The organism is Mesorhizobium sp. WSM1497, assembly GCF_001672455.2.
Taxonomy (GTDB): domain Bacteria; phylum Pseudomonadota; class Alphaproteobacteria; order Rhizobiales; family Rhizobiaceae; genus Mesorhizobium; species Mesorhizobium ciceri.
This window is the reverse complement of record NZ_CP021070.1, coordinates 4875231-4928858: the sequence shown is the minus strand read 5'-3', so window position 1 is coordinate 4928858 and position 53628 is coordinate 4875231. Positions and strand designations below refer to the sequence as shown.

Below are 53628 nucleotides of genomic sequence, written 5' to 3'. Positions count from 1 at the left end.
AAGGTGGTCAAGAACAAGCTGGCGCCGCCCTTCAAGGTGGTCGAGTTCGACATCATGTATGGTGAAGGCGTGTCCAAGACCGGCGAACTGGTCGATCTCGGCGTTAAGGCCGGCGTGGTCGAGAAGTCGGGCGCCTGGTTCTCCTACAATTCGCAGCGTCTCGGCCAAGGCCGCGAGAATGCCAAACTGTTCCTGCGCGACAATCCCGACACCGCACGCGAGATCGAGCTGGCGCTCCGACAGAATGCCGGGCTGATCGCCGAAAAGTTCCTTGAGAATGGCGGCTCCGAAGGTGGCGACGACGGGTTCGAGGAGGAATCCGGCGCGATGTGACAACTCGCGAGGTCGGCCGGAGTTCGGCCATAATCGCATTCTATTATCTCGGGCTTAAGTAATCGAGTTCCGCGTTAATGCGTTTTGAAACCGCCGGCCCAGTGCCGGCGGTTTTGCGTTTCGGCGGCGAAAACAGGCCGGTTCGAACGGCCGGCAAAGGCCGTGGATTGGACCAATTCCGTGTTTCTGGACAGGGTGAAGCGCGGCGGCTAAAAGGCCAAGTCCTAATCTTCTAAAACGCAGAGCCCATTTCCGCCGGTTTGCCGGCGGCCCTTCCGAAAAGGCAGCATTCATGAGTGGCGTGAACGAAATCCGGTCGACATTTCTCGACTACTTCCGCAAGGAGGGTCACGAGATCGTCGCGTCGAGTCCGCTGGTGCCGCGCAACGACCCGACGCTGATGTTCACCAACGCCGGCATGGTACAGTTCAAGAACGTCTTCACCGGCCTGGAGAAGCGGCCCTATTCGCGCGCCTCGACCGCCCAGAAGAGCGTTCGCGCCGGCGGCAAGCACAACGATCTCGACAATGTCGGCTACACCGCGCGTCATCTGACCTTCTTCGAGATGCTCGGCAACTTCTCCTTCGGCGACTATTTCAAGGAGCGCGCCATCGAGCTTGCCTGGAACCTGATCACCAGGGAATTCGGGCTGAGCAAGGACAAGCTGCTGGTCACCGTCTATCACACGGATGACGAGGCGGCCGGCTTCTGGAAGAAGATCGCCGGTTTTTCCGACGACCGCATCATTCGCATCGCGACCTCGGACAATTTCTGGGCGATGGGCGACACCGGACCCTGCGGGCCGTGCTCGGAGATCTTCATCGACCGCGGCGAGCACATCTGGGGCGGCCCTCCCGGCAGCCCGGAGGAGGATGGCGACCGTTTCCTGGAATTCTGGAACCTGGTGTTCATGCAGTATGAACAGGTGACGAAGGAGGAGCGCATCGACCTGCCGCGCCCCTCGATCGACACCGGCATGGGCCTGGAGCGCATGGCGTCCATCCTGCAAGGGGTGGAAAGCGTCTTCGAGACCGATCTGTTCCGTCACCTGATCGACGCGGCCTCGTCCGCGATCGGGCATGGTCCCGACAAGGAGACGGTCGCCTCCTACCGGGTCATTGCCGATCATCTGCGCTCGTCCTCCTTCCTGGTCGCCGATGGCGTGCTGCCCTCGAACGAAGGCAGGGGCTACGTCCTGCGCCGCATCATGCGCCGCGCCATGCGCCATGCACAGCTGCTCGGTGCCAACGAACCGCTGATGTGGAAGCTGGTGCCGGCGCTGGTGCGCGAAATGGGCCAGGCCTATCCGGAACTGCTGCGCGGCGAACAATTGATCACCGAGACGCTGAAGCTCGAGGAGACCAGGTTTCGCAAGACGCTGGTGCGCGGCCTCGGCCTGCTTTCCGAGGCGACCGAAACGCTGCATGCCGGCGACATGCTGGATGGCGAGACGGCCTTCAAGCTCTACGACACCTATGGCTTCCCGCTCGACCTGACGCAGGACGCACTGCGCCAGCGCAGCATCTCGGTCGATATTGCCGGCTTCACCAACGCGATGGAGCAGCAGAAGGCCGAGGCGCGCAAGCATTGGGCCGGGTCCGGCGACGCCGCCACCGAGACCATCTGGTTCTCGGTGCGCGAGAAGGCCGGCGCCACCGAGTTCCTCGGCTATGAGACTGAAGCTGCGGAAGGCATCATCCAGGCGCTTGTCCGGGACGGCAAGGCTGTCGACGGCGCCGGCAAGGGCGACGCGGTGGCGATCGTCGTCAACCAGACGCCGTTCTATGCCGAGTCCGGCGGCCAGATGGGCGACACCGGCGTCATCTCCGGCGAGGGGTTCTCGATCGAGGTTTCGGATACGCAGAAGAAGGCCGACGGGCTGTTCGTGCATATCGGCAAGGTGGCCAGCGGCACCGTCAAGACGGGCGCGGCTGTCGAGCTGAAGGTCGATCATGCAAGGCGCTCGAGGCTGCGCGCCAACCATTCCGCGACGCATCTGATCCATGAGGCGCTGCGCGAAGTGCTGGGCAGCCATGTCGCACAGAAGGGCTCGCTGGTCGCGCCCGAGCGCCTGCGCTTTGACATCTCGCACAACAAGCCGATTTCGGCCGAAGACCTCGAAGAGGTCGAGCGCATGGCCAACGAGATCGTCGTCCAGAACGGCCCGGTGACCACGCGCCTGATGTCGGTCGACGATGCCATCGCCGAGGGCGCCATGGCGCTGTTTGGCGAAAAGTACGGCGACGAAGTGCGCGTCGTGTCGATGGGCACCGGCCTGCACGGCGCCAAGGCGAACCGGCCCTATTCGGTCGAGCTCTGCGGTGGCACCCATGTCCGGGCGACCGGCGATATCGGCCTCGTGCGTGTCGTATCGGACAGCGCGGTCGCCGCCGGCGTGCGCCGCATCGAGGCATTGACGGGCGAAGCCGCGCGCAAACATCTCGACGAGCAGGACAGGCGTTTGAAGGCGACGGCAGCCGTGTTGAAGATTTCGCCGGCCGATGTACCGGCGCGCGTCGAGACGCTGCTCGAAGAGCGCAAGAAGCTCGAAAAGGAACTGACCGAAGCGCGCAAGAAGCTGGCATTGGGCGGCGGATCGTCTGCCGATGCTCCAGCCGCCAATGAGACGGTCGCCGGTGTCGGCTTCCTCGGCAAGACGGTCTCAGGTGTCTCACCGAAGGACCTGAAGCCGCTGGCCGATGCCGGCAAGACGTCGCTCGGCTCCGGCGTCGTCGTCTTCGTCGGCGCCGGCGAAGACAACAAGGCAAGCGTCGTGGTGGCCGTCACCGACGATCTCGTCGGCCGCTTCAGCGCCGTCGACCTTGTCCGAGTGGCCTCGGCGGCACTCGGCGGGCAGGGCGGCGGCGGACGGCCCGACATGGCCCAGGCCGGCGGCCCCGACGCTTCCAAGGCCGATGATGCGATTGCTGCGGTAAGGGCGGCACTCGAAGCGGCGTAGGCGAGTGGACTGAATTTAAAGCAACGGTTGGAGGGACAGCGGACGTCACTTATCAGCCGATTTTTTCAGTCCGCACGAAGCTAGGCCGAGCCGCAATGCGCGCATACCAGTCCCGGATATCAGGCAACTCGGCCAGCAGATTTCGCCCCTCGGCGACCTTGACGAAATAACCGATGATCGGTGCGGCATGCAGGTCGGCCAGCGTCAGCTGGCCGCCCAGCAGCCACGGTCCCGGCGCTTTCAGCGCGGACAGCGTCCGAAGCGCTTTGCTCGCCTGAGCAAGGCCGCCGGCGATCAACGCCTCATCCGGCTGAGCCTTCTCCAGCCGCTCGACGGCGACATCCCAGACCATCGACCTGTAGGCATAGGCATCGAGCAAGCCGATGATCAGGTTCATGGTTGCGCGGCCACGAGGCTCCGTCGCTTGCAGCGCTGGCCCGTCGAACGCCTCGTCAACATATCTGGCAATCGCGCTCGTCTCGAACAGCCGGAATCCGTCATGCTCGAAGGCCGGGATGCGGCCGAACGGATGATGTTCGAAATACCAGGCGGGAACGCCCTCGGCGGCAAAGACATCGACCGGCACAAGCTCGTAGTCGATGCCTTTTTCCGCGAATACGAGGCGGACGATGCGTACATAGACGCTGTAATCCGCCCCGTAGACGATGGGCTTGCCCATCTTGCTTACTTATCAGGCCATCGCCTTCTGCAGGTTCTCGTCGATCTTGTCGAGGAAACCGGTGGTCGACAGCCAAGGCTGGTCGGGGCCGATCAGCAGCGACAGGTCCTTGGTCATGAAGCCGGACTCGACCGTCTGGATGCAGACTTTTTCCAGCGTCTCGGCAAAGCGCTTCAACTCGGCATTGTCGTCGAGCTTGGCGCGATGGGTGAGGCCACGCGTCCAGGCGAAGATCGAGGCGATCGAATTGGTCGAGGTTTCCTCGCCCTTCTGATGCTGGCGGTAGTGGCGGGTGACGGTGCCGTGCGCGGCTTCCGCTTCCACGGTCTTGCCGTCCGGCGTCATCAGCACCGAGGTCATCAGGCCGAGTGAGCCGAAACCTTGCGCGACCGTGTCGGACTGCACGTCACCATCATAGTTCTTGCAGGCCCAGACATAGCCGCCCGACCATTTCAGGGCGGAGGCCACCATGTCGTCGATCAGGCGGTGCTCGTACCACAGCTTCTTCGACTTGAACTCGGCCTCGAATTCAGCCTCGTAGACCTCCTGGAAGATGTCCTTGAAGCGGCCGTCATAGGCCTTGAGGATGGTGTTCTTGGTCGACAGATAGACCGGGTAGTTGCGCAGCAGGCCGTAGTTCAGCGAGGCGCGGGCGAACTCGCGGATGGACTCGTCGAGATTGTACATGGCCATGGCGACACCGGCGCCGGGCGCGTCGTATACATCGTGCTCGATCACCTGGCCGTCCTCGCCGACGAACTTGATGGTCAGCTTGCCCTTGCCGGGGAAGCGGAAATCGGTGGCGCGGTACTGGTCGCCGAAAGCATGACGGCCGACGATGATTGGCTTGGTCCAGCCGGGCACCAGGCGCGGCACGTTCTTCATGATGATCGGCTCGCGGAAGATGGTGCCGCCGAGGATGTTGCGGATGGTGCCGTTCGGCGACTTCCACATCTTCTTCAGCTTGAATTCCTCGACGCGCTGCTCGTCAGGCGTGATCGTCGCGCATTTCACGCCGACTCCCCATTTCTTGATGGCGTTGGCCGAATCGATCGTCACCTGGTCGTTGGTGGCGTCGCGATGCTCGATGCCGAGGTCGTAATATTCCAGCTTGAGGTCGAGATAAGGGTGGATCAGCTTGTCCTTGATGAACTGCCAGATGATGCGGGTCATCTCGTCGCCGTCGAGTTCGACGACCGGGTTCGCCACCTTGATCTTCGCCATGGAAAGAATGCCTCGTTGCTGGGATGTGGGACGGCCTTGCCCGCGTGGCGTTGGGCCGGGAGATGTCGCCCGTATATCAAAGCGCTTTTGGCCACGCAAACGGCGATCGGTCACGAATTGGAGGCCAGAGCCGTCGTCATTTGCGAATGCTTCATTTTCCCGGCCGAATATGGCAGGGGACGCTGAAATGCCGCAAACAGCAGTTCATTGACAATCATGCCCGTCACCAAAGATCCTGATAGCATTGCAGTCGCCGGCCCGGCGATCATCCTCGTCGAGCCTCAGCTTGGCGAGAACATCGGCATGGTCGCGCGCGCCATGGCCAATTTCGGTCTGTCGGAGCTGCGCCTCGTCAATCCGCGTGACGGTTGGCCGAGCGAGAAGGCACGCGCGGCGGCCAGCCGCGCCGATCATGTCATCGACGCCGTCACCGTCTTTGACGATCTGGCCTCGGCGCTCGCCGACCTGAACTTCGTCTTCGCCACCACGGCCAGGCAGCGCGACGGCTTCAAATCCGTGCGCGGGCCGGTGGAGGCGGGCAGATTGCTGCGGGCGCGCCACGTGATGGGCCAGCGCACCGGCATCCTGTTCGGACGCGAACGCTTCGGCCTCTACAATGACGAGGTCGGCCTTGCCGACGAAATCGTCACGTTCCCGGTCGATCCCGATTTCTCGTCGCTCAACATCGCCCAGGCCGCGCTTCTGATGTCCTACGAATGGATGAAGTCCGGCCTGGAAGACGAGACCAAGACCAATTTTTCCGGCCCGGACATGAAGCCGGCAAGCAAGGAGGAATTGCACGGCCTGTTCGCCTATCTCGAAGGCGCACTGGAAGCACGCGGCTATTTCCGGCCGGCACCGAAGAAGCCGAAAATGATCGACAATCTGCGTGCGGTGCTGACGCGCGCCGGTTTTGCCGAACCGGAGCTGAAGGTGCTGCGCGGCATCATCTCGTCGCTCGACAGGTTTTCGCCGGCGATGCCGCGCGGCGACGGGTCCCCTGGCGATGATCCACGGCGCTTGCCCGCGGCCGCCGCGCGGGCCCGCAAGGCGGAAGCGGCGCGCCTTGCCGGCGCCGGCAAGGACGATGACATACCGCCGCTTGGCGGAAAAGGAACCGACAATGACTGAGCGGCCGATCCTGATGTTCGATTCGGGCATCGGCGGGCTCACCGTACTGCGCGAGGCGCGCGTGCTGATGCCCGACCGCCGCTTTATCTATGTCGCCGACGACGCTGCGTTTCCCTATGGCGCCTGGGAAGAGCCGGCGCTGAGGGTGCATATCCTCGAAGTCTTCGGCAAACTGCTTGAGCGGTTTGCGCCGGCCATTTCGGTCATCGCCTGCAACACCGCCTCGACGTTGGTGATCGACGCGCTGCGCGACAGATTTCCCGAGCATCCTTTTGTCGGCATGGTGCCTGCGATCAAGCCGGCGGCGGAACGCACGCGCTCAGGGCTGGTTTCGGTGCTGGCGACGCCTGGCACCGTCAAGCGCCAGTACACGCGCGACCTGATCAGCAAATGGGCGCAGAAATGCCATGTCCGCCTGGTCGGCAGCGACAGGCTGGCGGGACTGGCTGAGATCTACATGCGTGAGGGCTTCGTCGATGAGGAGGCGGTGCGCGCCGAGATCACGCCATGCTTCGTCGAACGTGATGCGCTACGTACGGATATCGTCGTGCTCGCCTGCACACACTACCCCTTTCTGGCCAATCGTATGCGCAAGACGGCGCCTTGGCCGGTCGACTGGCTCGACCCTGCCGAAGCGATCGCGCGCCGGGCGCTGTCGCTTCTCGCCGACATCGATCCGAGCGGTCGTGGCGAGATGTTGCCTGAAGGGCCCGACCTTGCCGTCTTCACATCGAAAAGAGCCGATTTCCCCACCCGCCGCCTGATGCAGGGGTTCGGGTTGGCGATGTCGTGATTGCGAAGCGGAACATCACGGCAGTCGTTGCGTTTTTCTCCTGATGCCAACGGGAGAAAGAGCCATGCCAGCCACCTCGAAAGCCCAGCAGAAAGCCGCCGGCGCGGCTCTGTCGGCCAAGCGCGGCGAGACCAAGAAGAGCGAACTCCAGGGCGCTTCCAAGGGAATGTACGAATCGATGAGCGAAAAGCAGCTCGAGGAATTCGCCGAGACGAAGCGCAAGGGCCTGCCGGAGAAGAAGTCGAAAGGCTAGAGTGCGGTCCGCCGTTCAAGGGAAACGCCGAAGAACACGAGCCGGAATCAAAAGCCCGCGGCCAAACCGCAGGCTTCGAAATGATGTCGGCCGCCTGATTGCAGCCTACCAGCGCCCTCTGCACTGCTTGATCTTGTAGCGGATGACCTTCTTGTGGCCGTGCCGCCAGATAATTTTCTTCTTGATCACGATGCGGCAAGCCTGGTGATGCCGGTGCCCTTGCCAATGCCTGGCCTCAGCCGGCTCCGGTGTCATGACCGCCATGGATCCCGCCAACACAGCGGCTCCTGTCAGGGTAAGGAAGAATTTCTTCATGCGAATGTAGCTCCTCTGCTCCGGTCCCTTCCTGATGCCGCTGGCGCAACCTCCCGCCACATCCGGCACTGTACTCAACCCAGAGACGCTATATCGTCGCCATGGCCTACGCCAGCCACAAGCTTGACACCGGTTAAATCTCCGTTTAATCAGCGCGCCAACACCGGGCCGCAATGCCCGGTGGTTTTCTTTATGTGCGCAAGATGCGTGGAAATCCAATTCTACTATCTTGTTTGAACTGACGTGTCCCGTGGGTTTTCCGCCGCGTTGCGTGGGAAAACCCTGTCAGGTCTCGAAAACGGAGGCCAGAGGAGGGCGCGTTTCCTTCACCCGGACCATGAGGTTCCGGGTGTGTTTGTTTTGAAAAGGGAATGCGATGAGCAAGCGCGAATCCGCAAAGTACAAGATCGACCGCCGTCTCGGCGAAAACATCTGGGGCCGCCCGAAGTCCCCGGTCAACAAGCGTGAATACGGCCCCGGCCAGCATGGCCAGCGCCGCAAGGGCAAGCTTTCCGATTTCGGCCTGCAGCTGCGCGCCAAGCAGAAGCTGAAGGGGCACTATGGCGACGTTTCGGAAAAGCAGTTCCGCAAGGTTTATGAAGAGGCTGACCGCCGCAAGGGCGACACCTCGGAGAACCTGATCGGCCTGCTCGAGTCGCGTCTCGACGCGGTCGTCTACCGCGCCAAGTTCGTGCCGACCATTTTCGCCGCCCGTCAGTTCGTCAACCACGGTCACGTCAACGTCAACGGCAAGCGCGTCAACATCGGCTCGTACCGCTGCAAGCCGGGCGATGTCGTCGAAATCCGCGAAAAGTCCAAGCAGCTGGTCATCGTTCTGGAAGCGGTCGGTCTCGCCGAGCGCGACGTGCCGGACTACATCGAAGCCGATCACAACAAGATGGTCGCGACCTTCTCGCGCATCCCCGGCCTGGCGGACGTTCCGTTCGCCGTGCAGATGGAACCGAACCTGGTCGTCGAATTCTATTCGCGCTAAACGAGCGCGTTCTGCGACATCCTGCGAAGGCCGCCCGTCGAGGCGGCCTTTTCTTTGTCGGTCATGTCCGCTAATCCGGCGCTCTGGGCCATTGAAAGCGACATGCCATGAACATGCTTCCAGACATTGAAACGCTCGAACCGGTCGCCGACAGCGAAGGCGGTTTCCATCCGCTGTTCGCCGACGTGCCGTCCTCGGTCGAGTTCAACAAACTGCGCAAGCGGCTGCTGCGGCTGACCCGGCAGGCGATCGAGGATTTCTCGATGGTCAAGCCCGGCCAGCGCTGGCTCGTAGCCCTGTCGGGCGGCAAGGATTCCTACGGCCTGCTCGCGGTGCTGCTCGACCTCAAATGGCGCGGGCTCTTGCCGGTCGATCTTCTGGCCTGCAATCTCGACCAGGGCCAACCGAATTTCCCCAAACATATCCTGCCGGACTATCTCGACAGCCACGGCATTGCGCACCGGATCGAATATCAGGACACCTATTCCGTCGTCACCGACAAGCTGCCGGCGGGCAGCACCTATTGCTCGCTCTGCTCGCGTCTCAGGCGCGGCCATCTCTACCGCATTGCACGCGAGGAGGGGTGCTCGGCGCTGGTGCTCGGCCACCATCGCGAGGACATTCTCGAGACCTTCTTCATGAACCTCTTCCATGGCGGGCGTCTCGCCGCCATGCCGCCAAAACTGCTCAATGACGAAGGCGACGTCATGGTGCTGCGGCCATTGAGCTATTGCGCCGAGGTTGATCTGGAAAAATTCGCTGCCGCCATGCGATTCCCGATCATTCCCTGCGATCTCTGCGGCAGCCAGGAAGGTCTTCAGCGCAACGCCATGAAGGCGATGCTCGAGGACCTGGAAAAGCGCATGCCGGGCCGCAAGGATACGATGCTGCGCGCGCTGTCGAACAGCAGGCCATCGCATCTGCTCGACAGAAAGCTGTTCGATTTCGCTGCCCTCAAGACCCTCACCACAAGGCAAGCCGATGACATTTGACGACACCGCGATCGACTGGCTGGCCGGCATTCTGGCCGAGGCGGCACTGGCCGAGATCATGCCGCGCTTTCGCCGGTTGGGCGATGGCGATGTCAGGCAGAAGACGTCGGCCGCCGACCTGGTGACCGAAGCCGACGTCAATGCCGAGCGGCTGATCACCGCGCGGCTGCGCGAGCGGTATCCCTCAGCGATGGTCGTCGGCGAGGAGGCCTGTTCCGACAATCCAGCGCTTTTAAACGGGTTGGGCGATGCCGATCTGGCCTTCGTCATCGACCCGGTCGACGGTACTTTCAATTTCGCCTCCGGCGTGCCGCTGTTCGGCGTCATGCTGGCGGTCGTGGTCAAGGGCGAGACCGTCGCCGGCATCATCCACGATCCCGTCGGCAAGGACTGGCTGATTGGCGCCAGGGGTGCCGGCAGCCATATCCGGCATGCGCATGGCAGCATCGAGAAGGTGCATGTAGCGGTACCCGCGCCGATCTCGGAGATGACCGGCTCTGTCTCCTGGCAATATATGGCCGAGCCGGAACGGACACGGCTGGCGCGCAACCAGACCAAGATCCTGTCGCAGTTCGCCTATCGCTGCGCCGCGCACGAATATCGCCTGCTGGCGAGCGGCCATGCCCACTTCGTCGTCTACAACAAGCTGATGCCGTGGGACCACCTGGCCGGCGTGCTGATCCATGCCGAGGCCGGCGGCCATGCGGCGCGCTTCGACGGCAGCGCCTATCTGCCCTCGCATCTCGGCGGCGGCCTGCTTGTCGCGCCAGACAAGGAAAGCTGGCACGAATTGCGCCGCGAGCTCTGGGCGCAGTAGGATCGATTGCTGCGTTAGCCGAAAGCAGTACAATCTCGCGCAAATCCGGAGGCTCTCGAATGAAACCTCGGTTTGCATTTGTCGCGGTGGCTCTTGCCGCCGGTCTGTTCGCCAGTTCCCTGGAAGCAAGGTCGCAAGAGCGCAGCTGTCGCAGTACCGATCTCGTCGACACGATAAAGGAGATGTCGGACGCGATCTATGCCTGCTGGAAGCCGCCACCCGGAACCGCGGGCATGTCCCTCACGCTGCGGTTCTCGCTTCGCCGCAACGGCACGCTGATCGGCAAACCTCGCGCCACATATTCCGATCTGGGAACCGATGCCCAGCGCAGCCGGGCCTTCGTGGCATCCATCCTCAGGGCACTCGATGACGCTCTGCCATTGCACTTTTCGGACAGCATGGGCGAAGCAATTGCGGGGCGCATGCTTGCCCCTCGGTTCACGGCAGCCCTTGAAGGTGCGTCCTAATGCAAGTCGGTGATGTGCCCTGAAACGGGCGGGTTCTGTGGCTGGAACATCTTGCCGCGTTCGGCGATGAAGATCATCAGCAGCGCGGCGACCGAGACGCTGCAGAAGCCGGCGGCCAGCGGCGTCACCGTGCCGTTGAAGGCCTGGCCGATCAGCGTGCCGAGAATGCCGCCGAGAAACGTCTGCATGAAACCGAGGATCGACGAAGCCGTGCCGGCCAGTTGGCCGAGCGGCTCCATGGCCAGCGCGTTGAAGTTCGCGCCGAGCGCACCGAATGGAAGCATGGCGCAGGCAAAGAAGGTGATGAACAGCCAGAGCGGCATCCTCATCTCCAGCGAAATCACCAGCCAGGCAAGGCTGATGACCAGGAACAGCAGCAACGCACTCTGCGACAGGCGGCGCATGCCGATGCGGCCGACAAGGCGCGAGTTCAGAAAGTTGGAGAAGGCGAGCACGCCCGCAACCCCAGCAAAGATGACCGGGAACATCTCGCCGACTTTGAAAATGTCGACATAGATCTGCTGCGCCGAAGCGATGAAGCCAAACATGGCGCCGAAAATGAAGGTGCTGGCGAAGGCATAGCAGATCGCAATGCGGTTGGTGAGAACGATACGAAACCCGCCGACAATGGAGTTGAGCGTCAGCGGCCGGCGATGTTCGGGATGCAGCGTTTCACGAAGGCGCAGCAGCGACCAGGCCGAGACGAGCAGCGCACCGACGGCCATGGTGACGAAGATCCAATGCCAGGTCGCAAACAGCATGATAAATTGGCCGATGCCGGGAGCAATGACCGGTATCGCCATGAACACCATAAAGATCAGCGACATCACCTCGGCCATGCGCCGGCCGTCGAACGTATCGCGCACGATCGAGACCGCGATGACACGAGTGGCGGCTGCACCGATGCCTTGCACGGCCCGGCACAGCAGAAGTGTTTCAAAGCTTGGTGCAACGGCGGCGGCCGCAGCCGCGGCGACATAAATCACCAGCCCTGCGACCAGTGGTGCGCGACGTCCGAAGCGATCCGAGATCGGCCCGAAGAACAGCTGCCCGCCACCGAAGCCCAGAATGTAGGCCGTTATGACGTACTGCCGGTGGTTTTCATTTTCGACGCCGAGCGAGGCGCCGATCTGCTGCAGAGCCGGCAGCATGATATCGATGGCCAACGAGTTCAGCGCCATCAGTGCCGCGCACAGAGCGATGAACTCCCAGCGCGGAATGGGCAGTTTGCTTGCCGATTGCGGCGCTGGTTTTGGCTGGTCCACGGCAAGTCCGATCTTTCAAACGAAAATGCGCCGGCGGGCCGGCGCATTGGCTCGTCCTGGTCCTGGGGTCAGGACATGAAAATTGCCGAGGTGAGGTTGCCCCGGTGCCTGGTGCTCGATGCCCGAAAATCAACGTCGATTTCGGGCATGCACAAAACAGAAATCAGGCGGCGCCTTTGACGCTGACGCCCTTCTCGACGAGGAACGTCTGCAGCTCGCCCGCCTGGAACATCTCGCGCACGATGTCGCAACCGCCGACGAATTCTCCCTTGACGTAGAGCTGAGGGATCGTCGGCCAGTTGGAGTATTCCTTGATGCCCTGGCGCAGTTCAGCCGAGTCCAGGACGTTCACGCCTTTGTAGTCGGCGCCGATATAGTCGAGGATCTGGACGACCTGGCCGGAAAATCCGCATTGCGGGAAACCAGGTGTGCCCTTCATGAAAAGGACGACGTCGTTGCCCTTCACTTCATTGTCAATGTAGTCGTTGATGCCGCTCATGGAATATCCTTTCCCGCCTGTGGGAGTCAGGCTCGAAACATACCCTTCAAATAAACCCAACGATTGCTCGAAACAAGACGTTAGCCGCGCCGTGGCTGAAATGGCGCAAAGGATGAGCCGTGTTGGGCCAAGCGCTAAGGGTCAGTCGGGAACGCTGGTCTGCAGCGCCAATGCGTGCAACACGCCGCCCATATTGCCCTTCAGCGCGTCATAGACCATCTGGTGCTGCTGGACGCGGCTCTTGCCGCGAAAGCTCTCGGCCACCACCTCGGCCGCATAGTGGTCGCCGTCGCCGGCGAGATCGCGAATCGTCACCTTGGCGTCCGGAATGCCGTCCTTGATCAGTTTTTCGATGTCGTGGGCATCCATTGCCATGGCAAAATCCTGTTTCGAGCGGCCGGTAGCCGGCCATAAGATGAGAGTCGGGTGAGCCTAAAGCCTTTCCGGTCCGGATTGAAGCCGTTCTGTCCCGCCAACGGCCACACGGCTTCAGAGAAAGACTAGGCCGGTGGGCTTGCTTCATCCTCGGCAACGTCCTCGCGTGTCGAGAAAGCGCGGCCAAGGCCGAAGGCAAGCACATAGAGCGGCGCGTTGAGCAGCAGGCTGACAATGGGGAGATAGCTCGTCATTTGCCAAGCCGGCGAGAAGAACCCCTGACCATAGCCGTCGCAGATGAGCGACGAGCCGTACTCCCAAAACGCGCCCACGACCACCGTGCCGGCGAAAAGCTTGACGCAGGTGACAATGTGCCTTGCCCGTGCCGGATCCGGGAAAAGGCGGCCCCAGAGCACCAGGCAGATGATCGGGACCGCGTAGAGGAGGTTCTGCAGCGCCAGCATCGGGATGGCGCCGTTCGCCGCGGCAAGGAACTCCGCACGTGTTTCCAGCCGCATACAAACCTCGCTCGAGGTTGTCGACAGCAGGAAAAAGACGAACGGTCCCAGGAACCAGAAGAAGAACAGCGACGGCCAGAAAACGACTGCAAGCAGCGCCCGGGCAGCCAGTGTGGTCAACTAGCCTGATCCATGAAGCGCGGGAACCAGCCTTCGTGAGCCGAGGAGAGTTCGCTGACCGGGATTGCCCTGGCGTCGCCAAGCTTCAGCGCGCTGCCGCCTGTGGAGCCGATCCACGGCGCGAAGATGCCAAGCTCGCCCTGCTGCTTGCGAATGGCGTCCCATTCGTCACCATGCGGGTCGATCGACAGCGTCAGCAGATAACGGCCCTGATCCTCGCCGAACCAGACCGGGATCGGGTCGGTGCCGACAAGGCCGGGAACGGTGGCGCCGATGCCGGACGCCATCACCATTTCGGCTAAAGCCACCGCGATACCGCCATCGGAAACGTCATGCGCCGCCGTGACGATGCCGGAGGCGATGAGCGCGCGCACATGGTCGCCGACGCGCTTTTCATGCTCGAGGTCGACCGTCGGCGGCGGTCCATCCGTGCGGCCGTGTATGTCCCTGAAATAAACCGATTGCCCGAGATGCGTTCCCCAGGACGCCGGCGCGCCGACCAGCAGGATCATTTGGCCCTCGGCCGCAAAGCCGGTCCGCACCATCTTCGACCAATCGGCGATCAGGCCGACGCCGCCGATGGTCGGGGTTGGCAGGATGCCCTGGCCGTTGGTCTCATTGTAGAGCGAGACATTGCCGGAGACGATCGGGAATTCGAGCGCACGACAGGCGTCGCCTATGCCTTTCACGGCACCGACCAGCTGGCCCATGATCTCGGGCCGTTCCGGGTTGCCGAAATTGAGGTTGTCGGTTGCGGCCAGCGGCAGAGCGCCGGTGGCGGTCAAGTTGCGCCAGCATTCGGCCACCGCCTGCTTGCCGCCCTCGTAAGGGTCGGCCTCGCAATAGCGCGGCGTCACGTCGGACGAGAAGGCGAGCGCCTTGGTCGCATGGCCTTCGATCCGCACCACGCCGGCATCGCCGCCTGGAAGCTGCAGCGAATTGCCCTGGATCAGCGTGTCATACTGCTCCCACACCCAGCGGCGCGAAGACAGGTCGGGACCGCCGAGCAGCTTCAGGAGCGCGTCTGCAACATCGGCTTGCGGAACGTCATTGGCGGCCAGCGGCGCCGGCTTCTTCGGTTCGATCCACGGCCGGTCATATTCCGGAGCCTTGTCGCCAAGATCCTTGATCGGCAGGTTGGCAACCTCGTCGCCCTGGTGCAGCACGCGGAAGCGCAGATCGTCGGTGGTCTTGCCGACGATGGCGAAGTCGAGCCCCCATTTGTGGAAGATCGCCTCGGCTTCCTTTTCCTTTTCCGGACGCAGCACCATCAGCATGCGCTCCTGGCTTTCCGAAAGCATCATTTCGTAGGCGCTCATGCGCTCTTCGCGCACCGGCACCTTGTCGAGATCGAGCTCGATGCCGAGGTCGCCCTTGGCGCCCATTTCGACCGCCGAGCAGGTGAGGCCGGCCGCACCCATGTCCTGGATGGCGATGACGGCGCCCGAGGCCATCAGTTCGAGGCTGGCTTCCAGCAGGCACTTTTCGGTGAAGGGATCGCCGACCTGCACTGTCGGACGCTTCTCATCGATCTTGTCGTCGAATTCGGCCGAAGCCATGGTGGCGCCGCCGACGCCGTCGCGGCCGGTCTTGGCGCCGAGATAGACGACCGGCAGGCCGACTCCCTTGGCTTCGGACAGGAAGATCGCATCGGTCTTGGCAAGGCCCGCTGCAAAGGCGTTGACCAGGATATTGCCATTGTAGCGGGCATCGAAATTGACCTCGCCGCCGACCGTCGGCACGCCGAACGCGTTGCCATAGCCGCCGACGCCGGAAACCACGCCTGAAACGAGGTGCCTGGTCTTGGGATGGTCGGGCGCACCAAAACGCAGCGCATTCATCGCCGCGATCGGCCGCGCGCCCATGGTGAAGACGTCGCGCAATATGCCGCCGACGCCGGTCGCCGCACCCTGGTAGGGCTCGATGTAGGATGGGTGGTTGTGACTCTCCATCTTGAAGACGACGCAGTCGCCATCGCCGATGTCGACCACGCCAGCATTCTCGCCCGGCCCTTGGATGACCTGAGGTCCGGTGGTCGGCAGCGTGCGCAGCCATTTCTTCGAGGATTTGTAGGAGCAGTGCTCATTCCACATCGCCGAGAAGATGCCGAGTTCGGTGAAGCTCGGCTCGCGCCCGACGAGGTCGAGAATGCGCTGGTACTCGTCGGGCTTGAGCCCGTGTGAGGCAATGAGCTCGGGGGTGATCGGCACGGAATTGGAAATGGTCATGGGCGGCGATTTTTATCCGGGACGTTGGGATTTTGAGTCCCGTCTTATCGCAAGCCTTGCGGCCGATACACCCATGGATTGACGAAAAACGACGGAAAACCGGACAAAGCCACGCAGTGTCAGGAGAAGCTGTCGTAGCCGGCGCGGCCTTCATCGAGAAGTCGCCGGATCACCGCAACGCCTTCAGCGATATCCCCGCGCTGTCTCGGCTGCGAAACGCCGAAGCGGACGCCATGGAAAACCTGCTCGGAACGGCCGGCCTTGAATTCGTCCTCGTCGTCGATCAGCACGCCGTGCTCCAGGCAAGCGTTCTTGAAGGTGCCGGAAAGCCAGGGGTCGGGCAGGGTCAGCCAGACAAAGGGCACCCTGTCATGCGACTTGAAGGCGAAGCCGGCCAAAGTCTCGCGTACGATGGCGATGCGGGCGCTGATTTCGGCGATGCTGCGCTTTCGTATCTCATCCGCCTGACCGGACAGCACCAGCCTTGTATTCACCTCCGCCAGCAGGAAGGGCATGCCGCCGGTCATCATCTTGTGGGCGACGCGGATGCGGTGGCGGTAGGCGGGCGGGCAGGAAAGCCAGCCGCCGCGCACACCGGCTGCGACCGACTTCGACAGGCCGCCCGCGACAATGGTCCTCTCAGGAGCATATTCGGCCAGCAACGGCGTCGGATCATCGGTCAGATTGCCATAGAGGTCGTCCTCGATGAGGACGACATTGTATTCGCGTGCGACATGGGCGATCGCTTCGCGGCGCGCCGCCGACAAGGTGGCCAGCGTCGGATTCTGCGCCGTCGGCATCAGGAAGATCATCTTGGGATGCTTTTGCGCGCAGACGCGCTCGAAATCCTGCGGATCGATGCCTTCATCGTCCGATGCCACCAACGCGGTGCGCCTGCCGATCAAGCCGGCACTGCGGGAAACCTGCGAGTAGGTGAGGTGCTCGAAGGCAACATAGTCGCCAGGCATGGTGAGCGCCGCGATCGCCGCCATCACCGCCGCATGGGTGCCGAGCGTGGGAACGATGGTGTCGGCATCCGGGCGAAAGGAATTGCGCGCCAACCAGCGGGCGCCGGCTTCGTACCATCGTTCGGGGAAATCCCTGGTGTAGCTCGAAATCTCATGCGGATGGTCCTGCGCCGTGCGCGACAGGACACCGGCGACAATGTCGCCCTGGCCGATATCAGGTGCTGCGGTGCTGTCGAAACGCAGCTTGCCTTTAGGCGCATCGATATAGCGCGTGCCTTCGCCGCCGACGTCCGGAGCCGGAAAATCCGGCTTCGCGCGCTGGCCGAGCACATAGGTTCCACGCCCGACCTCGCCGCTCACCAGGCCACGCTCGCGCAGCAATTGATAGGCCCGGCCGACCGTGCCGACGGTGGTGCCGATGTCGTAGGCGAGGTCGCGCTGCGGCGGCAACTTTGCGCCGGCATCGATCACGCCCCGATCGATGTCCGTCTCGATGGAATCCGCCAGCCGCTGATACAGCGGGCCGGAGCCGGCAGTGAGATCTGGAAGCCAATTTGTCATGGTGACAATTTTCTATATTGCACCGATAGATGAGTCAATACATATCAATCGCGTGCCAAAAGGGTACAATTTAGGACTTTGGCAGAAAGAAAATGAATACAATCGTGACAATACGTCATTCGAGCGCTGCATTATCGGCCCAATCGACACGCCCGTCGGCTCAGCGCGGCTTTGTCAGCCGCCTTGTGCGCGTGCTGAGGTCGCTGGCAAGATGGATCGACAACCTGCTGGATCGCCGCCGCAGCCGGTTGGCTCTGCTGGAGATGACCGACGACCAGCTCAAGGATATCGGCGTCACGCGCTGCGACGCCCACCGCGAGGGCATCAGGCCGTTCTGGGACTGACCGTGATCCCAAAAGGTGGGAACCGGTTTGGGAAAGATGATGGTCCGGGAAATCCGGACAGAAGGTCCGCACAGTTCTAACGGACCCTCGACGCCCTGGTGCGTGCAACGGCATGGTCCGCAAGGACGGCGACCACGCACAGCACGAGGAAAAGTCCGGTGATGGCTGCAGCTGAGATGACGACGCTGGTCGCGCCGTTCTTGGCGATGTTCAGGAAAGGGTAGGGCACCTCGCCGGCAAGCGGCGCCCGCACCAGCGCATAGACCAGATAAGCGATGGGATAGATCACCCACCACGAAATGTCGCTCCAGCGTGTCCGGCCGTCGGCGCCCGATATCAGCCACCACAGCACGAACAGCACCGGCGTGACGTAGTGCAGGAGAACATCGCAGAGCAGGAACAGTCCCTGCGGCTGCCAGAGTCGTGCCAGAACCGTTGCGTAGATGATGAAGACCAGTGCGATCGAAACCGCAACGCCGGTGCGCATCCGCGCCCCTGCAAAGGCCGGCAGCCAGGCATAGAAGGTGGGTGACAGCAGCGACGTGTACACCAGCACCGCGCCGATGTTGGTCAGGATGGTGAAGAAGCTGAAGACGAAAATGACGGAGCCAAGCAGGCTGCGGCCTGCTTCCATCGATGCAGGAATGCTGATGCAGAACTGCAGGATGAGCCCGGCCAGACCGATGACCAGCCCCACAATCTGCAGGAACCGGCCCATGGGCTAGGCCGTCGCGGCGCAGGCCGGATTGCCGGCCTGCCAGCGCGCAATGTCGGAGCCGATGCGGGCGCCGAGCGGATCGTTCATCAGCGGTCCGAAGACGTCGACACGGCTAGAATTGCCTTGCGCCTGCACGACCAGCAAAGGTTTGCCGCCATAGTGCTTGGCCGGAACCAGCAGGAAACGCGGCGTGCCGCTGAACGAATTCAGCTCATTGGCCATCTGATACGGTTTGAAGGCCGGGTCCTTGCTGGCGATCCAGCATTTGTGGGCGGCGATCGCCACTTGTTCCATGGCCAGCAGCGCTGCACTTTTGCCCGAGGGAACAGGCGTGCTCTTTGGCGTCGACTGGCAGGATGCCAGCACAAAGCCCGCCGCGGCGACCAGCGCGATCGTCCTCGACTTGATCAAGCGGCACCCATCTCAAGCTCGGACAGGAAGATTTTCAAGCCGTCGGTCATCTCGCCCCACACACGCGACAATGCCGGGTGTTGCGAGGCGATCTGCTGGTAGGCGTCGAATTTGGGATAGGCGTCGAGCAGGTCGTGGCGTCCTGTCATGGCGCGGAAATTGTTGAAGATGAACCGCGTCGGCGTCAGCCAGGCGTCGGCGAAGCTGATGTCGTCGCCGAGTGCGAAGGGCCCTTGCGCCATACGGGCCTCGATTGCCGCCAGTCCATGATGCAGGCGGGCGAACTGAGCGTCGATCTCGGCATTGTTGCGCTTCGGCATGGAATGAAGCTCGAAAAGCTTCATCAACGGGGTCAGCACATCGAGATCGGTGATGCGGGCGAACATGCGCACCAGCGCACGGTCCTTGGAATCGGGCGGCAGCAGCGCCGGTTCCGGAAACCGTTCCTCGAGATATTCGGCGATGACCACCGATTCGACGATCGTCTCGCCCGAGCCGGTGATCAGCACCGGAATCCGGTTCATCGGCGAGATGGCGCGAAACTCTTCCGGGATGGGAAAACCGGGCGGCGGCGCGATGATCTTGAGTGGTACGTCTTTGATGTAGGCCAATGCCCGCACGATCGACGAGTAGGGCGACAACGGCCGCGAATAGAGTTTCATGACCGTCTCTCTCCCAATGAACCAGACTTGCTCCAAAGAGACAGGAATGTCCGGCTGTTTTCAAGCTGTTCGCTTCGATATCGTCAGGCAGCGATGCCGAGGGCGCTCTCGAACAGTCCGCGGCCGTCGGTACCGCCATGAGCTGCTTCGATCAGGTTTTCCGGATGCGGCATCAGCCCGAGCACATTGCCTTGGCTGTTGACGATGCCGGCAATGTCGTTGATCGAGCCGTTGGGGTTGGTGCCCTCTGCATAGCGGAACACCACCTGGCCTTCGCCTTCGAGACGGGCAAGCGTGTCGGCGTCGGCGAAATAATTGCCGTCATGATGCGCGACCGGCGAGCGGATGATCTGGCCCGGCTGATAGCGGCGGGTGAACATGGTGTTGGCATTGGTGATCTCGAGCTTCACCTGCCGGCAGACGAATTTCAGCGAGGTGTTGCGCATCAAGGCACCCGGCAACAAGCCGGCCTCGACCAGGATCTGGAAACCGTTGCAGACGCCGATGACCGTCACGCCCGCGGCCGCTTTTTCGGCCACTGCCCGCATGACCGGCATGCGCGCGGCGATCGCGCCACAGCGCAGATAGTCGCCGAAGGAAAAACCGCCCGGAATGGCGATCAGATCGACATCGGGGATTTCGGTGTCGGTTTGCCAGACGGTGACCGGCGGTGTTCCCGAAATCTTGGTCAGCGCCGCGATCATGTCGCGGTCGCGATTGAGGCCAGGCAGGAGGACGACGGCTGATTTCATTTCGGTTCGTAAGGCCTTTGTGCTTCGGCGAGTTCGCGCAACTCGAGGCGCTGCTCAATCCGTTCAAGACGTTGATCGATACGGCCTGCTATCGCGTAGATATTGTTGACGTCCGTTTGCGTGCTCAACGCCTGCAAGCCTGATCGCTACAATCTCGAGAAGCTCGTACATCAGTTCACTCGTGACTTCAGGCATCCGTGCCTCCGGCACAGCCTTAGGTAAGCGTCACACTATAATTCTCGATCACCGTATTCGCCAGCAGCTTGTCGCACATGGCCTTGAGGTCGGCTTCGGCCTTGGCCTTGTCGCTTTCCGCCAGCTCGACGTCGAACACCTTGCCCTGCCGCACCGTGCCGACGCCGCCGAAGCCCAGGCCCGACAATGCGTGTTCGATCGCCTTGCCCTGCGGGTCGAGCACGCCGTTCTTGAGGGTGACGGTAATGCGGGCCTTGATCACGCTGGACATGCTCCTGTTCTGATTATCGGGTCGCAAACCGCGATCAGTGCGGCTTGCCTTTGAGGCCGTCGGTCGAGGCGACGAGCACCGGGCCGGTCGGGCGCGGCGGCTCGTTCTCGTTCATGATGCCGAGGCGGCGGGCAACTTCCTGGTAGGCCTCGACGAGGCCGCCCATGTCGCGGCGGAAACGGTCCTTGTCGAGCTTGTCCTGCGTCGCCACGTCCCACAGGCGGCAGGAGTCCGGCGAGATCTCGTCGGCGACGACGATGCGCATCATGTCGCCTTCGAACAGGCGGCCGCATTCGATCTTGAAGTCGACGAGTTGGATGCCGACGCCCATGAACAGGCCGGAGAGGAAGTCGTTGACGCGGATGGCCAGCGCCATCACGTCGTCGATTTCCTGCGGGCTCGCCCAGCCGAACGCGGTGATGTGCTCTTCCGACACCATCGGGTCGTCGAGCGCGTCGGCCTTGTAATAGAATTCGATGATCGAGCGCGGCAGAACGGTGCCTTCCTCGATGCCGAGCCGCTTGGACAGCGAGCCGGCGGCGACATTGCGCACCACCACTTCGAGCGGAATGATCTCGACTTCCTTGATCAGCTGCTCGCGCATGTTCAGACGGCGGATGAAATGGGTCGGAATGCCCATGCGGTTCAAGTGGTTGAAAATATACTCGGAAATGCGGTTGTTGAGGACGCCCTTGCCGTCGATGACCTCGTGCTTCTTCTTGTTGAACGCGGTTGCATCATCCTTGAAGAACTGGATAAGCGTGCCCGGTTCGGGTCCCTCATAGAGTATCTTGGCCTTGCCTTCATAAATGCGGCGGCGATTTTTCATCTGATTTTTCTCTGGGGTTCCGGACAGGCGGTATCAGACCATTTCCTGTCCGTCTGCCTGAAATAGTGCGGCTACGGTAGGGTTCAATGCCGGGTCTATCCCAATCACATCGTTTGCTCAATCGGCAAATCCTTCCAATCAACCGCTTTCGGGACTGAAATGCCGCAGCGCAGCATGCGATGAAGCATATTGACCGGCCCGCGACCTTTTGGTTTGTGCTTTGGCAACGCACATATTCACCGCCAACGAATCGAATTTGACCCGGAGGGACGCCATGAGCAGCATGAAAGACCGTGAAGAGGGCTTTGAGCGTAAATTCGCATTCGACGAGGAGCTTCGGTTCAAGGCCTCGGCGCGCCGCAACAAGGCGCTCGGCCTGTGGGCCGCCGAAAAGCTCGGAAAGTCCGGCGCCGATGCCGACGCCTATGCCAAGGAAGTGGTTATCTCCGACATCGAGGAGGCCGGCGACCACGACGTGTTCCGCAAGATCCGCGGGGATTTCGACGCGGCCGGCGTCGAGCAGTCGGACCACCAGATCCGCCGCACCATGGACGAACTGATGGCGCAGGCGATCGAGCAGATCAAGAACACCTGATCCGGGCCATGCGCTGATCCCGCGGCAATACGCTGGACCAATCGACCGCCCGGCCTATCCGGGCGGTTTTTCTTTGCCTTTGCCGCGGTTTCCGGCTGAAACTGCGGTCGCTAACAAGGAAAGAGTTCATGTCCCTGAAGTCCCGCCTCGCGGCCGATGAAACGTTGTTCACCGCATGGTCCGGTGTGCCGGATGCCTTGACGGTCGAGATCGTCGCCAAGCAGGGTTTCGATGCCGTCACGCTCGACATGCAGCATGGCGGCCATCACGAAGACAGCGTGCTGCGTGGCCTGGTGCCGGTGCTCGCTACCGGCAAGCCGGCGCTGGTGCGAATTCCCGTTGGCCGTTTCGACATGGCAAGCCGCGCGCTCGATTTCGGCGCCGAGGCGGTCATCGCGCCGATGGTGAACTCGGTTGCCGACGCAAAACTGTTCGCCGCCGCCATGAAATACCCGCCGGTCGGCGAGCGCTCCTGGGGCCCGACCTACGCTTTTCCCCGCCACGGCCAAGGCGACCAGGCCGACTGGCTGCGCGACACCAACCAGCGCACCATGGCCTTCGCCATGGTCGAGACGCGTGCAGCCCTCGATGCGCTCGATGGCATCCTCGACACGCCCGGCATCGACGGCATCTTCCTGGGCCCGTCGGATTTCTCGATCGCCTGGAGCAATGGCGCCACGGTCAATTCGACGCTGGAGAGCATGATGGAGACGGTGGCGTCGGTGGCCGAGCGCACCCGCAAGGCCGGCAAACATGCGGCGATCTACGTTGTCGAGCCGGCAATTGCCGGCCGGGTCGTGTCGATGGGCTATCGCCTGCTGGCCATGGGCTCGGAGCATGCGCTGATTTCACTGGGCGCAAAGACCCTGCTCAAGGGCATCAAGGATTCGATCGGATCCTGAACCCGAACCGGACGCACTGCCGTCACAGCGCCGGGCGGTTAGGCGCTCGACGCCGCAGGCGCCGCGGCGATAGGTCCGCCGCGCCTGAACCTGTTGAACAGGGCGCCGACCATCTGGACCCACCAGTTGTTGAAGGTCATGAGCGGCAACGCCGCGAGGATCGAACCCAGTATGGCGGCGGCGGCGCCAGTGCGGTGGAACCGCTTGTCAACAAAACCCATGACCCCAATGAGCAGATAACGGGTACATGCACGAGGTAGAGTGGGAAGGACAGGTCGCCCAGAAAAACGTGCGTTCGGCGAACAGAGTTCGCCGTTGCTGGAGAGATTATCGCGATCTGCATTAAATTATTGTTCACGCAAGCCGGATGGCCTGCCGAGCAGCTTCGTGTTCAGGCTTTGACCGTATATATTACAGGTCCGTCAGGAACTTGGCGAAGGTCATCGAGCCTTCGGGCCACGGTCCGAAGCCCGAATCCGCGTTGAGATGACCGGTTTCGCCGGCATCGATGAACAGCGAGCCCCAGGCACCGGCAATGTCTTCGGCGACATCGAAGGCGCAGAACGGATCGTTGCGGCTGGCAATCACGATCGAGGGAAAGGGCAGCGGCTCACGCGGGTAGGGGCCGAAGGTCATCAGGTGCCTGGGCCTGATCTCGGGGTTAGCGACATCGGGCGGCGCCACGAAGAAGGCCCCGGCGACCGGCTTGCGGAATTGCGGAATGGCTTGCACCGCCGCGGCGACGCCAAGTGAGTGCGCGACCAGGACGACCGGCCGCTCGGCCTCGTTGACCGCCTTGGCGACGCTCGCCGTCCAGTCCTCGCGCACCGGCTTCGACCACTCCGCCTGTTCGACGCGGCGCGCCGTCGACAGCTTCGACTGCCAGCGGCTCTGCCAATGGTCGGGGCCGGAATTGGTGTAGCCCGGCACGATGAGAATATCTGCGTCTCTGACCTTCATGGCGCTGAGATAGCGAGCGGCATCGCTTCGTGCAACCGGCAGAAACGCCACGTTTGATCACAATAGTGAACACCATGTTCGCTTCTTCGCGTCTTGTGTGAACGATGCGGATGGACGATCTGTTGTCAGGAAAAGAAACAGCCGTGCGCGGGAACCCTGACTTTGGAACTGACACGACGTACAATGATCGGCGGAGTGGGGTTTCTCGCTTTGGGAGCTTCATCGCAGGCCGGTCGAACGGAGCATTTGATGAGCGAGTTGCCTTTTGCCGCCACCACCCCGGTCAGCGTTGCCCGCGTCGGGCTGAAGGCGCGCGACGCGGAAAGCCTTGCCGCATATTATCGCAGCATCGTCGGTCTGCAGGAACTGAGCCGCGCCGATGGGGCGATCACGCTGGGCGCCGCCAACCGTCCGTTGCTGGTCATCGAGGCCGATCCTTCGGCCAAGCCGGATGATCCTCGCAGCGCAGGCCTGTTCCATACTGCCTTCCTGCTGCCCAGCCGTGCCGATCTCGGCCGCTGGATCAACCACGCCATATCAAACAAGATCGCAATCGAGGGCGCTTCCGACCATCTGGTCAGCGAAGCACTGTACCTGACCGATCCCGAAGGCAACGGCATCGAGATCTATGCCGACCGCCGTCCGCAGGACTGGAAGTGGAATGGCGACAAGGTGGCGATGGCGACCGAGCGGATGAACATTCCGTCCGTCGTTGCCGAAGTGCCTGCGGGTGACGCCGGCTGGCAGGGCGCGCCGGAAAACAGTGTCGTCGGCCATGTCCACCTGCGCGTCGGCAGGCCGGAAGACGCCGAAGCCTGGTGGAACCAGGAATTCGGCTTCGACACGGTGGCCAAATATGGCGGCCAGGCGGTGTTCCTGTCGTCAGGCGGCTATCACCACCACATCGGCGCCAACGCCTGGCAGAGTTCGGGCGCCGGCCGCCGCGATCCCAGCCGGTCGGGTCTGGCCTGGGTCGAGATGCGTTCGGACAATGTGACCTGCCCGGTGACCCGCGAAGATCCATGGGGCACGGTGATCAGGACTGTTCCCGGCAAGGCTTGATTTGAGGGCTGCGCCAAGCTGGAGCACCCCTCAACCGTCGCGGCGTTGCGCGCCGATCCACCTTCTCCCACAGGGGAGAAGGTGAAGCCTGCCGCTCGCGGCCAGCGACGGTATAGCGCTTTGCCTCAGGCTTTGCCAAACACCCGCTTGAAGATCGTGTCGACATGCTTGGTGTGATAGCCCAGGTCGAATTTCTCGCGGATTTCGGCCTCGGGCAGGGCAGCGGTCACTTCCTTGTCGGCCAGTAATTCTTCAAGAAAATCAGCGCCTTGCTCCCACACCCTCATGGCGTTGCGCTGGACCAGACGGTAGGAGTCTTCGCGAGACAACCCAGCCTGCGTCAGCGCCAGCATGACACGCTGCGAATGCACGAGGCCGCGGAACTTGTTCATGTTCTTCAGCATGTTGTCGGGATAGACGAGCAGCTTGTCGATGACGCCGGTCAGCCGCGACAGTGCGAAATCGAGCGTCACGGTGGCGTCCGGGCCGATCATGCGCTCGACCGAGGAGTGGGAAATGTCGCGCTCGTGCCAGAGCGCCACATTCTCCATCGCCGGCATCGCCATGGAGCGAACCATGCGGGCAAGGCCGGTGAGGTTTTCGGTCAGCACAGGGTTGCGCTTGTGCGGCATGGCCGACGAGCCCTTTTGGCCCGGCGAAAAATACTCTTCCGCTTCGAGCACTTCGGTGCGCTGCAAATGCCTTATCTCGATCGACAGCCGCTCGACCGACGAGGCGATGACGCCGAGCGTGGCGAAGAACATCGCGTGGCGATCACGCGGGATTACTTGTGTCGACACCGGCTCGGGCTTCAGGCCGAGCTTAGCCGCCACATGCTCCTCGACATAGGGGTCGATGTTGGCGAAGGTGCCGACCGCCCCGGAGATCGCACAGGTGGCGATATCCTCACGCGCGTACACCAACCGCTCGCGGCAGCGCGAGAACTCGGCATAGGCCTGCGCCAGCTTGATGCCGAAGGTCGTCGGCTCGGCATGGATGCCGTGGCTGCGGCCAATGGTGACGGTGTTCTTGTGCTCGAAGGCGCGGCGCTTGAGCGCTGCAAGCAGACCATCGATATCGGCGAGCAGGATGTCGCTGGCGCGGGTCAGCTGTACGGCGAAGCAGGTGTCGAGAACGTCCGATGAGGTCATGCCCTGGTGGATGAAGCGGGCGTCCGGTCCGACGAATTCGGCAAGATGGGTCAGGAAGGCGATGACGTCATGCTTGGTGACGCGTTCGATCTCGTCGATCGCCTCGACGTCGAATTTTGCGGCACTGCCCTTTTCCCAGATGGTTTTTGCCGCTTCCCTGGGGATGACGCCGAGTTCGGCCAGTGCGTCGCAGGCATAGGCTTCGATCTCGAACCAGATGCGGAACCGGGTTTCTGGCGACCAGATGGCGACCATTTCCGGCCGGGAATAGCGAGGGATCATCGGTCAGTCCTGACATATCGAGAAGTTTGCCCGCGTCCTAACAGAGGCGAGCAAAATGCTCAACGCCGCTGGCGCGCAAACCAGACGCCCGCGGTAAACAGAGCGATGAAACCAACTGGAAAATAGAGCCGGATGCCCAGCACCACGAATTGATAGAGCGCAATCAACGTCGTGAAGACGAACTGGAGGACCCAGGTGCGGGTGAAAGCAGGCGCATGCCACTCGGCGTAGTAGGAGCGGTACTGCAGGGCAAACAGCCCGCCGGTCAGGCCGATCGTCGCCGCTGCTAGGCACACGAAGGCGGCGGCGAAAGCGACTTCCCAGCGTCTTCCCTGCGAGACCAGCCGCGCCGCAAACAGGCCGATGGGGAAGGCCAGCGCAGCTCCCGCCGCAAACAGCATGGTGACTATGAGGATTTTCGCCGGCGTCTCCCAGTCGCCCAAAGACAAGGTGAGGAGCGCGCTGGCGCCCATTGTCACGGCCCACAACAAGGCGCCGATAAGCGCTGTGCGCGGCGTCGGTATCGCGCGGCGAAGGCGGTTCAGCGCACGATCGCGCGCGGCGGGTTGAGCAGGGGGTGTCACAGGCGGCCGGTCACCGCGATCCAGCGAAAGTCCGGGCCTTCAAAGCCGTATTGGCGCACCGCGATCAGCACGGCATAGGCGCTGAGGCTGTCCATGGAAAAGGTCTGCACGGCGCCGATGCGATAGCCGTTCGGGCAACCCCGGCTTTTCGGTATCGCCTTGTCCTCGTGCAGCAGCTTGGTCGTGCCGCCATCCTGCGCCTCGATGCGCAGCAGCCGGAAGCCGTTGATTTCGCCCTGGCTCTCGCAGCCATCGGCGTTGTTCATGCCCAACTCGTCGAGCCGGAACTCGAGCGGTGGGTCGACCGGAGTGAAGATCGGGCGCGGATTGACCGCCATCCGGTGCGGATCCGCCGAAAGCTCGGTCACCGGGTTGAAACCTGCGGTGATGCCGCGGTTGGCGTCCAACTCGGCCTGGCTGGCAATGGATTCTTGCCGGGCCTGAAGGCGCACCGCATCCAGTTTGGCATTCTCGTCCTCAAGCCGGACCCGGATCGGCGTGCCCTTCAGAAAGCTGTCGGTGCTGGTGTCGATGTAGTAGCGGTTGGCATAGGGAAAGCCCGATCCATCCTGCACGCCATATTCCTCGAAAGCGAAGACGCTGCCGTCCTTGGTGAAGCCGAGGATCTCAAGTTCAGCGACATCGCCGGCATGAGCCGCGATCGAGGTCGCAAGCTGTGCAAGCAGGCCAACGGCAAACAGAAAGAGCATTCGCATCGGTCTTCACCCCCGTGATCGTTTCAATCCCCTAGCACGACGGAATCAAAACGTCGTGCGGTGCGAAAGCCGATGCATCCAATCGGCCCGTCATTTGTTATTGTCGGCAGTCCCAATGGAGAACCACCATGACCGACACCAGCAAAATTCGTGAGCATATGGAAGTCGTCGGCGCCGATGGCGTGCATGTCGGCACTGTCGACAAGGTCGATGGCCAGCGCATCAAGCTGACCAAGGCCGATAGCGGCGAGGGCGCCCACAAGGGCCATCACCACTACATTCCCCTGAGCCTGATTGCCGAAGTCGACGGCAAGAAGGTCTGGCTGTCGGCGAATTCTGATGTCGCGGTGACCTTCGAGGAAGAAAAGTCCGATCCGGTCTGATTGATCGCTTCACTTCATGCGTGACGACCAGACCGGAAATAGATCGTTTTCGGCAGGCGTCGCGGCATAGACGCCGCGACTGATGGCGCGCGCCATGGTGGCGCCGGCGGCGGCGTAGAGATCGATTGCTGCATCGGCGGAGAGTTCGATACCGCTCGTGCCGGTCGCCAGCGCGAACACAAGGTCGCCATCGGCCGGCGTGTGCGTCGGCCAGATGGCGCGCACGAATCCATCATGCGCCGACATCGCCAGGCGCTTGGCGGCAGCCTTTGTGAGCACCGCATCGGTGGCAATGACGGCGATGGTGGTGTTGCCGCCGGTCTCCGTCAGCCGGCCAAAATGTTTGTCGCGGTATTTCAAAAGAATCCGTTTCGCCTCGTCAGGCATCGGCGACGGATAGCCAAGCCCACCGAATTCGTCGCCGATTTCGAACGGTGCCGCCCAGAAATGGCGGGTTCGGCCTGTGGTCACCGAACCGGTCGGATTGACGGCGGCCAGCGCGCCGATGGTGACGCCATTGTCGAGCAGCGTCGAGGCGGAGCCGAGGCCTCCTTTCAGCCCCGAAGTGAGCGCGCCGGTGCCGGCGCCGATAGTGCCGAGTTGGAAATCGGCGGTGGCGGTTTGCGCGGCTTCATAGCCAAGCTCGCGGTAGGGCGGATAACGGCCCCAATCCTTGTCGCCGCCATTGCGCAGGTCGAACAGGATCGCCGACGGCACGATCGGCACGCGAAAACCGCCGACCTCGAGGCCGATGCCGCGTTCACGCAACGCCGCCTGCACGCCGGAAGCTGCGTCGAGGCCGAAAGCCGAGCCGCCCGAAAGCACCACGGCGTGCACCACATCGACGGAATTGTGCGGTTCGAGCAGGTCGGTCTCGCGGGTGCCCGGCGCACCGCCCAGGATCTGAACGCCGGCCACTGTGGACGCATCGCAAAGCACGGTCGTTACCCCGGATTTCAGCCTGGCGTCGGACGCATTGCCGACGCGCAGGCCGGCAACGTCGGTGATCAGGTTGCGTGGGCCGGTGCGAAACATCAGTTGCTTTCCAAGGGCGCAAAGCGCGTGCCATCGAAGCGGAAGACGCGGTAGGGGCTCCGGCTGAGATCGCCTTTCGCATCAAACCGGATCGGCCCGATCGCCGTGGTGAAATCCTGTCCGGTCAGAGCTTCGGTCAGTGGTTTGCCCGAGCTTTCGGACAAGCCCGACGCTGCCTTGGCGATTTCGACCGCCGCAAAGGCCGGCAGCGTATAGCCGTCGGGCACGACTTTCTGCGCGGCAAAGGCCGCCAGCACTTTTGGATCGGCGACATCGGCCCATTCCGGCGGTGCGATCATCAGTGTGCCCAAGGAATAGGGCACGTCGCCGGGCGGCGTGCGCAGATTCTCGCCGCCGGCAAAGACGATGCCCGCCTGAAGCTGTGCGGCATCGCGGCCCATGATGGCGATGTCGTCGCCATCGCCGCCGGCAAAGACATGCGTCGCGCCGGCCTTCTTCAGCCGACCGATCATGCCGATCTGATTGTCGAGCTGGGGCCGGAACGTGTCGACGAACACAGGTTTCAGCGCTGCCTGTTCGGCCGCTGCCCGCAACGTCTCGGCGATTTCACGACCGTAGATGGTGCCGTCGTCGATAATGGCGAACAATTCGTTTTGCCACAGGCGGGTGAGGGCTGACGCGACCGCATTGCGCTCATCGTCGCCGCGTGGTCCGAGGCGATAGACCGGCCAGCCGGTCTTGGCGCGGCGGTCGGTCAGGCTTTCGGTTCGCACGCCAATGGTGATGACCGGAATGTTGGCGTCCTTCAGGATCGGCATCGCCGCCTCGATCGCCTCGGTGCAGAGAAAGCCGACCACGATATTGACCTTGACGGCTGCGAATTCCCTGGCCGCGGCAGCGCCGCCATCGGCGGTGCAGGCGTCATCCACGGTCTTGAGTTCGATGCCGTTCGCTTCGGCGGCCATACCGGTACCGGCCTCGATCTGCTTGCCGAGAATGGCCGATGGTCCCGACAGGGGCGCCGAGACGCCGACCAGCAGCGTCCGGGCATCCGCACCACTGGCCAGGAACAGCCAGAACAGCGCCGCTATTGTTCTTGTCCTGGGTCGCATTCGAGCGATGGGATCCTCCGGGCCGGTCCTATGCTCCCGGCACTGTTGCCGCCAAGACCTAAAGGCTGCCCGGCCTTGGTGCAACACGCGAATTTCGGGATATGGCTCAGGCACTTCGCTTGTGGCGGGCTATGTCTGGCCATATATGTCGATAGGATCCTGACAATGGAAAAAATACGGTGCTGAAGAAGAACGACATTGGGCCGCAGGCCTATCGCGACGCGATGAGCCACTTTGCCGGCCACGTCCATGTGGTCACCACCGACGGGCCGGCCGGCAAGCGCGGCGCGACGGTGATCGCGGCCTGCTCGGTTTCGGACACCCCGCCGACCATTCTGGTCTGTCTCAATCGCGAAAATCCCAAGAACGAACCGTTCGTGAAAAACGGCAGGTTTGCCTTGAACACCCTGGCTTCCCACCAGGAGCCGCTGTCAGTCGGCTTTTCCGGAATCACCGGCTTGCCGGTCGAGGAGCGCTTCGCGCTCGGCGAATGGGACGTGATCTCCACCGGCGCGCCGACGCTGAAGGGTGCGCTCGCCGTGTTCGACTGCGAATTGATCGATACCAAGGACCTGGCCACCCATCGTGTGCTTTTTGGCAAGGTGACAGGCCTGCGGATGGGCGATAATTTGCGGCCGCTGATCTATCACGCCCGCGGCTACCACGTACTGGAAAGCGGAGCGGCGGCGTTCACGGAGAAAGAATGACCGAGCTGAAACCGCGCGCCGCGCCACGGACGATCGACGAGACGCTCGATCTCCTGACCGGTGCGGACTATGTGGCGGACCGGTCGCTGGCGACCGTACTGTTCCTGTCGTTGCGTATGAAGCGGCCGCTTTTCCTTGAGGGCGAGGCCGGCGTCGGCAAGACCGAGATCGCCAAGGTGTTGGCACAGGCGCTCGGCCGCCGGCTGATCCGCCTGCAATGCTATGAAGGCCTTGACGTCTCGTCCGCCGTCTACGAGTGGAACTACGCCGCGCAGATGATCGAGATCCGCATGGAGGAGGCGGCCGGCAAGGTCGAGCGCTCCGCCATGGAGCGCAACGTCTTCTCCGAAAAATACCTGATCCGCCGCCCGGTGCTCGATGCGCTGACCGGCAAGGCGGGGGCTGCCCCGGTTTTCCTGATCGATGAGCTCGACCGCACCGACGAGGCGTTCGAGGCCTTCCTGCTCGAAATCCTGTCCGACTTCCAGGTGACGGTGCCCGAGCTCGGCACCATCAAGGCGGAAGAGCCGCCGATCGTCATCATCACCACCAACCGCACCCGTGAGATCCACGACGCGCTGAAGCGGCGCTGCCTCTATCACTGGGTCGACTATCCCAATGCCGAGCGCGAGTTGGAGATCGTGCGCCGCAAGGTGCCGCAGGCCAACCAGCGCCTTTCGGCCGAAGTGGTCTCCTTCATCCAGAAGCTGCGCCAGATCGAGCTGTTCAAGGTGCCGGGTGTCGCCGAAACCATCGACTGGGCCGGCGCGCTGACCGAGCTCGACAAGGTGGCGCTCGATCCGGAAACCGTCTCCGATACGATCGGCGTGCTGTTGAAATACCAGGACGACATTGCCCGCATCGAACAGGGCGAAGGCCGGCGCATCCTCAACGAGGTGAAGGCCGAGCTTTCGGCGGCGGAGTAGGCGATGCCGCGCCCCGAGCCAAAAGAGGCCATGCCGCACGGGCGGATCGCCGACAACATCGTCTATTTTGCCCGCACCTTGCGCAAGGCGGGCATGCGGGTCGGGCCGGCCTCGGTCAAGGACGCCATCGAGGCGGTGCTCGCCGCGGGCATCGGTTCGCGCGACGATTTCTACTGGACGCTGCACGCCGTGCTGGTGTCGCGGCATGAGGATCACGCCATTTTCGACGAGGCCTTCCGGCTGTTCTGGAAGTCGCGCGAACTGATCGAAAAGATGCTGGCTATGTTTTCGCCGGTGGCGCCCGACACCAGGGAAAAGCAGAAGCCACGCGCCGCTGAAAACCGGGTCAGCCAGGCGATGTTCGAGGGACACCAGAAGAACCAGCCGCCACAGGAAATTCCCGAGATCGAGGTCGACGCCCGCTTCACCTTTTCCGGCAACGAGGTGCTGCGGGCCAAGGATTTTGCCCAGATGAACGCCGCCGAGATGGCCGACGCCAAGAAGGCGATCGCGCAGTTGCGGTTGCCTTTCGACATGGTGCGGACGCGGCGCTTCAAGGCCGATGCGCATGGCCGCCGCATCGATCCGCGCGCCATGATGCGTTCGGCCGCGCGCACCGGCGGCGAACTGATCCTGCCGAAATTCCGCTCAGCCCGCGAGGTTCATCCGCCGCTGGTCGTGTTGGCCGACATTTCCGGCTCGATGAGCCAGTACACGCGGATTTTCCTGCATTTCCTGCATGCGCTGACGGAAAAAAGGCGTCGCGTGCACACCTTCGTCTTCGGTACCCGGCTGACCAATCTGACGCGGCAGATGCGCCATCGCGACCCGGATGCAGCCCTTGCCGACTGTTCGGCAGCGGTCATGGACTGGTCGGGTGGCACCCGCATCGGCGACACGCTGGCCGAGTTCAACCTGATATGGTCGCGCCGCGTGCTGGGGCAGGGGGCGGTCGTGCTTCTGATCACAGATGGGCTGGAGCGCGACGATGTCGCCGGCCTGTCGGAGGAGATGGAGCGCCTGCACAAATCCTGCCGGCGGCTGATCTGGCTGAACCCGTTGCTGCGCTTCGACGGCTTCCAGGCGCGCGCCCGTGGCGTCAAGGCGATGCTGCCGCATGTCGACGAGTTCCGCTCGGTGCACAATCTCGATGCGCTCGCCGATCTCTGCGCGTCATTGGACAAGAAGTCGGCACAATCCGTCGATCCGCGCCGGTGGCTGGAAGCTGGCGCGAGGCGCGCCGCATAACCATATCCTTCCCATCCGGAAAACAGATCCCGAGAAAAACAGACTTCTGGAGAAACGGTCATGGAAAACAGCATTTATCTGGATGAGGCCCGCGACCCGCTGATCATTGCGGAGGGCTGGATGAAGGACGGCAAGGACGTGGCCATCGCGACAGTGGTCGAGACCTGGGGTTCGGCGCCCCGACCTGTAGGCAGCCATCTGGTCATCGACGCAGACGGCAATTTCCACGGCTCCGTCTCGGGCGGCTGCGTCGAAGGCGCTGTGGTTAGCGAGGCCATCGACGTCATCGACAGCGGCAAGGCCAGGATGCTGGAGTTCGGTGTTGCCGATGAAACCGCATGGCAAGTGGGCTTGTCCTGTGGCGGCCGCATCAAGGTGTACGTGGAAAGACTGGGCTAGAGCATGATCCCAAAAAGTGGGACCCGGTTTTTGGACAAGATGATGCTCGGACAAGAGATTTCCTGATGGATCCCTACGCCTTAAAAACTTTGAACGCCGAACGACGCGCCCGCCGTGCGGCGATCCTTGTCACCGATCTCGGTGACGGCCGCGACCGGATCGTGCGCGAGGGCGATCACGTCGCCGGCGATCTCGGAACCGCGATCGCCAGGGCGTTTCGCACCGGTAATTCCGGTTCGGTCGAAGCCGAGGGGCGGACTTTCTTTCTCAACGCGCATCTGCCGCAGCCGCGTCTGGTCGTGATTGGCGCTGTCCATATCAGCCAGGCGCTGGCGCCGATGGCGAAGATCGCCGGCTATCCCGTGGAGATCATCGACCCCCGCACCGCTTTCGCCACGCCGGACCGCTTTCCCGATGTGGCGCTTCATGCCGAATGGCCGGAGGATGTGCTGAAGCGTCAGCCGCTCGACAGCTACACCGCACTTGCCGCCGTCACCCATGATCCGAAGGTCGATGATTTCGCCCTGAAGGCAGCACTAGACGCCAACTGCTTCTATGTCGGCGCGCTCGGCAGCAGGAAGACGCATGCCAAGCGTGTCGAACGTTTGCTGGCGCTGGGCGCGAGCGCCGACCAGATCGCCCGTATCCATGCGCCGATCGGGCTCGATATTGGTGCTGCCAGCCCGGGAGAGATTGCTGTTGCGGTGTTGGCCCAGGCGATACATGCCTTCCGCTCGCGCGGGCTGGACGCAAAAGGTGCGGTGGCGTGAAATTCGGACCCATCCCGATCGAGACGGCGGAAGGCGCGGTGCTGGCACACTCCACCACCGCTGGTGAACGCCGCTTCCGCAAGGCGCATAGGCTGAGCGCTGAAGATGTGGCGCTGCTACGGACTGCCGGTGTTTCCGAGGTCGTTGCGGCTGTTCTGGCTGAGGACGACCTCGGCGAGGATGCGGCCGCGCAAACGATTGCCGGGAGCATGGCCTTTCGCGGCATCGAAGCCAAGCCTGCCGCGACCGGGCGGGTCAACCTCCACGCCAAGGCGCCGGGCATCTTCACGGTCGATGCCGTTGCCATCGACGCCATCAATGCCATCGATCCCGCCATCACCATCGCCACGCTGGCGCAGCATGCGCCGGTCGAAAAAGGCCAGATGGTCGCGACGGTGAAGATCATTCCCTTCGCGGTCGGTTCAGCGCTGGTCGACGCTGCGACAGAAATCTGCGCCGCAGGCGAGATCTTTGCCGTCAATGCCTACCGGCCCGTGCGTGTCGGCGTCATCCAGACGGTTCTGCCGGGCATCAAGCCTTCCGTGCTCGATAAGACGCTGCGCGTCACCGAAGCACGGCTGGCGCGTACCGGCGGCAGGCTGACGGCCGAGCGCCGCACGGCGCATGAGATCGCGCCGGTGGCGGAGGCCACGGCTTCCCTGGTGCGCGACAATGACATGGTGGTGATCTTCGGCGCCTCGGCGATGAGCGATTTCGCCGATGTCATTCCCGCGGCGATCGAGAGGGCGGGCGGTACCGTCGTCCGCGCCGGTATGCCGGTCGATCCCGGCAATCTGCTGGTGCTCGGTACGCTCGGCGGCAAGCACGTCATCGGCGCGCCCGGCTGCGCCCGCAGTCCCAAGGAGAACGGGTTCGATTGGGTGCTGGACCGATTGATCGCCGGTCTCGACGTGACCGCCAGGGATATTGCCGGCATGGGGGTCGGCGGGCTGCTGATGGAAATCCCCACACGGCCGCAGCCGCGCGAACCGCTGCCGGCCAAATCTCAGCTGAAGGTCGGCATCGTGCTGCTGGCGGCCGGCCGGTCGAGCCGCATGGGCGGGCCGAACAAGCTGTTGGCGCTGTTCGACGGCAAGCCGCTGGTGCGCCGCACCGCCGAGCGGGCGCTTGGCTCGAAGGCGTCCAGAACTGTCGTCGTCACCGGCCACCAGCGCGAGCGGGTGCGCGCTGCGCTGGCGGGCCTCGACGTGACCTTCGCCGACAATCCTGATTTTACCGACGGCTTGTCCACGTCGCTGAAGGCCGGCATTGCCTATCTGCCGGAGGACTCCGCCGGTGTGATGATCGCGCTCGGCGACATGCCCGATATCACGTCCGACGATCTCGACAGCTTGATCGATGCGTTCCGCAAGGGCGGCGGCAATGCGGTGGTCCGCGCTTCGCATGACGGCAAGCGCGGCAATCCGGTGCTGTTGCCGCGTTCGCTGTTTCCGGCGATCGCCCATCTGGAGGGCGACACCGGTGCACGCCATCTGGTCGAGACCGAAGGGCTCGATGTCATCGATGTCGAGATCGGCGCGGCGGCGTCTGTCGATGTCGACACGCGCGAGGCGCTGGAAGGCGCCGGCGGTGTGCTGCAGGATTGACAAACCCAAGCCGAATTACGCATGCGTTGGGTATGTCTTTTCGCCGCCAAATTTTCTGTGCCTTTGCAGTCACGACCGCGTTGCTGTCGTCGGCCGCGCAAAGTCAGACGCTGTCCCTAAAACCCTTCAAGGACGATCTCTTCGCCTATCCGCCCACGCTGTCGTCCGACAGCAACGGTGCCTACACGGTCATCGACTACCGCGAGATGCGCGACATCAACCAGCGTGACCAGGTGCCCGAGCGGCGGGTGAACGCCCAATATACCGACGCCAGCGTGCGCAAGGTGCAGCAGGATCTGTTGCTGAAAACCGACGCCGGCGATATCAGGCATTTCGCCGTCGGCAAGACCGAGGGCGCCGGCATCATCGTGCTTTACCTGCACGGGCAGGGCGGCAGCCGCAAGCAAGGCGTCGACGACTTCACCTTCGGCGGCAATTTCAACCGGCTCAAGAACCTGATGGCCGGCAATGGCGGCCTCTACCTTAGCCCGGATTTTACCGATTTCGGCGACAAGGGAGCAGCGCAGGTGGCAGCGCTGATCGGTCACTATGCCGACCGGTCGCCAGGCGCGAAGATCTTCGTTGCCTGCGGATCGATGGGTGGTGCGCTGTGCTGGAAGCTTGCCGCGCGCAAGGACATGGGCGGCCGCATCAACGGCCTGCTGCTGCTCGGCTCGCTATGGGATGAGAGCTTTTTCACCAGCCCAGCATTCAAGCGCCGTGTGCCGGTCTTTTTCGGCCAGGGCAGTCACGACGTGGTCTTCCCAGTGGCAAATCAGGAGGCATTCTTTCGCTCGATCCTGGCCAAATCGAAGACTTACCCGACCCGTTTCGTTCGTTTCGAGACCGGCACCCATGGCACCCCGATCCGCATGACCGACTGGCGCGGCACGCTCAACTGGATGCTATCGAAGTCGCCCTGACAGGCGCTGCCTGCAAGCCCGTGTGACGCTCAAGGCGCAGTGTTGTAGTCGACGACAGTCTCGGGATTTTGCTCGCCGTCATAGGATGCATCGACGTCGTACTGGACCAGCGAGAAATTGCCGTTGCGGAACAGATACGTGCCGGCGTCGGAAGCATCGCCGACCCCGCGCCACTTGTTGAACGTGGTGATCGTCTGGGTGGCCTCGTCATAGTCGGAATTGACCGCCCAGCCGGACGTCTGGAAACCGACGATGCTCATGCCCAGCAATTTGCCGTTGCTGTCATTGTTCTCGTAGCGGATGTCCATCTTGGGTTCGGCGAATTGCAATTGCTGCACGGCCGATGTCTCGTCGGTCATATAATAGACCGAGCTTTCATTGTAGGCGGCGGCCGAGCAGGAAAAATGGAACAGCCGCGTCTCCTTGTCGGGGTCGCCGGGCTGCGCATCCTTGTCCTTGTATTTGATTGAAAAGACCGTCGGCTCGTCGGCCAGGAACTGTTTGTCGCACTGGCCGCCATAGGTTGCCAGAAACGCCTTCTTTGCCTGCTCCAGCGCAGTGTCCTTCTTCGGTGGCGGCGGTCCGTCGCCGCAGCTTGGCGGCAGCGCCTCCTCGAAATCGGCGGTGGAGGGTTTCAGTGCCCCCTTCTCGATGTGGATCGGATCGAAGGGTGGCTCCGCCTGGATCTGGGCATTCACCTGGCGCAGCGTGTAGCAGCCCGCAAAAACCTTTTCGCCGCCGCTCTTGTCGGTGGCGCGGATGGCGATGGGCACGTTGTAGAAAATGCTGCCGGCCGCCCCTTCGTCGGAAACCGCCCCGGTCAAGACCTCGACCTTGTCGGTGCCGTCATAGCCCTTGACGAAACTGTCGAAATCCTTTGCCGGTTTTGTATCGCCGAAATACCCCCAGGCGCGAGCGAATTCGTGCCGGCTGATGGCGCTGTAGAGCGAACGCACAACAGCATCGGCGCTCGACCGGTCGTCGACATAGGGCGTTTCGCGGGCATCTTCGGCTGCCAAGGTCGTTTGACCGATCGGGGCAAGGGAGAGAAAGGCAGTCGCTGCGAAAAGGGCGCATCTCATCGGGAACCTCCGCTCGATAAGAGGATTCTACGACGGCGATTGCGGCAACGTGGTGACGCGGCGTCGGCGGCCTTGAAAAATCCTGCACGAAGGCGCTACGTCGCGTCCGCCGGCGCTGGGCCGGGCAGGAGATTTGACGTGACGATATCGATGTATGAGGCATCCGTGCCGGTGTTTTCGGCTAGGCTGAAAGCGCTTTCCAATGTTCTTGCGACCGCCGAACAGAATGCGCTGGACCGCAAGATAGACCCGCAGGTTTTTTTGACGGCGCGGCTGGCGCCGGACATGTTCGCCTTGACCAGGCAGGTGCAGATCGCCACCGATCATGCCAAGGGCGCGCCGTCACGGCTCGCCGGCCGCGAAGTGCCGAAATACGAGGACAATGAGGCGAGTTTTGCCGATGTCCAGGCTCGCATCACGAAGACGCTCGACCTTCTCGCGACATTTTCGGCTGCCGAATTCGACGGCTCCGATGACAAGATCATCGAGCTGAAGCTTGGTGGACGCGAAAGCTCGATGCCCGGCCTGCAGTATCTGCTGCATGTGGCCATGCCCAACTTCTATTTCCATCTCACCACGGCTTACGACATCCTTCGCCACAATGGCGTACCGTTGGGCAAGGCGACATTCCTGGGATCGCGCTAAGGAATTGAGTTTTTTGGAGGTGTCCCGGACCGATCCGGGACATCCTGAACACCGGATGCAGCTAGCGAACGGACATTTCGCGGGCGATGCGGGGGAAGTCGGCCGGCTTGATCCCGATGTCGGCGCGGTCGGCATTGCTCATCGAATGAAGCAGCGCGAGCGCCGAGCGGTATCTCAGATGTTCCTGCGGCCGAGGCCGGGCGAACATTTCAGTGAAGAAACCCATGATTCAAGCCCCAAAATTGGTCCTCCACGGCTGCCAATATAGGTGAATCGTGACAATTGTGCAGTGCAGCATTTGCATACCTGCCATGTCTTGGCGAATTTTTTTCGCCATTTCCGCAACCGGGTGAAACTTTTGCTGACGCGCATCGTAGCCTCGAATGCTGGCTGCATGGCTGCCACGAGGCGACGGCTAAATTCGTTGAGATCGGTGCCATGCATTTTTAACGAGCCGGTTCTATGCTTCGATACCCGAATGGTCGGGCGAGGGGGAGGCTGACATCGCTACTGGCGCCAAGCGGGATTTCGCTTCGTTGCTCGACGACCTCTTCATCGCCCCCGACAAGAATGGCGAGGGCGAAGAGGCCGGCGCTCGTCCATCCATCCCGTTCGACTATCTCTCGGTGGCCGATGAACTCCATTCCGGCCGCATCAAGGTTTCCGCTGCCGAATATCGCGAGGCGGGTGCTGATCTGGCGACCGAATTCGCCGCTTTGCTCGATCATGCCAAGCTGGCTCTCGCCGGCGAAGAGCCAAAGCCCGAGGAGAAACTGCCGCCGATCGATCCCGAAGCCATCGCCGTCGAACTCGGCCTCAATCAGTCCAAGCAGGTCGCCGATTTCGGTCGCATGCGCCGCAGCTTTGCCTTTGCCAACCATCCCGACCGCGTCGCCCCGCATTTGCGCCAGCGCGCCATGATCCGCATGCAAGTGGCCAACATGCTGATCGACGAGGCCAAGCGTCGTGCACTGGCCGGTGCTCGCCGCTAACCCGGCTGGTTCACGCAAAAGTCGGCCTGGCGAGGCTTGGAGAGCGGCTCTGCTTTGCCTATAGATGCGGCTCCTCCGCGCAGTCGCGCCAGCCTTCCTCCGGAGCCGAATCCATGCACAAACGCCGTCTCGGTCGGACCGATCTTCTTGTTACCCAGATCTGCCTGGGCTCCATGACCTGGGGCCAGCAGAACACCGAGGCCGAAGGCCACGCCCAGATGGACCTGGCTTTCTCGCGCGGCGTCAATTTCATCGACACCGCCGAGCTCTATCCGATCCCGCCCAAGGCGGAGACGCAGGGGCGGACCGAAAAGATCATCGGCAGCTGGATGAAGGCCAAGGGCAACCGCGACAAGGTGATCTTGGCCTCGAAGGTCGTCGGCCGCACGGCCAACAGCTGGTTTCGCGGCGACAGGCCGTCGCAACTGGTGCGCGCCGATATCTATGACGCCATCGACAAGTCGCTGGCCAAGCTCGGCACCGACTACATCGACCTCTATCAGATCCACTGGCCGGAGCGGGATATCCCCTGGGGCGCCAACCCGACGCGCGTCGGCGCCGTGTCGCCGCGCGCCGATTCCGTCGGCGCACCGGCCGGCGAAACGCCGATCGCCGAGACGCTTGCCGTGTTTGACGAATTGGTGAAGGCAGGAAAGATCCGGCATTTCGGCCTGTCGAACGAGAGTTCCTGGGGCGTGATGCGGTTCCTTGCCGAAGCCGACAAGGGTATCGGCCCGCGCGTCGCGTCGATCCAGAACGCCTACAATCTCGTCAACCGCACCTTCGAGGTGAATCTCGCCGAGGTCTGCGAGCGCGAGCAGGTGTCGCTGCTGCCCTATTCGCCGCTGGCGCAGGGCTATCTCACCGGCAAGTACGACCACGGCGCGCGGCCTCAGGGCTCGCGCACTCAGCTGTTCAATCGCGGCCAGCGCTACGAGACGCCAGGTGCCGCCGAGGCACAACTCGAATACAATGAGCTGGCGCGCTCCTTTGGCCTGGAGCCGGCACTGTTTGCCAACGCCTTTGTCTCGAGCCGGCCGTTCGTGACCTCGAACATCGTCGGCGCGACGACCGTTGCGCAGCTCGATATGGCGCTGTCTTCCGTCGACGTCGTCTGGACCGACGAAATGCAGAAGGCGGTGGATGCGATCCACCAGCGGGTCGGCAATCCCTGTCCTTGAACGGGGATTGCTGGCCGAATATCCAACGATTACAATGGGAGAAGGGCGGCAATGAATTTTCCGATCGAGGCTATCCGGGGGAAATTTCCCGCTCTCTCTCTGACCGACAAGGGCCGCCGCCGCATCTATCTCGACAACCCTGCCGGCACGCAGGTGCCACAGGCAGTGGCTGATGCGGTATCGCGCTGTCTCTTGACCACCAATGCGAACCTTGGCGGCTACTTCGAAACGACGATTGCCGCGCAGGCCGTCGTCGATGAGGCACATGAGGCCATGGCCGATTTCCTCGGCGCCGCAAGCCCTGAGGAAATCGTCATCGGCGCCAACATGACGACGCTGACCTACCACATCTCGCGCACGCTCGGCCGCACGATGCAGCCCGGTGACGAGATCATCCTCACCCGCATGGACCATGAGGGCAACGTCTCGCCCTGGCTGCAACTGGCCGAGGATCACGGCCTCGTCGTGCGCTGGCTGCCGTTCGACGAAACCAGCTGGCAGGTCGAGGAGGCGACGCTGGCTGGCTTGCTTTCGGAGAAGACACGGCTGGTCGCGTTGAACTACGCCAGCAATTTGACCGGTTCGATCAACCGGGTGAAGGCGCTGACTGCGATAGCCAGGAATGCCGGTGCGCTGGTCTATGTCGATGCCGTCCAATTCGCGCCGCACGGGCTGATCGACGTGCAGGAGCTCGGCTGCGATTTCCTGATCTGCTCGGCCTACAAATTCTTCGGCCCGCATATGGGCATATTGTGGGGCCGCCGTGATGTCATCGAGACGCTGGAGCCCTACAAATGCCGCTGCTCTTCCAACGGTCTGCCGGAGCGGTTCGAACTCGGCACGCCGCAGATCGAGCTGATGGCCGGCCTCACCGCCGCGGTCGACTACTTTGCCGACCTTGGCGCGGCGGCGGGCGAGGGCGGTTCAAGAAGGCAGAAGATCGCCAAGGCGTTCGCGGCTTCGATCGCGTACGAAAACCCGCTGGCGCAACAACTGATCGACGGCCTGTCCGATATCGAGGGCTTGACCGTCCACGGCATCACTGACCCGAAGCGGCTCGGCGATCGCGTGCCGACGGTTTCCTTCACGGTCGAGCGCATCGTGCCGGAGACAATCGTGCGGCAGATGAACGCCGAAAATATCTTCCTGTGGTCCGGTCACAACTACGCCTGGGAGATCGTCCACCAGCTCGGCATTCCAGCCGAGCATGGCGTCGTGCGCATCGGCATTGCTCACTACAACACGGCAGCCGAAATCGACGAAACGCTGGAAAGTGTGCATCGGGTCATCGCCATGCTCAGGCAGCAGCGCTCCTAACGCTGGCTTGAGCACTCACCGCATCTTGCCGCCGAAGCCGGTGAGGAACGCGGTGAGATTGTCGCCGAGTTTGTCGCAGAGGTAGCCGCCCTCCTGGACGATGACCGTCGGTAGGCCGAGCTTTGCGATGGCCTCGCCGATGCGCGAGAAGCCAGGCGTCGTCACCGAAAGTCCGCCGAACGGATCGCCCTCGAACGCGTCGAGGCCGAGCGCCACAACGAGCGCGTCGGGCGAAAAGGCACGGATACGCTGGAAGGCCACCTCGAGCGCTTCGAGAAACGCCGCGTCGGCGGATTTGCGCGGCAGCGGCAGGTTGAAATTGTAGCCGAGGCCGGGCCCTTCGCCGCGCTCGTCGGCATGGCCCCAGAAGAACGGATAGAAGCGCACCGGATCGGCGTGCAGCGAGACGGTCAGCACATCCGGCCGTGCATAGAAGATGCCTTGCGTGCCGTTGCCGTGATGCAGGTCGACATCGAGGATCGCCACCCGTGCGGCCTGTTTGCGCAGAACCTGCGCGGCGACGGCCGAGTTGTTGATGAAACAGAAGCCGCCGGCGACATCGGCAAAGGCATGGTGGCCGGGCGGGCGGCACAGCGCGTAGGCGGCCGGCGCGCCTGATATCACCGCCTCGGCGGCTTCGACCGCGCTCCAGGCGCTCCACAGCGCGCTCTGCCATGTTTCGCCCGAGATCGGGCAAGCCGTGTCGGCCATGTGATAGCCGGCCTGGCCGACCGCCGAGGCCGGATAGGAGCCATTGCGCGCAATCGGATGGATGTTCGGGATCACTTCGGCCGAAGCGCCCTCGATGCGCTGCCAGCGCGCGTAGATATGCTCGAGGAAATCCAGATATTCCGGCGTGTGCACCGCCGCGGCCGGGCCGAGCCCATGATCCCGAGGTCGCTCGATCGTGCAACCCGCAGATAGTGCGCCGACTAACAATCTCTCGATGCGCTCCGGCTTTTCCGGATTGGGCTGTGCCGCGCCGCTCGAAAGAAAGGCCCTGGGGTCGTGGCGCTTCTGTTCCTCGGCATAGAAGGCTTTCATTCCTGATCCCCGTTTTCCGGCGCGTCGGCGAAAGCAAAGAAGGCCTCGCCGATGATTTTTTGGGTCTGTTCGTAGCTCGACCAGGCGATGCCCAGCCTCTCGTAGAAGGCCTTGGCCCCTTCATTGTCGGTGTCGACGGACAGCCGGAGATAGACGCCGCCTTCCTTCCGGCACTGCGCCGCAACATGCCGCAGCAGCCGCTCGCCGATCTTGCGGCCGCGAAAACGATCCTCGACATAGAGGTCCTGCACATAGACGCCAGGCCGCCCCATCCATGTCGAAAAGATCGGGAAATGCAGGCAAAGGCCGGCAAACTCGCCGCCCACTTCGGCGATCAGGGTGGAGAAAGCGGGCTTTTCACCAAAGCCGTAGGTGCGCAAATCATCTGCTGTCGAAATGATCTCCTCCGGCGCACCGATATGCGTGCCGAGTTTCAGGATCGCGGCGTGGATGGTTTCGACGTCTTCCACTCGGCCGGGGCGGAGGCGGATTTTGGGCGAGGCAATCATTTCAGGTTCATCTCAGATCAGCATCTCAAAACGCCACCCGGTCGCCGCCCTTGAGCGCCAGCATGTCGCGCGCTTCGGTGGGCGTTGCAACCTCCAGCGACAGCCCGTCGAGAATGCCACGGATACGGCGCACCTGATCGGCATTGGATTTCGCCAGCTGGCGGCCGTCATAGAGACTGTCCTCCAGCCCGACACGGACATTGCCGCCCATGGCTGCTGCAATTGAGATCAGCGGCATCTGCTGGCGGCCGGCGGCGAGCACCGAGAACTGGTAGCTGTCGCCGAACAATTTGTCGGCGATCCGCTTCATGTGGACGAGATTGTCCGGGTCGGCGCCAATGCCGCCGAGAATGCCCAGCACGAACTGGATGAACAGCGGGCCAGACACCAGCCCGTGATCGCGGAAATGCGCCAGCGAATAGAGATGGCCGACATCATAGCATTCGAATTCGAAGCGCGTGCCGCAGCCCTTTCCCAGTCTTTCCAGCACCCCTTCCATATCGGCGAAGGTGTTCTTGAAGATCGTGTCCCGCGTCGCTTCGAGCAGCTTCGGCTCCCATTCGTGCTGCCATTCCCTTGGCTTGTCGAGCATCGGGAACAGCGCGAAATTCATCGAACCCATGTTGAGCGAGCACATTTCTGGTTCGGCCCGCAAAGGGGCTGCCAACCGCTGATCAAGCGTCATCAGCGACGAGCCGCCGGTGGTGATGTTGATCACTGCATCGGTCGCCTGTTTGATGCGCGGCAGGAACTGCATGTAGACGTCCGGATCGGCGGTCGGGCGGCCATCCCTCGGGTCGCGGGCGTGCAGATGCAGGATCGAGGCGCCGGCTTCCGCCGCCGCGATCGCGTCTGCGGCGATCTGGTCCGGCGTCACCGGCAGATAGGGCGACATGGACGGCGTGTGCACCGAGCCGGTGACGGCGCAGGTGATGATGACTTTTCGCGGTGCCATTTCTTACCCCTGGCCTCCGACCGGCAGGTCGAGCTCGGCGGCCAGAACCTCCAGCGAGTCACCGATGATGGAGATGATCTCGCCGACCTGCTCGGCCGTGACGATCATCGGTGGCGCGACCATGAAATTGTCGCCGTCGACACCGCCCTTGACCCTGCGGCCATAGATGATCAGCCCGCGTTCATAGGCGAGGTCGAGCAGCCGCTGCGTGGCTTTCTTGTTCTGGTCGATCGGTTTTAGGGTCTCGGGATCGGCGACCATCTGGGCGCCGGTGAGCAGGCCCTTGCCACGCACGTCGGCAAGGAACGGAAACCGCTTCGCCAGGCCCTTCAATCCGTCCATCAGCACGTCGCCCATGGCAGCCGCATTGGCGATCAGGTCGAGCCGGTCCATCTCACCGAGCACAGCCAGGCCGGCGGCACAGGCCAGCGGATTGCCGGCATAGGTGTGGCCGTGCTGGAAGCCGCCGGAGGTGAGCAACGGCTGCACCAGCCGCATCGGTGCGGCCAGTGCGCCAAGCGGCGCATATCCGGAGCCCAGCCCCTTCGACAAGGCGACGATGTCTGGCTTGCAGTTCCAGTGATCGCCGCCGAGGAATTTGCCGGTGCGGCCGGCACCGCTCATGACTTCGTCGTGGATGAGCAGGATGCCGTAGCGGTCGCAGATCTCGCGGATGCGCGGATAGTAGCTGTCGGGCGCAACCAAGGCTGAGGTCGCCGCACCGCCGATCGGCTCCATGATGAAGGCAACCACGCTGTCTGGACCTTCCGCAAGAATCTTCTCCTCCAGCATGTCGGCATAGCGGATGCCGCGCTGCTCAATCGAGAGATTGTCGCGGTCGCGCCAGGCATTCGGCGCCGGCACGGTTGGCATCACCCGCATCATCGGCTCGAACGTTTCGGCCAGCGCATCGTCGCCGGTGATCGAGAGCGAACCCAACGTGCCGCCATGATAGGAGGGGAAACGCGTGATCACCTTCCAGCGGCCGGCCTGGCCGGTGGCGACCGCCCATTGCCGCGCCAGCTTGATGCAGGATTCCGTCGCCTCCGAGCCACCGGAGACGAAGAAGATGCGGTCCATGCCCTCCGGCAGCTTGCCGGCCAACTCCCGCGCCAACTCCTCCGCCGGCTCGTTCTCGAAATGCAGCCGATAGGCGAAGGTGGCGCGGTCCATCTGCCGCTTCATGGCGTCGAGCACATTGCGATTGGAATGGCCGATATTGGCCACCATCGGGCCGCTCGAGCCATCGATGAAGCGGCGGCCGTCCTGCGTCCACATGTAGATGCCTTCGGCGCGGTCGATCAGCGGCCGGCGCAGGCTGGACAGATAGAACAGATGCGAGTCTCGCCGGGCTTCGGTTTCTTGAACGGCGGATTGGACTTTCGACATGTCAGGGCTTTCCGAGGTAACGATCGAGGACATTTTTCGTGACGCGTTCGACCATCGGGTCCTGTCTTAGCAGGCCGGCGACCCATTCGCAGCTTCCGGCATGGAATACCTCGCCCTTGCCGCGCGGGAAATTGACGATCATGCCGTTGCCGCGTTTGACCTTTTCCAGATTGGCGTCGCTCGCCTCGCCAAACAGCGTTTCGGCGGTGAAGCGGCCGTCTTCGTCGGTGAGGAACTGGTCCTCGATCGGGATATCGGCGCTTTCCTCGACCTGGGAGGCCATGCCGACGGCGAGAACCTGCAGGCCATCTGGCGCGCCGCTGGTCGCAGTCGGGTAGGGCAGGCCGCCGCGTATCTCGAAGTCGAGCCCGTCGACCTCATAGCCATAGACATGGCTGTCGGCGCCCAGCAGGTCGCCATAGTAGATGCCGGTGCCGGCGAAGGCCCAATGCTCGGGCCGGTAGACCGGGAAACCACGCACGCCGCGCGGTGCACAGCCGCCCCAGCCGGCATAGACACCGCGCGTCGCGTTGAGCCCGAAGGTCGCCGAACCCGGCCGGCCGATTTCCGGCGCCTCCCAGGAATTGGTGGCACGGGTGACGTCGCCGTCTGGGAGATAGGCCGGATCTTCGGCACGCGAGCGATATTTGTAGCAGACCTGCCGGCGGCCCTCGTCTTCGAACCGCGTCTGCCACATGAAATTGCCGGCAAAGCGCGCCGCATGGCCGCCGCGGGTCACATAGGCGTCGACGGCATCGCGCATTTCCCAGGTCCAGTATTCGTCATGGCCGACGAACACGGCGCAGTCATAGCCGTCGAGAATTTCCGGCGAAAAATGCAGATCATGCTGGCTGGCGAGATCGACTTGATAGCCGGCCCGCTCGGCGAAGCGGAAAAAATGGCTGTCGTAGCTGGCCCAGCCGGACGAAGCGTATTTCTTCGAATGGCCGGTGGCGAGCGCCCACTCCATGTGCGGATAGCGCGGCACGGTCTTCGGCGGCACAGCGACCTCCAGCGGCACACGCGGCGCATCCTTGGGCAGCACGACGAAGCCACGGCACCAGGGGCGCTGCGTCGAGACGATGGGCGAATACTGGTTGCGATCCGGCCCGGTGATGCCCTGATAGTGGTTGGAGCCGCCCCAGGTGTTGTAGGCCAGCCATGTGCCTGTCGCCGCCACCTGGAGCACGCGGCCAGGTTTGCGGCCCGGCTGCGGGCAGACGATGAAAATATGGTGGCATTGGATCGGCTTGCCGTCGAGCCCGTCGGCGGTCAGCGTGACCCGATAGGCGCCGGACGGCCAGTCGTTCTCTACACGGAATTCAAACGAGGCTTCCCAACCGCAGCCTTCAGCCGAACACTGGTCGGGTGTGTCCTGCCAGCGTGCCGCGATGCCCGATTTCTCGAATACTTTGTTTTCGCTGCCGCCATCTCGGGTGATTGTGATGCCGAACGTCGCAGCTGTCGAACTGACATGCAAAGCCACCGTTTCGCCGGCGCGATAGGAAAACCGGTCGCTGTAGCACCAGATCTCGCCGCGCTCGCCATCCATGCCTGGCCACTCGTAATAGTGGCCGCGCACCGCGTGGCGGCGCTGCTCCGGCGTCAGTCCGAAATCGGGGAATTCCGTGTTTGGGCTGGTCATGGTCATCCTCAGGCGGAAAGATATTTCTTGAGGAAGCTGCGCGTGCGGTCCTTCTGCGGCGCGCGGAACATGTCGCCGGGCGGGCCTTCCTCGACGATCACGCCGCCATCCATGAACAGCACCCTGTCGGCCACTTCGCCGGCAAAGCGCATCTCATGCGTTACGATGAGCATGGTCATGTGTTCGGCGGCAAGCTGTTTCATCACCGCATTGACCTCGTCGACCAGTTCCGGATCGAGCGCCGAGGTGGCTTCGTCGAACAGCATCACCTTGGGCTGCATCGCCAGCGCACGGGCAATGGCCACACGCTGCTTCTGGCCGCCCGAAAGCCGCGAGGGGTAGGCGTCGATCTTGTCGGCGAGCCCGACCTTGGACAAGAGGCTATGCGCCAGCGCATGCGCGTCACTTTTGGTCATGCCTTTTAGGATGATCGGTCCCATGGAAATGTTCTCGATCACGGTCAGATGCGGGAACAGATTGAAGTGCTGAAACACCATGCCCATCTGCTGGCGCACCTTGTTGATGTGCCGCTCGAAGGCATGGCCGTGCAGCTTCTGGTTGACCTGCACGCCGTCGAGCCAGACTTCACCGGAGTCCAGGGATTCCAAATGGTTGATGGAGCGCAGCAGCGTGCTCTTGCCGGAGCCACTCGGGCCGATGATGGCGACGATCTGCCCGCGATCGACCGACAGGCCTATGCCTTTGAGAACCTCGACGGCGCCAAACGATTTGCGCGCGCCGCGAACCTCGACCATTGGCCGCTGCGTGCTCATCGGGAAACCTCCACATGTCTTTCAAACCGACGCAAAGCCGCCTCGAGCACAAGATTGAGAATGTAATAAAGCGCCGCTGCGGTGATGTAGAACTCGAACGGGCGGAACGTTTCGCTGATCGCCAGCTGGGCCGAATGGACCAACTCGGCGATGCCGATGACCGAGACGATCGAGGATTCCTTCAACAGCGCGATCAGATTGCCGCCGATCGGTGGTGCCGTGTTGCGGATGGCTTGCGGTATCACGACATGGCGCAGCGTCTGCCACTTGCCGAAGCCGATGCTGCGCGCACCCTCCGTCTGGCCGACATCGACGGCCACGATGCCGGCGCGGATGATGTCGGCATTGTAGACGGCAAAGTGCAGGCCGAGCCCAACAATGCCGGCGGCAAGGGCAGGAATGTCGATGCCGATCTGCACCAGGCCAAAATAGATCAGGAACAGCTGCAACAGCAGCGGCGTACCCATGAACACCCACATAAGGGCGCGCACGGGATAGGCGACGATCTTCGGAGCGTAGAGCACGATGACCGCGAACAGGATGCCGCCGACGAAGCTGAGTGCGCCCGCCGAGACCGTCAGCACCCCCGTCCAACAGGCACCAATCAACAGAAGGTCCCAGTAGGGCGCGACGACGGTGAAATCCAAACCTTGCATCGTGCTCTCCGGTCAGAGGATGGCGAAGCGTTTGTCGAGCAGGTCGACGACCCGCGCAACCGCGTAGACCATGATCATGTAGAGCAGGGCTGCAACGCCGAATATCTCGAACGGCTTGTAGGTGGAGCCGATGAAGCGCTGGGCGGTGTAGGTCAGTTCGACGACTGAAATGGTCGACACAAGTGCTGATCCCTTCAACAAAGCAACCGTATTGACCCCGAGCGGCCGGATCATCAGCCGTGCGGCCTGCGGCAGCACGACCTTGCGCAAGGTCTGGAAACGGCTGAAGCCTATTGTGCGGGCGGCCTCCGTCTGGCCCCTGTCGACCGCGACCAGCGCACCACGGATCGATTCCGCCATATAGGCGCCGATGTTGAGACCGAGGCCGATAACGCCGGCGGCGAACGGCTCCAGATTGATGCCGATCTGCGGGCCGCCGAAATAGAGCACGAAGAGCTGGATCAGGCACGGCGTGCCGCGAAACAGGCTGACATAGAGCGTGCCGATGGTCCGCAGGATTGCCGATTTCGACATCTTGGCGGCCGCGGCCAATGAAGCAGCCGCGAGGCCCAGGATCAGGGCCAACACCGTGATCTCGATCGTCACCAAGGCGGCCTCCACGAAGAACGGGAAGACGCGCTGCATCAAGGAGAAATCCATGAAAGGGTCCAGCAGGAGTAACGCTCGGCTTCAGGCGGCTTTGGTCGCCTGAAGCCAGGAGAGATCAGCGGATGTCGCTGCCGACCCACTTCATCGAGATCTTTTCGTAGCTGCCGTCCGCCAGCATGTCGTCCAGCGCCTTCTGCATCGCAGCCTTGAGCTCCGGATTGTCCTTGCGGATGGCGATGCCGATGGCAACAGCGCCGCCTTCGATATCGGGCGTGTTGAGCTTGCGGACCTTCTCGCCCGTCTCCTTGACGGCAACCATGACCGGAATGTTGTCGACGACTATCGCGTCGACGCGGCCGGCCCTCAGTTCCAGCAGCAGTTCCGGCAGGCCCTTGTAGGTACGGATATCCCAGCCGCCCTTTTCGCGCGCCCATTTCTCATGCGTCTCGCCCAGCGTCACGCCAATGGTCTTGCCCTTGAGGTCGTCGAGGCTCTGCACTTTCGACTGCTCGCTGACGAAAACGGCGCGGCCGGCGTGGTAGTAAGGCCCGACGAAATCGACCACCTTCTCACGCTCAGGCGTGATCGTCATCGAGCCAACGACGGTGTCGTATTTGTTGGCGAGCAGGCCGGCAATGATGCCGTCCCAGGCCGTGGTGATGATGGTGCCCTTGACACCGATGCGCTCGGCGATTGCCTTGCCGATATCGGCGTCGAAACCAACGACTTCATTCTGGTCGTTGACGAAGTTGAAGGGCGGATACTGACCGCTCATGGAAATCTTCAGCTCGCCCGCCGCCTTGATCTTTTCGAGGTCGTCGGCCCTGGCCGAAACGGCAGTGAAGGTCGACGCAAGCAGCAGGGCCGCAACGGCGATGCCGGAAAACACTCTGTTCATCTGATTTCCTCTCCTCTGGATGGCGCGCAAGGTTTGTTCTTGGGAGGCGTGCAGACGCTTTCCTGTCATCAATGATTGCCTTTGCGGTATCATTGCGCAAATAGATAATGGGAATAGAGAGCATAGATATCAGGAATGGCACTTCCACGCCCCGAACGGCTGGTCTGGGATCTCGACTGGAACCTTCTGAGGACATTCGTCGTCATCGCGGAGGTGAAGGGCATCACGCGAGCTGCGGAGCGACTGAACCTCAAGCAACCCAGCGTCAGCAATGCTCTGCGGCGGCTGGAGGACCGGGTGGGCCGGCGTCTGGTCGAGCGCGACGCGACGCGCTTCGAACTGACCGAGGTCGGGCGGCTTCTCTACGAGCAGAGCGTCGAGGTGTTCGGCACCATATCGCAGTTGCCGCTGCTGATGCGCGGCATCAGCGACGATGTTACCGGCCATGTGATGATCGCGACGGCAAGCCATGTCGTCTCGCCGCTCTTTGATCAGGCGCTGTCCGAGTTCCACAGCAACTACCCGCACGCCAGCATCACCATTTCAGTCGCAGCAAGCACCGAAGTCGCCAAGCAGGTGAGGGACCGGCGTGCTTCCTTCGGCATCTGCCTGGTCAGCCAGCGCGATCCGGCGCTGGAATATGCGATGGTCTACCGCGAGTTCTTCGGCTTCTTCTGTGGGCCGCAGCACAGGCTTTACGGGCAAACCGGGCTGACGCTGACCGATCTCCGGGGCGAGCCCTCGGTATCGTTCCAGACCGACCACATCTCGGATGCGTTGCGGCCGGTCGCGCTGTTGCGCAGCGAGGCCCGGCTCAACGCCGATGTCGTCGGCGTGTCCTCGAGCCTGGAAGAGGTGCGGCGCATGATCGTCGCCGGGTTGGGCATTGGGCCGCTGCCGCTGCACGTCGCGCGGCGGGACGTGGCGGATGGAATGCTGTGGCGGCTGCCGCCCTATGACGCGCCGCCGGCCATCGACATCTTCCTGCTGGTCAATCCGGACAAGGTGATGAACCGCGCCGAGAAGGCGCTGCTGTCAGGGCTGCAGACGCTGATTGCCGACACGCCCCTCGAGGACCGCATCTACATAGGCTGACGGGCGGAGACAGGCTTATTCGATCAGGAAGGCCGAAGAGCGGTCGCGCATCGGCTCGTCCAGAGCGACCGAGGCGCGCGCGGCAAGGTCGAAGCGCACGCTTGTCGTCCGGCTCGATGCGCGGACAATGCCGTCGAGCGAGCCCAACATCACCTGTTCGAAGGTGATGGAGGTGCGGCCGATCTTCACGACATGCGAGCGGATGGTGATGAGCGCACCGGCTTTCGTTTCATGCCGATAGTCGATTTCGGTGCGCACGTCGGCCCATCCGATCTGCGACGCCTGGTTGTCGTCCTGTCCGGCGATATGGCCGAGAAGCTGGAAGCTGGCATCATCGAACATCGCCGCGTAGTGACGCACATTCACGTGCCCCATCACGTCGCACATCCAGGGATGAGCGACGCCGACAAAGGTGACGAGAGATTTGCTCATGGGGATTTGCTCCGTGGCCCTCGACGATCGCGCAGACGCAATATCGAAACGCGCGACGACAGGCAAACGATCTGCTGTCCCTGGCATCTTCGAACCGAGAATGGCCTTCGGACTTCGTATTCGTTAGCCGCACCCTTGGCCGCCTCCATCAAACGGACTATCTCAGGGTTGGCGGCGTTTCCGCCACGGGGGTCGGCATGCTCAGAGTGCAAAAGGTCAAGGTCGACGAGATCTACGTGCCGACGGCGCGCAAGAAGACGCTGCATCCCGAGACCGTCCGCCATCTCGCCGAGGACATTCTGGAAAACGGCATGAAGACGCCGATCCAGGTCCGCCATGACGGCAAGCGCCACATCCTCGTCGAAGGCCTGCACCGGCTGGAAGCGGCAAAGTGGCTCGGCGAGACCGAGATCGAGGCCTATCTGGTGCAAGCCAAGCGCCACTGAGGCTTTGGCCCATCGATCACTTTGTCATCCTCGGGTCTCCGCGACGGAGCTGCGTTCCTGCTCCGCCCGTGGATGACGAAGGTGAGTGACGCCTCGGGTCAATCGAAACGGCGTCGCAAAATTTTCGCTGGCCGATGTCGGCTTGCGGTTCATCGGCTCGTCCTTGGGACGGAAGCCAGATCAAACGCAGGACGCCATCATGACCACCAAGCTCGACATCGCCCCCACCAACGACCGCGAACTGGTTCTCGCCCGCATCATCGATGCGCCGCGCGAGAACGTCTATCGCTGCTGGACCGATCCGAAACTGATCACGCGCTGGTTCTCTCCAAAACCGTGGACGACGCCGCGCGCGGAGATGGATGTGCGCGCCGGTGGCTCGAGCCTTGTCGTCCTGGCCAGCCCGGACGGCAACGAGTTCCCCAACCCAGGTGTCTTCCTCGAAGTCGTTGCCGGCAGGAAGATCGTCCTCACCGACGCCTACACTGAGGCTTGGCAGCCTTCGGAAAAGCCGTTCATGACCGTCGCGCTGACCTTCGAGGACGAGGGCAACGGCAAGACCCGCTACATCGCTCGGGTCAGGCACTGGAGCGTCGCCGACCGCGAACAGCATGAGAAGATGGGGTTCCACGAGGGCTGGGGACAGTGCGCCGACCAGCTCGAAGAACTCGCCAAAACGCTTTGATCCGCATAACGCCTTGATATCGACAGGAGAGGAGATCGATATGCTCAAAACCCTGTTTTTCGCCATTTTTGCTTCGGCCGCAGCACTGCTTGCCTGCCCGGGCATCACCAATGCAGAGGAGACAAAACCTGCCATGACGACTGAAACGAATGCACTGCCGAAGCCGGAAAAGTCCGGCCTTCTGACGATCAACGGCCTGAACTACTACTATGCGATCTATGGCAAGGGCGAGCCGCTGCTTCTGCTGCATGGTGGTCTTGGCACCACGGATATGTTCGC

63 protein-coding genes (2 of these 63 running past the window's edge) are annotated in these 53628 nt (G+C 62.7%); 29 read left to right on the top strand and 34 right to left on the bottom strand.

All coding sequences use genetic code 11. The features are described from left to right. Window positions 1-333 carry the end of a recombinase RecA gene (recA, locus tag A9K65_RS24210; protein WP_013532151.1) on the top strand. Its footprint begins 765 nt before the window's first position, so the window shows 333 of its 1098 coding nt (coding positions 766-1098); its start codon lies beyond the left edge, outside the window; the stop codon is at window positions 331-333. 292 nt (window positions 334-625) lie between these two features. After that, complete coding sequence (gene alaS, locus A9K65_RS24205; protein WP_027162375.1) at window positions 626-3292, top strand: alanine--tRNA ligase; 2667 nt, start codon at window positions 626-628, stop codon at window positions 3290-3292. A 52-nt stretch (window positions 3293-3344) separates the two neighbouring features. On the opposite strand, the gene A9K65_RS24200 is transcribed toward alaS, so the two are convergent. Continuing rightward, window positions 3345-3971, bottom strand: a complete 627-nt coding sequence (locus A9K65_RS24200) for a glutathione S-transferase family protein (protein ID WP_064995406.1) — start codon at window positions 3969-3971, stop codon at window positions 3345-3347. A gap of 12 nt (window positions 3972-3983) precedes the next feature. Continuing rightward, a complete protein-coding gene (locus A9K65_RS24195; protein WP_064995405.1) occupies window positions 3984-5195 on the bottom strand; it encodes an NADP-dependent isocitrate dehydrogenase in 1212 nt (403 codons plus the stop codon). A gap of 216 nt (window positions 5196-5411) precedes the next feature. Between A9K65_RS24195 and A9K65_RS24190 the strand changes: the two genes are divergently transcribed. The 3 genes from A9K65_RS24190 to A9K65_RS24180 all read left to right on the top strand — a co-directional run bounded on the left by A9K65_RS24190 (window position 5412) and on the right by A9K65_RS24180 (window position 7372). Next, window positions 5412-6326, top strand: a complete 915-nt coding sequence (locus tag A9K65_RS24190; protein ID WP_064995404.1) for an RNA methyltransferase — start codon at window positions 5412-5414, stop codon at window positions 6324-6326. Further along, window positions 6319-7119, top strand: a complete 801-nt coding sequence (murI, locus tag A9K65_RS24185) for a glutamate racemase (RefSeq protein ID WP_064995403.1) — start codon at window positions 6319-6321, stop codon at window positions 7117-7119. The genes A9K65_RS24190 and murI overlap by 8 nt, the downstream gene beginning before the upstream one ends. A gap of 64 nt (window positions 7120-7183) precedes the next feature. After that, window positions 7184-7372, top strand: coding sequence for a DUF3008 family protein (locus tag A9K65_RS24180; protein WP_013532144.1), 189 nt, complete (start codon window positions 7184-7186; stop codon window positions 7370-7372). 105 nt (window positions 7373-7477) lie between these two features. Here the strand turns inward: A9K65_RS24180 and A9K65_RS24175 are convergent, their stop codons facing one another. Then, on the bottom strand, window positions 7478-7687 hold the full coding sequence (locus tag A9K65_RS24175; protein WP_013532143.1) for a hypothetical protein: 210 nt from the start codon (window positions 7685-7687) through the stop codon (window positions 7478-7480). A gap of 376 nt (window positions 7688-8063) precedes the next feature. Here A9K65_RS24175 and rpsD point away from each other — a divergent pair, with 376 nt between their 5' ends. From rpsD to A9K65_RS24155, 4 genes are all read left to right on the top strand, one after another. Next, window positions 8064-8681 carry a 30S ribosomal protein S4 gene (rpsD, locus tag A9K65_RS24170; protein ID WP_013532142.1) on the top strand — a complete coding sequence of 206 codons (618 nt, stop codon included), beginning with the start codon at window positions 8064-8066 and terminating at the stop codon, window positions 8679-8681. A 107-nt stretch (window positions 8682-8788) separates the two neighbouring features. Next, the gene (gene ttcA / locus A9K65_RS24165) at window positions 8789-9673 is read left to right on the top strand and encodes a tRNA 2-thiocytidine(32) synthetase TtcA (protein ID WP_064995402.1); all 885 of its coding nucleotides are present in this window, start codon (window positions 8789-8791) and stop codon (window positions 9671-9673) included. Next, entirely contained in the window at window positions 9663-10490 is an 828-nt protein-coding gene (locus A9K65_RS24160) for an inositol monophosphatase family protein (protein ID WP_013532140.1), read from the top strand. Before ttcA ends, A9K65_RS24160 begins: the two co-directional genes overlap by 11 nt. Before the next feature lie 59 nt (window positions 10491-10549). After that, window positions 10550-10957: a hypothetical protein gene (locus A9K65_RS24155; protein ID WP_064995401.1), complete on the top strand. Its 408-nt coding sequence runs from the start codon at window positions 10550-10552 to the stop codon at window positions 10955-10957. On the opposite strand, the gene A9K65_RS24150 is transcribed toward A9K65_RS24155, so the two are convergent. The 6 genes from A9K65_RS24150 to A9K65_RS24125 form a co-directional block, all read right to left on the bottom strand. Further along, a complete protein-coding gene (locus A9K65_RS24150; protein ID WP_084016244.1) occupies window positions 10954-12222 on the bottom strand; it encodes a multidrug effflux MFS transporter in 1269 nt (422 codons plus the stop codon). The two genes, A9K65_RS24155 and A9K65_RS24150, sit on opposite strands and share 4 nt — an antisense overlap. A 163-nt stretch (window positions 12223-12385) precedes the next feature. After that, entirely contained in the window at window positions 12386-12721 is a 336-nt protein-coding gene (grxD, locus tag A9K65_RS24145) for a Grx4 family monothiol glutaredoxin (protein ID WP_013532137.1), read from the bottom strand. 141 nt (window positions 12722-12862) lie between these two features. Next, window positions 12863-13096, bottom strand: a complete 234-nt coding sequence (locus A9K65_RS24140) for a BolA family transcriptional regulator (protein ID WP_010909092.1) — start codon at window positions 13094-13096, stop codon at window positions 12863-12865. A gap of 125 nt (window positions 13097-13221) precedes the next feature. Further along, on the bottom strand, window positions 13222-13734 hold the full coding sequence (locus A9K65_RS24135) for a hypothetical protein (RefSeq protein ID WP_064995400.1): 513 nt from the start codon (window positions 13732-13734) through the stop codon (window positions 13222-13224). Next, window positions 13731-15962, bottom strand: coding sequence for a phosphoribosylformylglycinamidine synthase subunit PurL (purL, locus tag A9K65_RS24130; RefSeq protein WP_064995399.1), 2232 nt, complete (start codon window positions 15960-15962; stop codon window positions 13731-13733). Before purL ends, A9K65_RS24135 begins: the two co-directional genes overlap by 4 nt. A 119-nt stretch (window positions 15963-16081) precedes the next feature. Next, complete coding sequence (locus tag A9K65_RS24125) at window positions 16082-17491, bottom strand: PLP-dependent aminotransferase family protein (protein WP_013532134.1); 1410 nt, start codon at window positions 17489-17491, stop codon at window positions 16082-16084. 92 nt (window positions 17492-17583) lie between these two features. Between A9K65_RS24125 and A9K65_RS24120 the strand changes: the two genes are divergently transcribed. Then, entirely contained in the window at window positions 17584-17835 is a 252-nt protein-coding gene (locus tag A9K65_RS24120) for a DUF1127 domain-containing protein (protein WP_063167819.1), read from the top strand. Window positions 17836-17911: 76 nt separating this feature from the next. Here the strand turns inward: A9K65_RS24120 and A9K65_RS24115 are convergent, their stop codons facing one another. From A9K65_RS24115 to purC, 6 genes are all read right to left on the bottom strand, one after another. After that, on the bottom strand, window positions 17912-18553 hold the full coding sequence (locus A9K65_RS24115; protein WP_013532132.1) for a Pr6Pr family membrane protein: 642 nt from the start codon (window positions 18551-18553) through the stop codon (window positions 17912-17914). A 3-nt stretch (window positions 18554-18556) separates the two neighbouring features. Continuing rightward, window positions 18557-18964 (bottom strand): hypothetical protein, encoded by a 408-nt coding sequence (locus A9K65_RS24110; protein WP_064995398.1) that lies wholly within the window; start codon window positions 18962-18964, stop codon window positions 18557-18559. Then, window positions 18961-19626, bottom strand: coding sequence for a glutathione S-transferase family protein (locus tag A9K65_RS24105; protein ID WP_064995397.1), 666 nt, complete (start codon window positions 19624-19626; stop codon window positions 18961-18963). The genes A9K65_RS24110 and A9K65_RS24105 overlap by 4 nt, the downstream gene beginning before the upstream one ends. Before the next feature lie 83 nt (window positions 19627-19709). Then, window positions 19710-20378, bottom strand: coding sequence for a phosphoribosylformylglycinamidine synthase subunit PurQ (gene purQ, locus A9K65_RS24100; RefSeq protein WP_024504558.1), 669 nt, complete (start codon window positions 20376-20378; stop codon window positions 19710-19712). A gap of 214 nt (window positions 20379-20592) precedes the next feature. Further along, complete coding sequence (gene purS, locus A9K65_RS24090; RefSeq protein ID WP_013532128.1) at window positions 20593-20835, bottom strand: phosphoribosylformylglycinamidine synthase subunit PurS; 243 nt, start codon at window positions 20833-20835, stop codon at window positions 20593-20595. 43 nt (window positions 20836-20878) lie between these two features. Beyond that, window positions 20879-21673 carry a phosphoribosylaminoimidazolesuccinocarboxamide synthase gene (gene purC / locus A9K65_RS24085; protein ID WP_013532127.1) on the bottom strand — a complete coding sequence of 265 codons (795 nt, stop codon included), beginning with the start codon at window positions 21671-21673 and terminating at the stop codon, window positions 20879-20881. Between the two features lie 274 nt (window positions 21674-21947). On the opposite strand from purC, the gene A9K65_RS24080 reads away from it, so the two are divergent. Both A9K65_RS24080 and A9K65_RS24075 read left to right on the top strand, forming a co-directional pair. Further along, window positions 21948-22268 (top strand): DUF1476 domain-containing protein, encoded by a 321-nt coding sequence (locus A9K65_RS24080; RefSeq protein ID WP_013532126.1) that lies wholly within the window; start codon window positions 21948-21950, stop codon window positions 22266-22268. Window positions 22269-22396: 128 nt separating this feature from the next. Further along, window positions 22397-23170: an HpcH/HpaI aldolase/citrate lyase family protein gene (locus tag A9K65_RS24075; RefSeq protein WP_013532125.1), complete on the top strand. Its 774-nt coding sequence runs from the start codon at window positions 22397-22399 to the stop codon at window positions 23168-23170. A 38-nt stretch (window positions 23171-23208) separates the two neighbouring features. Here A9K65_RS24075 and A9K65_RS24070 read toward each other — a convergent pair whose 3' ends face one another. Together A9K65_RS24070 and A9K65_RS24065 are read right to left on the bottom strand one after the other, a co-directional pair. Then, window positions 23209-23391: a hypothetical protein gene (locus A9K65_RS24070; protein ID WP_064995396.1), complete on the bottom strand. Its 183-nt coding sequence runs from the start codon at window positions 23389-23391 to the stop codon at window positions 23209-23211. A 190-nt stretch (window positions 23392-23581) separates the two neighbouring features. Next, window positions 23582-24130 (bottom strand): alpha/beta hydrolase, encoded by a 549-nt coding sequence (locus A9K65_RS24065; protein WP_064995489.1) that lies wholly within the window; start codon window positions 24128-24130, stop codon window positions 23582-23584. A gap of 249 nt (window positions 24131-24379) precedes the next feature. Between A9K65_RS24065 and A9K65_RS24060 the strand changes: the two genes are divergently transcribed. Then, window positions 24380-25192, top strand: a complete 813-nt coding sequence (locus tag A9K65_RS24060) for a VOC family protein (RefSeq protein WP_064995395.1) — start codon at window positions 24380-24382, stop codon at window positions 25190-25192. Between the two features lie 125 nt (window positions 25193-25317). On the opposite strand, the gene purB is transcribed toward A9K65_RS24060, so the two are convergent. The 3 genes from purB to A9K65_RS24045 all read right to left on the bottom strand — a co-directional run bounded on the left by purB (window position 25318) and on the right by A9K65_RS24045 (window position 27925). Continuing rightward, complete coding sequence (gene purB, locus A9K65_RS24055; RefSeq protein ID WP_064995394.1) at window positions 25318-26625, bottom strand: adenylosuccinate lyase; 1308 nt, start codon at window positions 26623-26625, stop codon at window positions 25318-25320. 59 nt (window positions 26626-26684) lie between these two features. After that, window positions 26685-27098, bottom strand: coding sequence for a hypothetical protein (locus A9K65_RS24050; RefSeq protein WP_084016242.1), 414 nt, complete (start codon window positions 27096-27098; stop codon window positions 26685-26687). 107 nt (window positions 27099-27205) lie between these two features. Continuing rightward, on the bottom strand, window positions 27206-27925 hold the full coding sequence (locus A9K65_RS24045) for a DUF2259 domain-containing protein (RefSeq protein WP_064995392.1): 720 nt from the start codon (window positions 27923-27925) through the stop codon (window positions 27206-27208). 128 nt (window positions 27926-28053) lie between these two features. On the opposite strand from A9K65_RS24045, the gene A9K65_RS24040 reads away from it, so the two are divergent. Further along, window positions 28054-28308, top strand: coding sequence for a DUF2171 domain-containing protein (locus A9K65_RS24040; RefSeq protein WP_013532118.1), 255 nt, complete (start codon window positions 28054-28056; stop codon window positions 28306-28308). 9 nt (window positions 28309-28317) lie between these two features. On the opposite strand, the gene A9K65_RS24035 is transcribed toward A9K65_RS24040, so the two are convergent. After that, window positions 28318-29343 (bottom strand): P1 family peptidase, encoded by a 1026-nt coding sequence (locus A9K65_RS24035; protein WP_064995391.1) that lies wholly within the window; start codon window positions 29341-29343, stop codon window positions 28318-28320. Next, the gene (locus A9K65_RS24030) at window positions 29343-30416 is read right to left on the bottom strand and encodes an ABC transporter substrate-binding protein (RefSeq protein ID WP_064995390.1); all 1074 of its coding nucleotides are present in this window, start codon (window positions 30414-30416) and stop codon (window positions 29343-29345) included. Before A9K65_RS24030 ends, A9K65_RS24035 begins: the two co-directional genes overlap by 1 nt. Before the next feature lie 179 nt (window positions 30417-30595). On the opposite strand from A9K65_RS24030, the gene A9K65_RS24025 reads away from it, so the two are divergent. The 7 genes from A9K65_RS24025 (at window position 30596) to A9K65_RS23995 (ending at window position 36996) form a co-directional block, all read left to right on the top strand. After that, the gene (locus tag A9K65_RS24025; protein WP_013532115.1) at window positions 30596-31123 is read left to right on the top strand and encodes a flavin reductase; all 528 of its coding nucleotides are present in this window, start codon (window positions 30596-30598) and stop codon (window positions 31121-31123) included. Next, window positions 31120-32049, top strand: a complete 930-nt coding sequence (locus A9K65_RS24020) for a MoxR family ATPase (protein ID WP_013532114.1) — start codon at window positions 31120-31122, stop codon at window positions 32047-32049. Before A9K65_RS24025 ends, A9K65_RS24020 begins: the two co-directional genes overlap by 4 nt. Window positions 32050-32052: 3 nt before the next feature. Further along, window positions 32053-33297 carry a VWA domain-containing protein gene (locus A9K65_RS24015; RefSeq protein WP_024504342.1) on the top strand — a complete coding sequence of 415 codons (1245 nt, stop codon included), beginning with the start codon at window positions 32053-32055 and terminating at the stop codon, window positions 33295-33297. 60 nt (window positions 33298-33357) lie between these two features. Further along, the gene (locus A9K65_RS24010; RefSeq protein WP_013532112.1) at window positions 33358-33696 is read left to right on the top strand and encodes an XdhC family protein; all 339 of its coding nucleotides are present in this window, start codon (window positions 33358-33360) and stop codon (window positions 33694-33696) included. Between the two features lie 65 nt (window positions 33697-33761). Next, window positions 33762-34466, top strand: coding sequence for an XdhC family protein (locus A9K65_RS24005; RefSeq protein WP_064995389.1), 705 nt, complete (start codon window positions 33762-33764; stop codon window positions 34464-34466). Beyond that, on the top strand, window positions 34463-36073 hold the full coding sequence (locus A9K65_RS24000) for a molybdopterin-binding/glycosyltransferase family 2 protein (protein ID WP_064995388.1): 1611 nt from the start codon (window positions 34463-34465) through the stop codon (window positions 36071-36073). The genes A9K65_RS24005 and A9K65_RS24000 overlap by 4 nt, the downstream gene beginning before the upstream one ends. 32 nt (window positions 36074-36105) lie before the next feature. Next, window positions 36106-36996 (top strand): phospholipase, encoded by an 891-nt coding sequence (locus A9K65_RS23995; RefSeq protein ID WP_064995387.1) that lies wholly within the window; start codon window positions 36106-36108, stop codon window positions 36994-36996. Between the two features lie 29 nt (window positions 36997-37025). Here A9K65_RS23995 and A9K65_RS23990 read toward each other — a convergent pair whose 3' ends face one another. Further along, window positions 37026-38078: a DUF1176 domain-containing protein gene (locus tag A9K65_RS23990; protein ID WP_064995386.1), complete on the bottom strand. Its 1053-nt coding sequence runs from the start codon at window positions 38076-38078 to the stop codon at window positions 37026-37028. A gap of 138 nt (window positions 38079-38216) precedes the next feature. Between A9K65_RS23990 and A9K65_RS23985 the strand changes: the two genes are divergently transcribed. Continuing rightward, window positions 38217-38723, top strand: coding sequence for a DUF1993 family protein (locus tag A9K65_RS23985; protein ID WP_063167831.1), 507 nt, complete (start codon window positions 38217-38219; stop codon window positions 38721-38723). 61 nt (window positions 38724-38784) lie between these two features. Here the strand turns inward: A9K65_RS23985 and A9K65_RS23980 are convergent, their stop codons facing one another. Next, window positions 38785-38949 (bottom strand): hypothetical protein, encoded by a 165-nt coding sequence (locus tag A9K65_RS23980; RefSeq protein WP_023706483.1) that lies wholly within the window; start codon window positions 38947-38949, stop codon window positions 38785-38787. Window positions 38950-39259: 310 nt separating this feature from the next. Between A9K65_RS23980 and A9K65_RS23975 the strand changes: the two genes are divergently transcribed. From A9K65_RS23975 to A9K65_RS23965, 3 genes are all read left to right on the top strand, one after another. Next, window positions 39260-39715, top strand: coding sequence for a hypothetical protein (locus tag A9K65_RS23975; protein ID WP_084016240.1), 456 nt, complete (start codon window positions 39260-39262; stop codon window positions 39713-39715). A 113-nt stretch (window positions 39716-39828) separates the two neighbouring features. Then, window positions 39829-40896, top strand: coding sequence for an aldo/keto reductase (locus A9K65_RS23970; RefSeq protein WP_064995384.1), 1068 nt, complete (start codon window positions 39829-39831; stop codon window positions 40894-40896). A gap of 51 nt (window positions 40897-40947) precedes the next feature. After that, window positions 40948-42213, top strand: coding sequence for a cysteine desulfurase-like protein (locus A9K65_RS23965; RefSeq protein WP_064995383.1), 1266 nt, complete (start codon window positions 40948-40950; stop codon window positions 42211-42213). Between the two features lie 15 nt (window positions 42214-42228). On the opposite strand, the gene A9K65_RS23960 is transcribed toward A9K65_RS23965, so the two are convergent. From A9K65_RS23960 to A9K65_RS23920, 9 genes are all read right to left on the bottom strand, one after another. Further along, the gene (locus A9K65_RS23960) at window positions 42229-43257 is read right to left on the bottom strand and encodes a histone deacetylase family protein (RefSeq protein ID WP_064995382.1); all 1029 of its coding nucleotides are present in this window, start codon (window positions 43255-43257) and stop codon (window positions 42229-42231) included. Continuing rightward, on the bottom strand, window positions 43254-43766 hold the full coding sequence (locus tag A9K65_RS23955) for a GNAT family N-acetyltransferase (protein ID WP_064995381.1): 513 nt from the start codon (window positions 43764-43766) through the stop codon (window positions 43254-43256). The genes A9K65_RS23960 and A9K65_RS23955 overlap by 4 nt, the downstream gene beginning before the upstream one ends. Before the next feature lie 25 nt (window positions 43767-43791). Beyond that, the gene (locus tag A9K65_RS23950) at window positions 43792-44721 is read right to left on the bottom strand and encodes a 3-keto-5-aminohexanoate cleavage protein (RefSeq protein WP_064995380.1); all 930 of its coding nucleotides are present in this window, start codon (window positions 44719-44721) and stop codon (window positions 43792-43794) included. 3 nt (window positions 44722-44724) lie between these two features. After that, window positions 44725-46110, bottom strand: a complete 1386-nt coding sequence (locus A9K65_RS23945) for an aspartate aminotransferase family protein (protein WP_064995379.1) — start codon at window positions 46108-46110, stop codon at window positions 44725-44727. Between the two features lies 1 nt (window position 46111). Further along, on the bottom strand, window positions 46112-47755 hold the full coding sequence (locus A9K65_RS23940; RefSeq protein ID WP_064995488.1) for a N,N-dimethylformamidase beta subunit family domain-containing protein: 1644 nt from the start codon (window positions 47753-47755) through the stop codon (window positions 46112-46114). An 8-nt stretch (window positions 47756-47763) separates the two neighbouring features. After that, a complete protein-coding gene (locus A9K65_RS23935; RefSeq protein ID WP_013532097.1) occupies window positions 47764-48528 on the bottom strand; it encodes an amino acid ABC transporter ATP-binding protein in 765 nt (254 codons plus the stop codon). Next, on the bottom strand, window positions 48525-49184 hold the full coding sequence (locus tag A9K65_RS23930) for an amino acid ABC transporter permease (protein ID WP_064995378.1): 660 nt from the start codon (window positions 49182-49184) through the stop codon (window positions 48525-48527). The genes A9K65_RS23935 and A9K65_RS23930 overlap by 4 nt, the downstream gene beginning before the upstream one ends. A gap of 12 nt (window positions 49185-49196) precedes the next feature. Next, window positions 49197-49844, bottom strand: a complete 648-nt coding sequence (locus A9K65_RS23925; protein WP_064995377.1) for an amino acid ABC transporter permease — start codon at window positions 49842-49844, stop codon at window positions 49197-49199. Window positions 49845-49908: 64 nt separating this feature from the next. Continuing rightward, window positions 49909-50691 (bottom strand): ABC transporter substrate-binding protein, encoded by a 783-nt coding sequence (locus A9K65_RS23920; protein ID WP_024504354.1) that lies wholly within the window; start codon window positions 50689-50691, stop codon window positions 49909-49911. Window positions 50692-50826: 135 nt separating this feature from the next. On the opposite strand from A9K65_RS23920, the gene A9K65_RS23915 reads away from it, so the two are divergent. Beyond that, window positions 50827-51786 carry a LysR family transcriptional regulator gene (locus A9K65_RS23915; RefSeq protein WP_064995376.1) on the top strand — a complete coding sequence of 320 codons (960 nt, stop codon included), beginning with the start codon at window positions 50827-50829 and terminating at the stop codon, window positions 51784-51786. Between the two features lie 15 nt (window positions 51787-51801). On the opposite strand, the gene A9K65_RS23910 is transcribed toward A9K65_RS23915, so the two are convergent. After that, window positions 51802-52218, bottom strand: a complete 417-nt coding sequence (locus A9K65_RS23910; protein ID WP_024504355.1) for an acyl-CoA thioesterase — start codon at window positions 52216-52218, stop codon at window positions 51802-51804. 197 nt (window positions 52219-52415) lie between these two features. Between A9K65_RS23910 and A9K65_RS23905 the strand changes: the two genes are divergently transcribed. From A9K65_RS23905 to A9K65_RS23895, 3 genes are all read left to right on the top strand, one after another. After that, a complete protein-coding gene (locus A9K65_RS23905; RefSeq protein ID WP_013532091.1) occupies window positions 52416-52664 on the top strand; it encodes a ParB N-terminal domain-containing protein in 249 nt (82 codons plus the stop codon). Window positions 52665-52863: 199 nt separating this feature from the next. Then, entirely contained in the window at window positions 52864-53349 is a 486-nt protein-coding gene (locus tag A9K65_RS23900) for an SRPBCC family protein (protein ID WP_064995487.1), read from the top strand. Window positions 53350-53389: 40 nt separating this feature from the next. Beyond that, window positions 53390-53628, top strand: the 5' end (the start) of a protein-coding gene (locus A9K65_RS23895) for an alpha/beta hydrolase (protein ID WP_064995375.1). The gene runs 718 nt beyond the window's last position; only the first 239 of its 957 coding nucleotides appear in the window; it begins with the start codon at window positions 53390-53392; the stop codon falls past the right edge of the window.

Excerpts from the sequence above, each read along its gene's own strand:
- alaS (WP_027162375.1), top strand. The coding sequence starts at position 626 with ATGAGTGGCGTGAACGAAATCCGGTCGACATTTCTCGACTACTTCCGC.
- A9K65_RS24200 (WP_064995406.1), bottom strand. The coding sequence starts at position 3,971 with ATGGGCAAGCCCATCGTCTACGGGGCGGATTACAGCGTCTATGTACGC.
- A9K65_RS24195 (WP_064995405.1), bottom strand. The coding sequence starts at position 5,195 with ATGGCGAAGATCAAGGTGGCGAACCCGGTCGTCGAACTCGACGGCGAC.
- A9K65_RS24190 (WP_064995404.1), top strand. The coding sequence starts at position 5,412 with ATGCCCGTCACCAAAGATCCTGATAGCATTGCAGTCGCCGGCCCGGCG.
- murI (WP_064995403.1), top strand. The coding sequence starts at position 6,319 with ATGACTGAGCGGCCGATCCTGATGTTCGATTCGGGCATCGGCGGGCTC.
- A9K65_RS24180 (WP_013532144.1), top strand. The coding sequence starts at position 7,184 with ATGCCAGCCACCTCGAAAGCCCAGCAGAAAGCCGCCGGCGCGGCTCTG.
- A9K65_RS24175 (WP_013532143.1), bottom strand. The coding sequence starts at position 7,687 with ATGAAGAAATTCTTCCTTACCCTGACAGGAGCCGCTGTGTTGGCGGGA.
- rpsD (WP_013532142.1), top strand. The coding sequence starts at position 8,064 with ATGAGCAAGCGCGAATCCGCAAAGTACAAGATCGACCGCCGTCTCGGC.
- ttcA (WP_064995402.1), top strand. The coding sequence starts at position 8,789 with ATGAACATGCTTCCAGACATTGAAACGCTCGAACCGGTCGCCGACAGC.
- A9K65_RS24160 (WP_013532140.1), top strand. The coding sequence starts at position 9,663 with ATGACATTTGACGACACCGCGATCGACTGGCTGGCCGGCATTCTGGCC.
- A9K65_RS24155 (WP_064995401.1), top strand. The coding sequence starts at position 10,550 with ATGAAACCTCGGTTTGCATTTGTCGCGGTGGCTCTTGCCGCCGGTCTG.
- grxD (WP_013532137.1), bottom strand. The coding sequence starts at position 12,721 with ATGAGCGGCATCAACGACTACATTGACAATGAAGTGAAGGGCAACGAC.
- A9K65_RS24140 (WP_010909092.1), bottom strand. The coding sequence starts at position 13,096 with ATGGCAATGGATGCCCACGACATCGAAAAACTGATCAAGGACGGCATT.
- purL (WP_064995399.1), bottom strand. The coding sequence starts at position 15,962 with ATGACCATTTCCAATTCCGTGCCGATCACCCCCGAGCTCATTGCCTCA.
- A9K65_RS24125 (WP_013532134.1), bottom strand. The coding sequence starts at position 17,491 with ATGACAAATTGGCTTCCAGATCTCACTGCCGGCTCCGGCCCGCTGTAT.
- A9K65_RS24120 (WP_063167819.1), top strand. The coding sequence starts at position 17,584 with ATGAATACAATCGTGACAATACGTCATTCGAGCGCTGCATTATCGGCC.
- A9K65_RS24115 (WP_013532132.1), bottom strand. The coding sequence starts at position 18,553 with ATGGGCCGGTTCCTGCAGATTGTGGGGCTGGTCATCGGTCTGGCCGGG.
- A9K65_RS24105 (WP_064995397.1), bottom strand. The coding sequence starts at position 19,626 with ATGAAACTCTATTCGCGGCCGTTGTCGCCCTACTCGTCGATCGTGCGG.
- purQ (WP_024504558.1), bottom strand. The coding sequence starts at position 20,378 with ATGAAATCAGCCGTCGTCCTCCTGCCTGGCCTCAATCGCGACCGCGAC.
- purC (WP_013532127.1), bottom strand. The coding sequence starts at position 21,673 with ATGAAAAATCGCCGCCGCATTTATGAAGGCAAGGCCAAGATACTCTAT.
- A9K65_RS24080 (WP_013532126.1), top strand. The coding sequence starts at position 21,948 with ATGAGCAGCATGAAAGACCGTGAAGAGGGCTTTGAGCGTAAATTCGCA.
- A9K65_RS24075 (WP_013532125.1), top strand. The coding sequence starts at position 22,397 with ATGTCCCTGAAGTCCCGCCTCGCGGCCGATGAAACGTTGTTCACCGCA.
- A9K65_RS24070 (WP_064995396.1), bottom strand. The coding sequence starts at position 23,391 with ATGGGTTTTGTTGACAAGCGGTTCCACCGCACTGGCGCCGCCGCCGCC.
- A9K65_RS24065 (WP_064995489.1), bottom strand. The coding sequence starts at position 24,130 with ATGAAGGTCAGAGACGCAGATATTCTCATCGTGCCGGGCTACACCAAT.
- A9K65_RS24060 (WP_064995395.1), top strand. The coding sequence starts at position 24,380 with ATGAGCGAGTTGCCTTTTGCCGCCACCACCCCGGTCAGCGTTGCCCGC.
- purB (WP_064995394.1), bottom strand. The coding sequence starts at position 26,625 with ATGATCCCTCGCTATTCCCGGCCGGAAATGGTCGCCATCTGGTCGCCA.
- A9K65_RS24050 (WP_084016242.1), bottom strand. The coding sequence starts at position 27,098 with ATGGGCGCCAGCGCGCTCCTCACCTTGTCTTTGGGCGACTGGGAGACG.
- A9K65_RS24045 (WP_064995392.1), bottom strand. The coding sequence starts at position 27,925 with ATGCGAATGCTCTTTCTGTTTGCCGTTGGCCTGCTTGCACAGCTTGCG.
- A9K65_RS24040 (WP_013532118.1), top strand. The coding sequence starts at position 28,054 with ATGACCGACACCAGCAAAATTCGTGAGCATATGGAAGTCGTCGGCGCC.
- A9K65_RS24035 (WP_064995391.1), bottom strand. The coding sequence starts at position 29,343 with ATGTTTCGCACCGGCCCACGCAACCTGATCACCGACGTTGCCGGCCTG.
- A9K65_RS24030 (WP_064995390.1), bottom strand. The coding sequence starts at position 30,416 with ATGCGACCCAGGACAAGAACAATAGCGGCGCTGTTCTGGCTGTTCCTG.
- A9K65_RS24020 (WP_013532114.1), top strand. The coding sequence starts at position 31,120 with ATGACCGAGCTGAAACCGCGCGCCGCGCCACGGACGATCGACGAGACG.
- A9K65_RS24015 (WP_024504342.1), top strand. The coding sequence starts at position 32,053 with ATGCCGCGCCCCGAGCCAAAAGAGGCCATGCCGCACGGGCGGATCGCC.
- A9K65_RS24010 (WP_013532112.1), top strand. The coding sequence starts at position 33,358 with ATGGAAAACAGCATTTATCTGGATGAGGCCCGCGACCCGCTGATCATT.
- A9K65_RS24005 (WP_064995389.1), top strand. The coding sequence starts at position 33,762 with ATGGATCCCTACGCCTTAAAAACTTTGAACGCCGAACGACGCGCCCGC.
- A9K65_RS23995 (WP_064995387.1), top strand. The coding sequence starts at position 36,106 with ATGTCTTTTCGCCGCCAAATTTTCTGTGCCTTTGCAGTCACGACCGCG.
- A9K65_RS23990 (WP_064995386.1), bottom strand. The coding sequence starts at position 38,078 with ATGAGATGCGCCCTTTTCGCAGCGACTGCCTTTCTCTCCCTTGCCCCG.
- A9K65_RS23980 (WP_023706483.1), bottom strand. The coding sequence starts at position 38,949 with ATGGGTTTCTTCACTGAAATGTTCGCCCGGCCTCGGCCGCAGGAACAT.
- A9K65_RS23970 (WP_064995384.1), top strand. The coding sequence starts at position 39,829 with ATGCACAAACGCCGTCTCGGTCGGACCGATCTTCTTGTTACCCAGATC.
- A9K65_RS23965 (WP_064995383.1), top strand. The coding sequence starts at position 40,948 with ATGAATTTTCCGATCGAGGCTATCCGGGGGAAATTTCCCGCTCTCTCT.
- A9K65_RS23960 (WP_064995382.1), bottom strand. The coding sequence starts at position 43,257 with ATGAAAGCCTTCTATGCCGAGGAACAGAAGCGCCACGACCCCAGGGCC.
- A9K65_RS23955 (WP_064995381.1), bottom strand. The coding sequence starts at position 43,766 with ATGATTGCCTCGCCCAAAATCCGCCTCCGCCCCGGCCGAGTGGAAGAC.
- A9K65_RS23950 (WP_064995380.1), bottom strand. The coding sequence starts at position 44,721 with ATGGCACCGCGAAAAGTCATCATCACCTGCGCCGTCACCGGCTCGGTG.
- A9K65_RS23945 (WP_064995379.1), bottom strand. The coding sequence starts at position 46,110 with ATGTCGAAAGTCCAATCCGCCGTTCAAGAAACCGAAGCCCGGCGAGAC.
- A9K65_RS23940 (WP_064995488.1), bottom strand. The coding sequence starts at position 47,755 with ATGACCAGCCCAAACACGGAATTCCCCGATTTCGGACTGACGCCGGAG.
- A9K65_RS23935 (WP_013532097.1), bottom strand. The coding sequence starts at position 48,528 with ATGAGCACGCAGCGGCCAATGGTCGAGGTTCGCGGCGCGCGCAAATCG.
- A9K65_RS23930 (WP_064995378.1), bottom strand. The coding sequence starts at position 49,184 with ATGCAAGGTTTGGATTTCACCGTCGTCGCGCCCTACTGGGACCTTCTG.
- A9K65_RS23925 (WP_064995377.1), bottom strand. The coding sequence starts at position 49,844 with ATGGATTTCTCCTTGATGCAGCGCGTCTTCCCGTTCTTCGTGGAGGCC.
- A9K65_RS23920 (WP_024504354.1), bottom strand. The coding sequence starts at position 50,691 with ATGAACAGAGTGTTTTCCGGCATCGCCGTTGCGGCCCTGCTGCTTGCG.
- A9K65_RS23915 (WP_064995376.1), top strand. The coding sequence starts at position 50,827 with ATGGCACTTCCACGCCCCGAACGGCTGGTCTGGGATCTCGACTGGAAC.
- A9K65_RS23910 (WP_024504355.1), bottom strand. The coding sequence starts at position 52,218 with ATGAGCAAATCTCTCGTCACCTTTGTCGGCGTCGCTCATCCCTGGATG.
- A9K65_RS23905 (WP_013532091.1), top strand. The coding sequence starts at position 52,416 with ATGCTCAGAGTGCAAAAGGTCAAGGTCGACGAGATCTACGTGCCGACG.
- A9K65_RS23900 (WP_064995487.1), top strand. The coding sequence starts at position 52,864 with ATGACCACCAAGCTCGACATCGCCCCCACCAACGACCGCGAACTGGTT.